This is a genomic window from Variovorax sp. 01T432, from assembly GCF_056398605.1.
Genome location: NZ_JBFTPS010000019.1, coordinates 1 through 56,538, shown reverse-complemented (window position 1 = coordinate 56,538; position 56,538 = coordinate 1). Strand labels below are relative to the sequence as shown.

Here is a 56,538-nt window from a genome sequence, read left to right as displayed (position 1 = left end):
ATGAGCGCGTCTCTGCCCGCGCAGCCCGCCTTGATTTGTGTCAAGACAGCAGCGGGGCTTCGGGCGCATGCTGATCTTATCGAGCGCGGTCCTCGGCGCTCCAATCATCGGGCCAACAATCATGAGACTCCATGACATTCTCCTTGTCGCAGCGGCGGTGTCGCTCGCCGGCTGCTCCTCCTTCCCCGGTGTGGGAAGCAAGCCGGCGGATGAACACGATGCGCATCACGCGGCTGACCGCGCACCCGGCGTCGACCCCGCGCAGGTCGACCAGCAGATGAAGGCAATGCAGGACATGCATCAGAAGATGATGGACGCCAGGACGCCCGCGGAGCGAGCCGCGCTCATGAAGGACCATATGAAGGCGATGCAGGACGGCATGGCGATGATGGGCCGGATGCGCGGCGGCATGCCGATGATGGAGGACGGCAAGTCGCCGATGCCCGGCGGCCCGCCCCTGCGGAAGGACATGATGCAACGCATGGACATGATGGAAATGATGATGCAGATGATGATCGACCGCGAGGCGGCAAGGCCCCCGGGCGTCCGATAGCGTGGCAGGGGCGAGGGTGGACGGATGCAAGCGTGGCGCCCCACAATCGCGCGATGAACAAGCGACACTTCCTTGGCACGGCGGCTCTCGCAGGGCTGCTGGCGGGCCGCGCATTAGCAGCGGGCCCGACTCCGCGCGGTCCGGGTCTCCTGACCCTCAGCGGAGCAATAGCCAAGGCCAACCGAGGCCCCGTCGATCCCGCCCTCGATCTGTTGATGGTCCGGCACGGCGTCACGTTCGACAAGGCGTACGTGTTCGCGCCGAGGCATTGCGCCGCTTGCCGGCCCTTCGAATCAAGCCGACGCTCGAGTACGACGCCAAGGTGCATTCGCTCGCGGGCCCGTCCTTGACCAGCGTGCTGGAGGCGGTCGGCGTGCCGCCTTCCGGCAACGCCATGATCACCCTGCGCGCGGTGGACGGCTACGCCGTTGCGGTGAGCATGGCCGACGCGCGGAGCTATCGCATGATCGTGGCCACGGAAATCGACGGCGCGCCGCTCGCGCTGGGCGGGCTGGGTCCGCAATGGGCGCTCTACGAGGCCGACACGGTCGCCGCGTTCAAGGACAAGCCGCTCAAGGAGCGTTTCGCCTTGTGCCCCTGGGGGCTCTACAGCATCGACGTCGGTCGGGGCTGAGCGCGGGCGCCGGCGCTCAGACGGCCACGGTGACCCTCAGAAAGGTCGCGGGAATGGAGGTGGCATCCCTGGCGGGGCTCAGGTTTTCGCGCTCGAAGAGCGCCACGAGTTCGCGCCGCAGATCCGCGGACTTGCCGCCCTGTTCCGCGGCGGCGAAGGCATTCATCGTGGGCCCATAGTAGTTCCTGAAGTCGTCGACGAGCGAGGCCGGCGTGCCGGGCGACTCGAAGGTGTACGTGTCCCGGGAGAAGGAGATCTTCTCGGCCGGAACGCCAGCCGCCGCGAATCGCTCGATCACGTGGCCCTCGACGCCCCACGTCATGGGGCTGACGAAACCCTCGGGCGGCGGCGGCGAGTAGGCGGCGCTGATCTTCAGGATCTGCGCCACCAGTGTCGGATCGTTGGGAATCCAGTTCCCCATCACGATCCGGCCGCCGGGCCGGGTCACGCGCACCATCGCCTTGGCCACGTCGAAGGGCCGCGGCGCGAACATCGCGCCGAAGATGCTCACGACGAGATCGAAGGCGTCGTCGTCGAGCTCGCGCAAGTCGCAGGCATCGCCTTCCTGGAAGCTGCAGTTCGCGAGACCCATCTCCTTGGCGCGGCGCTTGCCGGCGGCAACGAGATTGCTGGCGATGTCGACGCCCAGCACATCCGCGCCAAGCCTTGCCGCGGGCACCGCCGTCGTACCGTCGCCGCATCCGAGGTCGAGGACCTTGTGACCCTTGCCGATGCCCAGGCCTCGGACCAGGGCCTCGCCGCTGCCTCGCATGGTTTGCGCGATGCGGGTGAAGTCGCCTTTTTCCCAAAGTGCCTTGTTCGTGTTCATGCGAGTGCTCCTCGTGGGTGGGGTGGTGGAATCGTTTCGCGCCGCGAAGTGATCCGCTCACGCCATGAGAGGCGCAAGCGCGGCCCCGATGCGCCGCAACTGCGCCTCGGTGATCATCGCGCCGAGAATCTTCTGGAAGCGCGCGTCCTGAACGCCCGAGACGATGTATTGCCAGCGATAGGCCTTCAGCATCACCGCCCCCAGCTCCCGCACCTGGCCGCCATCGAATGGGCGCCCGCAGATCCGCAGGAAGTAGTCGGAATCGGCCGCCGCCTGCATCCTCAGGATGCCGTCGACCGCGACCACGAGCTCGATGAGATCGGTCACCGCCTGGTCGCGCTGCTGCGCGTCGAGCTTCGCGTTCTCGCGTTGCCATTCGAGCTCATCGAGGATCGCGTGCTGCGACTCCTCCTTCCAATGGAAGAAGAAGACGTCCTTCCACACCTCGGACAGCTCGGTGTCGGGATCGATGCTCTGGCGATAGTGCGCCTGGGTGAACAACTCGATGTGGCAGGTCAGCGCAAGCACCGCCCAGGTGGACTTGGAAAGCACCGCGGCGGCCACCTCGTTTGGCCGCGGCAGGAAGGTGTAGCCCGCGGGCATGCCCTCGGCGGCCATCGCCTCGACGCGCCGGAACAGTTCCTGGTGCTTGAGCTCCTCGTCGGTGAAGCGCACCAGTGCCTCGAGCGCAACCTGGTCGCCGAGCCAATGGTCGCGACTGAGCTCGAGCATCTTGGCGCCGATGAAGCGCTCGACCAGGCCAAAGATGTTCGCGTAGCTTCGCCCCTGGATCTGGCTCACGAGGCGCCGTTCGCCGGCACCGAGGAATCCGAGACTCGGCGCCATCGACAGCCCATCGGGCAGGAACTTCTTCGAGGTATCGAACCGCCGCCCGCGAAGGACGTCGCGATCGATGTCCCATCGAATGCGCCTGGAGGCCTCGATGCATCTGGCATATCGTGAAAGGGGCATGGCGTGCGGTGCGACTTGCATGGTGCTCTCCTGTTCGATGGGATGGCCTCAGCTTAGGTCGGCCACGCCGGCCGCACCATGACCGAAACGACGCGAAGCTTGCTCGAAACGCTCCGAATGCCGTCGTGGGGACGGCCGCGAGTCCGGGCTCGGCCTCGACAGCGATGCAGGGTTTGGTTACGTACTCGCCACGGAATTGACGTATGTTCGCGGTCTTGCGGCCCGGGCTTCGCACGCCACTTTCTTGAGGAGTCGGAAACATGTCCCGCTATCTCTGCGACTTGAAGAATCTCTTCGTTGAGTTGAAGGGCCGATACGGAGAGGATGACGATGCGGTCCAACAGGTCCGGCATGAGCTCGAGGCTGTCGAAGCCCTCGAGTCCAGGCATCAGGACCTGCCCGCCCTTGCCCGCAACCGCCTGAGCGGCAGGGCCATGCGGCACAGCTGGGAAGCGCCCGCGAGTGCCTCGAACCCGCCTCGAGGCGCCTCGAGCCCGGCTACGCCGACCTGACGCTCGACATCGTCGGTCGCATGGGCAACAGCCACTTCGAGGTCACCCGGCACGCGAACTGAGCCGCAAGCGCCCTCGCCGATGCGCCTTTTACGCGCGGCATCGAGGTCTTTGCGACTTTTTTACGCGCGCGTCGGTACGCTCCTCGCTCCAGCTTCGCTTACCGACGCCTCATGCCAGATGCCCTATTTCAAAGCAGGTCCGAGCCCGCGCTCGAACGCAGTGAAGCACCGACGCAGCCGAGCTTGTGGACCCGGTTCGCGGCATGGGTCGATGCCTGCAGGCGGCCGCAGGACATGACGCTCCACTGGACCTGCTGCGGCACTCCGATGCGCGACCCCGCCGAAGCCTATCTGGGCCGCGTCGAGTCCTCCGAATTGACGATCAGTTCCTGCACCCATTGCGGCGCGCTCTGGCTGGGCGTCTGCTCGGTGGCGACCACCGTGATGCGGTCGGAGCCCTTGTCGCGGACGGACGCGGAAGCCTTCCTCGCCGCAAGCCCGGGCAACGAACGCCGGGCGATGATGCACGCGTGGCTGGAGCGGCACGCAAGATCAAGAGCGGCCAGGCGCTAGCGCGGGGAGGCACGCTGGCATACTTCGGGCTCCAACAGCCTGCCCTTCCCCCCCCCGCAGACCCCGTCGCAAGAGTTGCACTCCCGCATGAATGGCACCGCTCCCCAACTTGCCGTCGTTGAAGAGCGCCGCGCATTCGGTTGGGTCGACGGCCTGGTGATGCTGGCCCTGCTGGGCGCGCTGTGGAGCGCATTGCACTTCGGCAAGGGCATGCTCGTGCACTTCGATCCGACGGCGGTGCCGCGGGTCGACAACTCGCCGAGCCTGATTCCCTATTACGCGGGCCGCACCCTGCTGCGGATGTGGATCGCGTTCTGCTTCTCGCTGATCTTCGCCGTCGGCACCGGCTATCTTGCCGCCAAGAGCCGGAGGGCTCGCGCCCTCATCCTGCCTGCGCTCGACGTTCTGCAGTCCGTGCCTGTCCTGGGCTTCCTGTCCGCCACGGTGACCGCTTTCATGGCGCTGTTCCCCGGCAGCCTGCTCGGTGTCGAGTGCGCGGCGATCTTCGCCATCTTCACCGGGCAGGTCTGGAACATGGCCTTCGGGTTCTACCACTCGATGGTGACCATTCCCACCGACATGCAGGAGGCGGCGTCGACCTATGGCCTGAGCCGCTGGCAGCGCTTCAGGACCGTCGAGCTGCCGGCATCGGCCCACAGCCTGATCTGGAATTCGATGATGTCCTTCGGCGGCGGCTGGTTCTTCGTCGCCCAGAGCGAAGCCATCAGCGTGATGAACAAGGACATCAAGCTGCCCGGCCTGGGCTCCTACATGGCGCAGGCCATCGAGCGCGGGGACAACACGGCAGCCCTGTGGGCGGTGGTGGCCATGATCGCCCTGATCCTGGCCAGCGACCAGCTGGTCTGGCGGCCGATGCTGGCGTGGGCGGACAAGTTCAAGATCGAACTGACCGAGTCCGCGACGCCCGCGACCTCGTGGGTCTACGACCTGCTGCGCGGTGCCTACCTGTTCACATGGATCAACGATCGGCTCTGGCAGCCCCTGAAGGACAAGCTGTTCCATGCGCCGCATCCGACCGCGCGCGTTCCCGCGCGGCTCAAGGCGGCCGGCAGGAAGCTGCTGCTGCGGACAGCGGGCGCCCTGCTCGCGATCTGGATCGGGTACGAGGTCCTGGCGGCCCTGGGCGCGGCCGTGGTCGCGCTGCACGGCGCGCTCACCCTCTCCATCTTCGGCAACATCGTCTGGCTCGGATTCCTGACGGCCTTGCGCGTCGCCGCCATGACGGTGCTGGCCACGCTGATCTGGACGCCGGTCGGCGTGTGGATCGGGTTCCAGCCGCGCGTCGCGCGCTTCGCCCAGCCCCTGGCGCAGATCGGCGCGTCGTTCCCCGTGAACATGACCTTTCCGATCGTGGTCGGATTCTTCGTCGCCAGCCACATCACCCTCAACTGGGGCAGCATCCTGCTCATCGCGATGGGCACGCAGTGGTACATCCTGTTCAACGTGATCGCCGGCGCCATGGCCATCCCGAACGACCTGCAGGAGGCCGCGCGCGTCTACGGGCTGCGCAACTGGAACCTGTGGCGCACGCTGATCCTGCCCGCGATCTTTCCGTTCTGGGTCACGGGCGCGTGCACGGCCGCGGGCGGTGCGTGGAACGCCAGCATCGTGGCCGAACTCGCCACCTGGGGCGACACGACCCTGAAGGCGGATGGCCTGGGCGCATACATTGCCGCCGTCACGAAGACGGGTGACACGCCCTTGATCATCGCGAGCATCGGCGTCATGTCGATCTTCGTCGTGCTGATGAACAAGTTCATCTGGCGCCGCTTGTACGCCTTCGCCGAGCGCCGATTCAGACTCGACTGACCATGAATACACCCACGCCCATCCAGGAAGCGGCCGCGCCGGTGGCCCAGCTCTGCGCCGTCACCAAGACCTTCAGGACCGCCGGCGACCACGAACTGAAGGTGCTCGACAACATCGACCTGGCCGTCAACCAGGGCGAGTTCCTCGCCTTGCTGGGGCAGTCCGGTTCCGGCAAGTCGACCATCCTGCGCTGCCTCACGGGCCTGATAGAGCCGACATCGGGCCGAGCGCTCGGAAACGGCAAGTCGCTCACCGGCGTCAATCCCGACGCCTCGGTCGTCTTCCAGACCTTCGCCCTGTATCCCTGGCTGACGGTCGAGCAGAACGTGGCCGTGGGCCTCATGGCGAAGAAGCCCGGCCGCGCCGAACGCGATGCCGCGGTCGATCGCGCCATCGAGCTGATCGGCCTGGGCAACTACCATAAGGCCTTCCCGCGCGAGCTCTCGGGCGGCATGCGCCAACGGGTCGGCATCGCGCGGGCGCTGGTGTCCCAGCCCAAGCTGCTGTGTCTCGACGAAGCCTTCAGCGCGCTGGACGTGTTGACGGCGGAGAACCTCCGGCAGGAGCTGATCAGCCTGTGGCGCAGCCCGGGCGGCGGGCTCAGCTCGGTCTTCATGGTCACGCACAACATCGAAGAGGCGGTGGAGATGGCCACGCGCATCGTGGTCGTGTTCCCGCGCCCGGGGCGCATCGGCCTCGTGCTGGAAAACAAGCTGCCCTATCCGCGGGACACCAGGCACCCCGAGTTCCAGCGACTGGTCAGCGTGATCCACGAGTCCATCACCACGATGACGCTGCCGGACCTGCCGCCCGAGACGCCGGTGACCGGCCAGCCCATCTCGCGCGCGCGCACCCGGATGGAATCCATCCCCCTGGTGCCCGTGGCCCAGATCCTCGGCCTCATGAGCATTCTGAGCGACTCGCCCGACCTGTCCAACATCTACGACATCTCCGACGAGATTGGCAAGGAGTTCGGCGAGACGATCGCGATCATCAAGGCGGCCGAGATCCTCGACCTGATCGATACCCCCCGGCAGGAAGTGCGCTTCACGGAATTGGGCCGCAGGTTCGTCGCCGCGGACCGGCTCGGAAAACGCGCGATCTTCGAGGAGCAGGTCTTCAAGCTTCGGCTCTTCCACATCATCATCGCGCTCCTCAACGAGTACGAGGAAGTCGAAGCCGAGCGCGTGATCAGGGACATCGGCAGCGCCCTGCCCTACGACAATCCCGAGAAGACATTCGAGACGATGATCGCCTGGGGCCGCTACGCGGGCCTGATGGACTACAACGCGAAGACCGGCATGGTGTTCGTCCCGCAGGATGAGGACGCGGCCGAGGACACGCACACCTAGCGACCGACCTTCGAAGCGATGAGCTCGGCCAGGCGCTGGCGGCGCACGCAATTGCCGAAGCGAAACGACTCCGCGAGCGCGACGGTGGTCTCGTCGTCGACACCGGTGAAGCATTCCCCGAAGTCGTTGATCATCGGCTCGGCCAGGAGGATGCTGCGGACCAGCGTCTGCACCCAGCGCTGCTGCCCGAAGGGAAACGGATCGAAGCGAGGATATTCCCTGGCGAAGACCTCCTCGATGGGGGCCAGGATGTGGCGGATCGACACGTCGGTGGTCCCCCAGCTGTCGACCCCCAGGCGCGCCTTCTTCTCGACCACAGGCTTGATTCGCCGCAGCCACGCCGAATCCGGCGCGGTGGAGACAAGCCCCTCCCCGCCGATATCCTTGTAGGCCCAGATCGACCAACTCGCGCCATGCGCCTCATAGATGTCCAGTTGGTCGGACAGGAGCTTGTACTTGTCTTCGTCCCGCACGGGGTCATTGGCGAAGACCGGTCCGAACTCGCCGATCCAGATGGGCGTGTGGGTCTTGCGCATGAACTCCGTGCGCTTGAGGAACGTCTCCTCGACGTTCGCGCGGTCGACGTAGATGCATCGAGTCACGCCAGGATACGGTCCGCCAAATACCATTCCGGGCGTCTTGTAGTCGTGCGCGGAATACACCGTATTGGGATAGACCTCGGCGCCCTCGAACGCCGTGAATTCGGTCCCGTAGCGGTTGCCGTCGAGAAAGATGACGTGATGCGGATCGATCGATCGCACGGCCGCGACGACCCGGTCGTAGAACGGCTTGAACCTGGCCCCGCTCGCGTCTCCGGGCTCGTTCATGATGTTGTAGCCCGCGACCGTGGCGTTGCCCTTGTACCGGTCCGCGAGCTTCTCCCAGATGTTCACCGCGCGGTCCTGGAAGTGCCGGTGCACCCAGAACTGGGCGTGATGGGTCGGATTGTTGCTGTGCCAATCCATGTTCTGGCAACCCGGCAAGGCGTGCAGGTCAAGGATCGCGTAGAGCCCGTTGCGCCCGCAGATGTCGACCACGCTGTCCAGCAGACGGAAGCCGGCCTCCTTCATCTCGAACGGCCGGTCGTCGTCCTCGAAATGCAGGTAGTTGAAGGGCACGCGAACATGGTTCATTCCCAGCGAGGCGAGGTAGCGCGCGTCGTCGTCGGAGAAGAAAGCCGCCATGAAGCGTTCGAAGAAGAGTTCGTAACGCGTGTCGCCAAGCGCGCGCAGCAGCGCCCCGCGCTGCAAGGATTCCGTCGCCGGGAACCCGGTGAGGAAGTTCTCCATGTTCAGGAAGCCGCCGATGTTGTAGCCGCGCAGGACAACCGGCTTGCCGGAGGCGTCGATCAGCCGATTGCCGCTGACGGTCAGGAAACGCTCGCTGTTCATCGCCATGCTCTCCGAGGAAGATCGAACTGTTCGGCTCGGCATCCGCGCGCCCGCTAGGGCTTGCGCGGCCGGTACGCATCGACCAGCCAGTCCATCGTCTTGTCCTTGGCTGCATCGATGACTTGCCGCTGCGGGTGCGCGTCGAACCAGGCCATCATCTCTCGCGCGCCCTCGGCGAAGCTGGTGGTGCAGACGAAGTCCGGCACCAGGCGGCGGATCTTGCTGTTGTCGAAAACGAGGCTGTGCGCCATGTCGCCGAGCAAGGCATCGCCCCAATCCTTGTCGGCCGCCGCGATCGCGTCGGAGGGCACGTGCACCATCTTCGGCTCGTGCACGCCGGCGGCGCGCGCGAGCGTCAGCACGATGGTGTTCCAGCAGGGTGCCTCGTCGGAAGTGATGTGGAAGCTCTCGCCATGGGCGCGCGGATTGGCGAGCAGCCCGACAACGCCCTTGGCGAAGTCGCGTGCATGCGTCAACGTCCAGAGCGAGGAACCGTCTCCATGAACGACGACCTCCTTGCCGGCTCGCATCCGCGCGATCGATGTCCACCCGCCGATCATCGGCACGACGCCCTTGTCGTAGGTGTGCGACGGACGAACGATGGTGATCGGGTAGTTCTCTTCGCGGTAGGCGTTGACCAGCCTGTCCTCGGCCTTGATCTTGTTCTGCGAGTAGGCCCAGATCGGGTTGTGGAGCGGCGTCGATTCCAGGACGGGAAGCCGGGCGGGCGGCGTCTGATAGGCGGACGCCGAACTGATGAACATGTACTGGCCCGTGCGGCCGCGGAAGAGATCGAGATCCTGACCAACGTCCTCGGCCGTGAAGGCGACGAAGTTGACGACGGCGTCGAACTCCATTCCCTTGACCGCCGCGCGGACGGATTCCGGCTCGCGCGCGTTGCCCTGCAGGAAGTGCGCGCCATCGGGGACCGGCCGCGCGGCGTTCTGCCCGCGATTGAGCACGTAGACCTCGAACCCCTTGCCGATCGCTCCCTCGACGCAGGACCAACTCAGGCGCCCCGTCCCGCCGATGAAAAGAACCTTCTGCGCATTCATGGATGTTGCTCCCTGTATCGGCCCACTGCTCACTTCCCGCTGGTCAGGATGGTCGCGTACCGCTCCATCGCCTCGTCGGTCTTCATGTCCGTGTTGAAGTATTCGCTCAAGAGGTCGACGATCGAGCCCATCGCGTCGGACGAAATGATCAACGCCGAATTGCGCACCACATTGACCCCCTTGCCGTAGGTGCCGGCGCCGATCTGCACGCATTGGTCGAAACCGGTATTGCCCACGACAGGAATATCGGTTCGCGGCGGAATGGAGCCGTGCTTGAGGTTGAAGTCGAGCTGTACCGGCTGCGACATCGTGACCTTGGCAAGCATCTTCTGCGCCTTTTCGGCCACCGCGTCCTTCTGCTTCGGGAAGGCCAGTACATCGCCGGTCAGAACGAAGATGCCGCCCGGCAGCCCGCAGCCGAAATCGACGCCCGGCTTCTTGCCGGCCGCCTCGAACTCGGCCTTTCCCCAATCGCCCAGAATCTGCATGCCGGCCTGGCCGGATATCACGAGATTCGTGGTGGCCTGCCAGGCTCGCCCATTGCTGCCCTTGTCGATGTAGTTGCCCAGGCGCCTGAAGGTTTCGAACACCTTGCGCTGCGTGGCATCCTTCATCGCCTTCGGGTCCCTCTGAACGTAGACGGCCTGCCAATGGTCCTTGCCGCCGACCGCGGACATCACGGCGTCCCAGGTCCAGCGGTATTGCTGCGCATTGCCGCCCAGCGCCAACGGAATGACGCCGCTGGCTTTGAGCTTGTCGAGCGCGGCGAAGAAATCGTCGTTCAACTCCGTCGGCGGCTGGTCGATTCCGGCCTTCTTCAGCACCGGGATGTTGTAGTACAGCCGGTTCATGCTGGTGATGTCGATGGGTGCCAGATACACCTTGCCATTGAACGAGATGCCGTCGAGGATCTCCTTCGGCAGGACCTTGGCCCAGCCTTCGGCCTGAGCCACGTCGTCGATGTCCTGCAGCTGCCCCTTCTTGAGCAGGTCGTCGAAGATCCGCGAGAAGGCGAACTGGCTTGCCGTCGGCGGGTTGCCGCCGACGATGCGATTGACGGTCATCGCCATCACGTTGTTGCCGGTCGGCACCGGCGTGTTGATGAACTTGCCGCCGGCGGCCTCATAGTTGTCCGCCAGGACCTTCAGGATGGGGCGTTCCCCCGCCCCGGTCCAGACGTTGATGAGTTCACCCGGGACAGGATCCGCCGCGAGCGACGCATGGCCGCCCGCGAGGGCCGAGATCGCCGCGAGTGCCGCGAAGATTGTGCGTGTCTTCAATTTGCATCTCCTAGGGTTGTCAGTGCTCCACCGATTGCTCTTTGACCTGCCACGCGCCCTGCGTTGTCAGATCCGCTCCTGCGTTTGCTCGTCGAACAGCGATACCCGGTCCGACGCAAAGCCGACGTCCATGCTTGCGCCGACTCTGGCGGCGATGCGGGCGTTGGTCTTGATCGCGATGCGCGAGCCGGCGAGCGAAGACCACAACAGGGTTTCGCTGCCGAGCGACTCGCGCAACGCGATATCGGCGGTCCACCGGAAGTCGCTCGCGGCGGCTTCATCGGCAGGCACGATGTCTTCGGGACGAATTCCGAGCGTGGCAGGGCGGCCGATGGCGGCTTCCGAGGCGAGGGGGTAGTTCGGCAACGGCACGGTCATGTCGCCGCAGCGCAGGGCCAAGCCTGCGCCCTCCCGCACCAGCTGCCCCGAAATGAAGTTCATCGGGGGCGATCCGAGAAAGCTCGCCACGAAGCGATTGGCGGGACGGTTGTAGACCGTGTCAGGATCGGCGAGCTGCTGGATGACGCCGCCGCGCATCACCGCAATGCGGTCGGCGAGACTCAGGGCCTCGATCTGGTCGTGCGTGACGTAGACCGTGGTGTTGCGCAGCCGCAGGTGCAGTTGCTTGATCTCGACGCGCAACTCGGCGCGCAATTGGGCGTCGAGGTTGGACAACGGTTCGTCGAACAGGAACACGTCGACTTCGCGCACCAGCGAGCGGCCGATCGCCACGCGCTGGCGCTGCCCGCCCGAAAGCGCCGCGGGCCGGCGATGCAGCAGCGCAACGAGCTCCAGCAACTCGGCGGCCCGCATGACCCGCGCATCGATCTCGCGCTTCTTCATGCCGGCGACACGCAGCGAGAACGCGAGATTTCCGTAGACGTCCATGGCTGGATAAAGGGCGTAGGACTGAAAGACCATCGCAATGCCCCGATCTTTCGGCTCGGCCCAGGTCACGTTGCGGCCGCCGATCCAGACCTGGCCATCGCTGACGTCCAGAAGGCCCGCGATGGCATTGAGAAGCGTCGACTTGCCGCAGCCCGATGGCCCGAGCAGAACCAGAAACTCTCCTTGCTCGATCTTCAAGTCGATGTTCTTGAGCACCTCCACGTTGTTGAACATGACGGAAAGCTGGCGTGTCTCGATCTGGCCCATCCTCAACCCTTTACGGCACCGGCCGCGATGCCGCGCGCAAACCACTTGCCCGAGGCGAAATAGATGATCAGCGGGATGAGCGCTGTCTGCAGCGTTGCGGCCATGTCCACGTTGTATTCGTGCGCGCCCATTTCGGCGGTGACCAGCAGATTGAGTTGCGCCGTCATTGGCAGGTTGTCCCGTCCCGCGAAAACCAGGCCCAGCAGGTAGTCGTTCCAGCTCGCCGTGGCCTGCCAGATCACCGCCACGATGATGATCGGCTTGGACATCGGCAGGATGATCTGCAGGAAGATGCGCCAGAATCCCGCGCCGTCCACGCGGGCTGCCTTGAACACCTCGATCGGCAGCCCGGCAAAGTAGTTGCGGAACATCAGCGTCATGATCGGCAATCCGAAGATCACGTGAACCAGGATGACCCCGGGGAGCTTGCCGTACAACCCGAAGAACGCCGAGATGCTGATCATCGGAAAGACGAAGACCTGGTACGGAATGAAGATCGCGAACAGCGTGATGCCGAACATCAGGTTCGCGCCGCGGAATCGCCAGAACGACATGCAGTAGCCATTCACCGCGCCGAGCAGGACCGCGAGGAACACGCTCGGCACGACGATCTTGACCGAGTTCCAGAAGCCGACGTGGATGCCGGCGCAGTCGAGGCCGATGCACGCGCTGGACCAGGCTTTGACCCACGCGACAAGGTTCGGGGCAGCGGGCCAGCCGAGCGCACTGCCGCCGCGAATTTCCGGCATCGTCTTGACTGCCGTCGCCGCCATGATGTAGATCGGCACCAGGAAGAAGATCGCCGAGAGCGCCAGGAAGACGTAGATCGCGATCCGCGCGGGCGGGAAGCGCCGCGGCATCGGGCCGGCGGCGTGGTCGGGAAAGGTCGTTGCAAGTGACATGGCACTCACCCGGTTCCGGCGGCGCGCCGCCGCAGTTGCCAGGCCTGCCAGATCAGCAGGGGCGCGGCGATCGCGATCGTCGTCAGGAGCATGGTCGCCGCGCCCGCGGCGGCCAGGCCGATGTTCGAGCGCTCGAACAAGTACTCCATGACGAACTTGGAAGGCACATCGGTGGCGATGCCGGGACCGCCGCCGGTCATGGCGACGACGAGGTCGTAGTTCTTCACCGCGCCCGTTCCGAGGAGCGCGACGCTCGTCAGGATCGAGGGCAACATCATCGGCGGCACCACGCTGAGATACACGCGCCAGGCTGGAATGCCGTCGACCCTGGTGACCTTCCAGATGTCTTCATCCACGCCTCGCAGGCCGGCCAGCATCAGCACCATCACAACGCCTACGCTCTGCCACACCCCCGCGATGACGATGGTGTAGATCGCCATGTGCCGGTCGGCGATCCAGTCGAACACGAAGCCCGTCCAGCCGAGATTGCGCACGAACGCCTGCAAGCCCAGTTCCGGATCGAGGTACCACTTCCACACCTCTCCGGTCACGATGAACGAGAGCGCATGAGGGCAGAGGACGACGGTGCGGAAGAAGTTCTCCCCTTTCACACGCTGGTCGATGAAGATCGCAAGCAGGTAGCCCAGGATCAGGCAACTGAAGATATAGAACGCGCCGAAGACGAACATGTTCTTCATCGCGATCCGCCAGCGATAGTCGCCGAACAGGCGCCCCCACTGGTCGAAGCCCGACAGGTTCAGGTCGGGAATCGACTGGGAATCGGTGAACGAGACATACACCGTCCACACCAGGCAGCCGACGTAGATCACCACGACCGTCAGGATCATGGGCAGCATCGCGATGATGGGCGCCAACCTTGGCCTGCGCGTGATGGTGTTGCTCCGCATTCGAGTGGCCGCCTGTGCTCTCGATTCGTTCGCGCCGCAGCTACACCGTCGAGCCGCGCTTCGCCGACGACTGCAGCGGGGCCATGGGCCTGCGTGAATTCATCGGCGTCTCCATTAGTTTTATGGTCGAACAAATGTGCCACAATGCATTCGGGCAGGTACTAGGGGATGTACCAACCCGCCGGCCGGCCATCCCTGCCCTGCCCTGCAGACTTCATGCAGCTCGTTCAGAAAGGAAGAACGCGATGCCAGATCGACCCCTATTGCTTGTCACCGGTGGAAGCCGTGGCATCGGCGCCGCGATTTCGAGGCTCGCGGGCGCGAGCGGCTTCGACGTCGCCGTGAACTACAGGCAGGATGCGCAAGGAGCGGCGGGTGTCGCCGCGGAAGTGATGAGATCGGGCGGCCGCGCCATCGCCGTCCAGGGCGACATGTCGAAAGAGGACGATGTCGCGCGGGTGTTCGACACCATCGATGCGCAGCTCGGACGCCTGACCCACCTCGTCTACAACAGCGGCATCACGAGCAGGATGTCGCGCGTCGACGCGATGCGGACGCAGGACTTGCGCGATGTCTTCGACGTCAACGTCATCGGCGCCTTCCTTGCCGCCCGTGCCGCGATTCCGCGCATGTCGACGAAACAGGGTGGCAAGGGCGGCGCGATGGTGTTGATCTCCTCGATCACGGCGACCCTGGGCGCGCCCGGCGTCTATGTCTGGTATGCGGCCTCCAAGGGAGCGATCGACACCATGACCAAGGGCCTCGCGCTCGAGCTCGCGGACGACAACATTCGCGTCAATGCGGTGACGCCCGGGCTGACCGACACCGGTGTCAACACAGCCGAGCGGATCGCGCAGGTGGTGCCGCTGATTCCGATGAAGCGCATCGGCGCCCCGGACGAGATCGCGCAAAGCGTCGTCTTCCTGCTCTCGGACGCGGCCTCCTACATCACGGGCGCCAATCTGCGCGTATCCGGCGGCCGCTGACGCGGCGCGCAGCGCTGCATTGAGCCCGGCGAAGCCGCGAGGGCCGCAATTTGTTGTTCGGCCGCATCAATGTTGCCTTGCTCCATGCGATCGCCCTGAACTCAATCGACCGTAACGTGCGCGGACTTGATCACCCGCTCCCAGCGGGTGATTTCGCTCGCGATCAGTTCGCCGAACACCTTCGAGCTGGTGGGCGTCGGCTCCGCGCCCTCGGCAGCCAGGCGCGCCCTGACCTCGGCCGAGTCCAGCGAGTGGTTGATCTGCTGGTTGAGCGCCGACACGATGGCCGCGGGCGTTGCGGCGGGCGCCACGAGGCCATACCACTGGTCGGCCTCGAAGCCCTGCGTGCCGGCCACGCCGCTCTCGGCCACGGTCGGCACGTCGGGCAGCAGCGCGATTCGGTGCGCACTGGACACGGCCAGCGCGCGAAGCGTGCCGGCCTTGATGTGCGGCAGCAGCGCGGGAGCGCCCGTGAAGACCAGCTGCAGCTGCCCCGCCAGCAGGTCGTTGACGGCCGGGGAGGTGCCGCGGTAGGGGATGTGCAGAAACGACGTTCCCGTCTGCAGCTTGAGATATTCCATCGTGATGTGCGCGGCGCTTCCGTTGCCGCCCGAGCCGTATGCGAGCTGGCCGGGGCGCGTCTTGGCCAGGGCGATCAGCTCCGCGAGGGTGCGCGCCGGCACCGAAGAATGAACCACGAGCACGTTCGGCACGCGCGCCACCCACGCCACAGGCGCGAAGCTGCGCAGTGGGTGGTAGTCGAGCCTGGGGTAGAGGGACGGATTGATGGCCAGCGTTCCGGTATGGCCCATCAGCAGCGTGTAGCCGTCCGCCGGCGCCTTCGCAACCCTTTCCGCACCCACGGAGCCGCCGGCGCCGGGGACGTTGTCGATCACCACGGGCTGGTTCCATGCGCGACCGAGTTCCTGCCCGATGGCCCGGGCGAGCAGATCCGAGGAGCCGCCCGGCGTGAAGGGCACGACGATGTGCGGCGCCCGCGCGGGGTAGGCCTGGGCGGCGGCGCCACGGGCCGTCGTCCACAGGGCGCCGCCGGCGGCCCAGAGGCAGGCCTGACGGCGCGTGATGGCTGATGTCATGTCGCTGTCCCTTGCGTCTCAATCCGGCTTGATGCCGGCTTCGCGGATCAGCTGCCCGTAGCGAGCGGCTTCGCCGGTCAGGAGCTTGCCGAAGCGCTCCGACGGACCCGGCAAGGTGACGCCGCCCGCGGCGGCGAGTTGCTGCTGCACCTCCCGCGATTCGAGTGCCTTCTGCACGGCGGCGTGCAGGGCGGCCAGCACCGGCTTGGGCGTGCCCGCCGGAGCGACGAAGCCGTACCAGACACTGGCCTCGAAGCCCGGGTAGCCCGACTCGGCGACCGTCGGCACGCCGGGCAGCACGGCGGAGCGCTCGGCGCTCATCACCGCCAGCACCTTCAGCTTGCCGCCCTTGGCCAGGGGCAGCACCTCGAGCGCATTGACCGCGACCACATCCACGTGCCCGCCGAGCACGTCGGTGATCGCCTGCGCGCCGCCCTTGTAGGGCACATGGCCCAGTGAAAGCCCCGCCGTGTGCTGGAACAGCTCCATGGCCAGATGCGGCGTCGAGCCGTTGCCCGGCGTGGCGACGGTGACGCCGCCCGGCTTCGCCTTGGCGGCCGCCACCAGGTCCGGCAGCGTCTTGATGGCCGCGCCCTCGCGCACCGCGAACACGACGGGGACGCGTCCGACCAGTGCCACCGGCACCATATCGTGATCGAGGTCGTAGGGGGCCGGCTGGAACAGCGAGGGATTCACGGCCAGCGCGTTGGCCGCGAGCAGAAGGGTGTAGCCATCGGGCGCACTGGAGATCAGCGCCTTCACGGCGATGTTGGTGCCCGCCCCCGGCTTGTTCTCGACGACGACGGGCTGGCCGAGGGTGGCCGCCATCCGCTGGCCGACCGTGCGGGCGATCGCATCCACCGCACCGCCGGCGCTGTAGCCCACGAGGATCCGCACCGGCTTCGAGGGATAGGCATCGGCCGCGCCGGCGCTGCCGAGGGTGCCGAGCGCCAGCAGCCCGGCCAGGGCGAAGACGAAGCGGCGAAGGGGTTTTTTCATGATCGATTCCAGGTGAGTGTTCAGTGGCCGTCGGCGCCGCAGCCGCCATCCCAGGCCGGGGGCGCGGCATCCTTGCCGGCGACCGAATACAGCGCGCCGGGCGCGTTTCTCGTCTGCTGGAAGGCCTCCAGCGACTGGCCGCGCATGGCGGCGTAGATGTGCAGGTTGGACACGCCGAGCACGGCGCCGAGCTTCTCCAGCATGAAGAAGATCACGCCGTAGTGGATCAAGCCGCGCCAGTCGCGCTGTCGAATCAGGTCCCGCTCCTGCGCGGTCAGTCCCGCCGCTTCGAACGCGGCCTCTTCATCCGCCAGGAACGCGGCCCGGTGCTCCGGGCGCGTCATGCCGTGCAGGAACCTGTTGAGGCGGTAGGCGCGAACACTGGTCTCCAGCGTGAAGGGGTAGGTGCCCTCCAGCGCCTCGATGCCGGCGAGCTGCTCTTCCATGTGAAGACGATGCCGCCGCGCCTCGCCCGCGATCGGCGGGCTCGCCAGGTTCTCGTAGATGGCGGTGGCGATGCCGGTCATCGAAGGCAGGTAGTAGCTCTGGTGCGTCTTGCGCACGTTCGAGGACAGCGCGCCCCGCATGACGAGCCACATGATGATCTCCGCGCCCTCCAGGCCGCCCAGGGTGGCCAGCTCGGCCTGCGTCATCTCGGTGAGCCGCACCGGATCGTTCTCGATCAGGTCGAGGAACCGCGCATCCCAGGCCGGATTGTTGAAGCCGCCGCGCTCGCCATGCACCTGGTGCGACAGCCCGCCCGTGGCGACGATGGCCACCTTCAGGTCTTCCGGGTAGCTCTCGATCGCGCGCCGCAGCGCCTGCCCCAGGCGGTAGCAGCGCCGCGCCGAAGGCACGGGCGACTGCAGCACGCCGACCTGCAGCGGGACCACCGGAATCGGCCATGCCGGCGCATGAGGGCAGAGCATCGACAAGGGCGAGAAGACACCATGGTCCAGGGCCCGGTCCTGGAAGAAGGACATGTCGAACTCGTCGGCCATCAGCGAACGACCGATGTGCCGCGCGAGCGCCGGATGGCCGGTCAGCGCCGGCAGGTCGCGCGCGCCGCCGCCCTCGTCCGCCACCGCATGGCGCTCGCCCACGCCGAGGGCGAAGGCCGAATAGTGATCGAAGAAGAAGGCGCTGACGTGGTCGTTGTAGATGAAGAAAAGCGCATCGGGCTTGTGCTCGGCCAGCCATTGCCGGGCCGGCGCGAAGGCCTCGAAGATGGGGGCCCAGACCGGGTCCTGCTGCTTGTTCCTGTCGAAGGCGAAGCCTATCGTCGGTGTGTGCGAACACGCGACGGCGCCGATGATCGTGGCCATGGTGTCCGCCGCCTCAGTCGATGTAGCGCAGGCCGGCCTTGGCCAGCGGCTCGCGCATCGCGTACATGTCCAGGCCCAGTTCGCCGGCGGCGAATCGCTCGCGCTTGCCGCGCTCGCTGGCTTCCCGGACCTGTGCCGCCTGCGCCACCTGGCGCGCCATCAGGGCGGGCACCACCACCACGCCATCGATGTCGGCCACGATCACGTCGCCCGGATGCACCAGGGCCCCGGCGCACACCACGGGCACGTTGACCGAGCCGAGGGTGGCCTTGATCGTCCCCTTGGCATGGATGGCGCGGCTGAAGACCGGGAAATCCATCTCCGTCAGGTCCCGCACGTCGCGCACGCCGCCGTCGATCACCAGGCCCCGGCAGCCGCGCGCCTTGAAGGAGGTGGCCAGCAGGTCGCCGAAGAAGCCGTCGGTGCTGTCGCTGGTGCAGGCCGCCACCACCACGTCCCCGGCCCGGATCTGCTCGGCGGCCACATGCATCATCCAGTTGTCGCCCGGCTGCAGCAGCACGGTGACGGCGGTGCCGCAGCAGCGCGCCAGCGGGTAGGTGGGGCGTATGCGAGGCTGCATCAGGCCCAGCCTGCCCATGGCCTCGTGAACGGTCGACACGCCGTGGCGCGACAGCAGTGCCACGGCCTCGGGATCGGCGCGGCGGATGTTGCGATGAACGACGCCGAGCGCCTGGAAATGAGTCTGTGTGTCCATGGTCAGAGTCCCTTGCTCTTGAGCGCGCGGTCCAGGCGCGGGTACACGCGGCGCGCATTGCCTTCGTAGACCTTGTGGCGCGCATGCGCATCCAGCGCGCCCGCGGCGTCGATGTAGCGGCGCGTGTCGTCGTAGTGAAAACCGGTCTCGGGGTCGATCCCGCGCACCGCGCCGATCATCTCGCTGGCGAAGAGGATGTTGTCGACCGGGATCACGCCCGTCAGCAGGTCGATACCCGGCTGGTGGTAGACGCAGGTGTCGAAGAAGATGTTGTTGAGCAGGTGGTCCTTCAGCAGCGGCTTCTTCATCTCCTGCGCCAGGCCGCGGAAGCGCCCCCAGTGATAGGGCACAGCGCCGCCGCCGTGCGGGATGACGAAGCGCAGCGTCGGGAAGTCCTTGAACAGGTCGCCGCCGAGGCATTGCATGAAGGCGGTGGTGTCGGCGTTGAGGTAGTGCGCGCCGGTGGTGTGGAAGCAGGCATTGCAGCTCGTGCTCACGTGGATCATCGCGGGGATGTCGTACTCCACCATCTTCTCGTAGATGGGGTACCAGTAGCGGTCGGTCAGCGGCGGCGATGTCCAGTGGCCGCCGGAGGGGTCGGGGTTCAGGTTGATGCCGACGTTGCCGTATTCATTGACGCAGCGCTCCAGCTCGGGGATGCAGGTGGCCGGATCGACGCCGGGCGACTGCGGCAGCATCGCCGCGGGAACGAAGTGCTCGGGGAAGAGGCGCGCGACGCGGTGGCAGAGCTCGTTGCAGATCGCGGCCCAGGCCGCGCTGGTCTCGAAGCCGCCGATGTGGTGCGCCATGAAGCTCGCGCGCGGCGAGAAGATTGTCAGGTCGCTGCCGCGTTCGCGCATCAGGCGCAGCTGGTTCTGCTCGATGGACTCGCGCAGCTCGTCGTCGCTGATGCGCAGCGACGAGGGCGAAGGCGTTTCCGCCGGGTTGCCGAGGCTGTCGACCTGGCGCTTGCGCCATGCTTCCAGTGCCCGCGGAGCGGTGGTGTAGTGGCCGTGGCAATCGATGATCACGTGGTCTGCGTCCGGTTCGTTTCAAAGGATTGGGAAGGCGCGGGGAACCAGCACCTGGCCGCGCATCAGCGCCCGCGCGGTGCGCAGCAACGCCGCGCCGGCGATGTCGCGGCCGCTGGCGTCCATCAGCAGGCGCACGGTGAATTCGCCGGTGGGGTGTTCCACCGACAGGTCATGCAAGCGCCGCGAGGGGCCCGGCTCGACGCCGCAAAGGCCGTCGAGCACGCTGCCCGGCACCACGCAGGCCGAAGCCACCGACACCGCGCCCAGCACCCCGATGGCGTCGTGGCACTTGCGCGGGATGAAGGTGCGCGTGTTCAGCGTGCCGCCGGCCAGCGCGGGCGACACCAGCGTCATCTTGGGGACGACCTTGGCGCTCACGTCGCCCAGCCCCATGCGCCGCCCGGCCTGCAGACGGATCGATTCGATGCGCGCCTTCAGCGCCGTGTCGGCGTCCAGCTCGGCCGGCGTCTCGCCGCCGGTGGCGCCCAGGTCCGCGGCGCGCATCAGCACGACCGGCATGCCGTTGTCGATGCAGGTGACCTCGACCCCGTCGATGCGATCCCGCGCCTCGCCCGTGGGCAGCAGCGCGCCGCAGCTCGAGCCCAGGATGTCGGAGAAGCGCAGCTCGACCGGGGCACTGCTTCCCGGCACGCCGCTGATGCGCGTGTCGCCGCCATAGCGCACGCGGCCACCGGGCGTCTGCACCAGCGCTTCGCAGTGGGAAGCCGTGTTCACCATGCGGATGCGGACCACCGATTCGCCGTCCCGTGCCTCGACCAGGCCTTCGTCGAGCGCGAAGGGGCCGACCGCCGAGAGGATGTTGCCGCAGGTCGGCGCATAGTCGATGCGCGACTCGGCCGCCACCACCTGGCCGAAGAGGTAGTCGACATCGGCCCGGGGGTCGACGGAGCGCGAGACGATCGCGACCTTCGTCGTCAATGGATGGCCTCCGCCGATGCCGTCGACCTGGCGCGCATCGGGATGGCCCATGGCCGCCAGGATCATCGCGTCGCGCGCGGCGGCATCCTGCGGCAGGTCGTGCAGGTGGAAGAAGGCCGCCTTGGAAGTGCCCCCGCGCATGAGCACGCAGGGCAAGGACAGCAGATCGGATGGCGGCGAGGCAGGCATGCGGTCAGTGTGGGCGCGCGCTGCCGCTGACGGGGTGAATTCCGCTCGCAATGCGTTCTCACTTCTCTATCGACCACGGGTTAACCCGGGCAGGCTGTCGATGCGGCTTCTTCGCCGCCGCGTTGGCAGAATTCACCGATGGGCACACACAAACTTATCGACGGCGGACGGGCCAAGCCCTCCACGGGGGCCTTGCAGATCAACCTGCGGCATCTTCAGGCCTTCTCCGCCGTAGCCGCGACGGGCAGCGTCACGCGGGCCGCGGAGGCGCTCTTTCGCGTGGCTTCCGCGGTCACGCGGGCGGTGGCCGAACTCGAGGCCAGCCTCGGCGTCTCGCTGTTCGAACGCAAGGCCCGCGGCATGCTGTTGAATGTCTACGGCGAGGCGCTGCGCCTGCGCGCGCAGCGCGTGGAACAGGAATTCGCCGCGGCCTGCCAGGAGCTGGCCAGCGGCGAACAGGGCGCGCCGCGCAACAATGCGCTCGAAGCCCGGGGCCTTCTGGCGTCGATGTTCAGCGGGCGGCGGCTGGCCCTCTTTGCCGGCCTCTCGGAGCTGCACAACATGCCGGCGGTCGCCACCGCCTTCGGCGTCAGCCAACCCGCGATCAGCGCGCTGGTACGCGAACTCGAGACGCGCACCGAACGCGCCCTCTTCACCCGTTCCGCGCGCGGCGTGACGCCGACGCGCGCGGGCAGTCAACTGGCCTTCCGCTGCAAGCGCGTGCTGGCCGAACTGCGGAGCATCGACTCCGACCTCGCCGCATTGCGCGGCGCCGTCGAGGGCAGCGTGGTGGTCGGCGCGCTGCCTCTGTCGCGCACGCTGATCCTGCCTTCGGCCATCGCCATGCTGGTGGACCGGCATCCGAGCCTGCATGTGAGCACCGTCGAGAGTCCCTATGAGGCGCTCGCCGCCGCCCTGCGCAGCGGCGACATCGATTTCATCATCGGCGCGCTGCGGCCGCCGGAGGCCGCGAAGGACCTGGTGCAGGAGCCGTTGTTCGAGGACCGCATCTCGCTCATCGTGCGGGCCGGGCATCCGCTCGCGAAGCTGCCGCGCATCGACCGCGCGTCGCTGCAGCGCGCGCGCTGGGTGCTGTCGCGGCCCGGCTCACCCTCGCGCGAACTGCTGGAGCGGGCATTCAGGGCCAGCGGCGACCCGGTGCCGGTGCCGAGCGTGGAGACCGGCGACCTCGCGCTGCTGCGCGGCCTCCTCCTTCAGAGCGACATGCTGACCGCCATCTCGGCGCACCAGCTCCGCTATGAGATCGACATCGGCGCGCTGGTCGTGCTCGACCATCCCATGGAAAGTACCCGGCGCCTCATCGGCATCACTCAGCGCAAGAACGCGCTGCCCTCGCCCGCCGCCACGGCATTGATCGGCGCGGTGCGCGAGGTCGTGGCGCGGCGTCTGCCGCGCCAGTGAGGCATGCGGCATGCGGCATGCGGCCCAAGGCCCGCTATTCGGCGCTGCCGAAGAGCGTCGAATAGTCCGGCAGCGCATCGCCGGATTCCAGGCGCGCACGCGCCTCGGACGCGCGAGCCACGCCGGCGCTCATCCCATGCCGGACGAAGAAGTCGCGCGCAAGCTCAAGTTCCCGATATGCATCGGCCAGTCGGCCGCGGCGGTGTGCGACGACGCCGCAGTCGAAGTGGCACTTGCCAAGGGCCGGCCCGAGATCGAACTCCCGGGCGATGTCGATGGCGAGTTCCAGATCATGCGCGGCACCTTCCACATCGGCGTCCATCGTCTTGATCCTGGCCTGCAGGCGAAGCGCGGAGCAGAGGTAGCCGGGCCCTCCTTCTCTTTCGGCGAAATCGATCGCGGCCGTCGCGTGGCGCCGTGCCTCGTCCGTCTCGCCCGCCAGCAGGCAGACCTCGGATGCGCGCGCGCACCAGCGTGAGAACCCGGCGATGACGCCGATCTCCCCGGCCTTTCGCAGCGCTCGCCGCGCCAGCATCAAGCCTTCCGGGACGCGGCCTTGCGACGCCATGAGAAAGCCCACCTGGGACGCGAGCACGGGAATGATGAAGGTGATCTCGTAGTGCTCGGCCGTGTCCAGGGCGGAGGCGCTGAACGCCAGGGCCGCCGCGAAATCGCCCAGTTGCATCGCGATGAAGCCTTGCGCCGTGCGCGCGTAGAGGGATTCGAAGGGTTGGCGGTCGTCGGCGGCCGCGAACATCTCGGCGGACAGCGCCTGCGCTGTGTCGAAGTCGCCGAGTTCGGCCTGCGCGATGGCCATCCAGTATCCCCGCATGATGATCGGGCGAACGGGCAGGCCCACTTCGCCTCCCCGGATCGCGGGATCCAGCAGCGACGGCTCTCGCTCCAGGGCCGCGACGACCCGCCGGAACTGGCCGAGCGCATAGTTCGCCTGGGCCATGTAGAGGGTCGGCGCGATCCTGAGCTTGGGATCCGAGGTGCCGTCGGCCAGCGCCAGGGCATCGCGGCATCGTTCGATGCAGCGGTCGGCCCCCTCCGTCATGTAGGCATGGCTGGCGAGGTACGCCGTCACGCTCACTCGCCGCGCGGGATCGCCCAGGCGCCGGGCCAGGTCATCGGTTTCGGCGAGCAGCTCGCCGATCCGGTCCAGGCGCAGCAGCGGCAGGCACACCGACCGCAGCTCGAGCCGCAGATCGATCGCCTCCGCGATGCGCGTGCCCGCGACATCGGCCCGGGCGAGAGCGGCGATGGCGTTCTCGAGATGAAGGGCGGCCTCCCGGTTCGAGTAGCGAGCGGCGGCGCGCCGGCCGGCCTCATGACACACGGGAACAGCCTGCGCCCACAGCTCGCCGCCGAAGGCGTGATGGGCCAGCGCCTCGTTCGACAGATGCGCGTGATCCCGGGACGACCGGCCCAGCGCGGTGAATGCGGCGCGATGCAGATCCCGGCGTTGACTTCGCAGCAAGGTCGCGTAGCCGACTTCCTGAAAGAGCCCGTGCTCGAAGCCGTAGATGCCGGCGGCCGGTTGCAGCGCGCGAACGAACTCACCCTTCACCAGCGTATCGACCTGCGCGCTGAGGGCTTCCCGCTCGACGCCGGACACATCGGACAGCAGGTCGAAGACGAAGGTCTTCCCAAGCACGCTGGCAGCCAGAAGGACGCGCTTGGCGGGTGCGGCGAGGCGATCGATGCGAGCGGCGATGGCGTCATTGATCGAAGGCGGGACGGAGATCGACGCGGCCGCGTCCGGATCGTCCATGACGCCAGCCTCTCGCAACGCGCGGATGCTCTCGCGCAGGAAGAGCGGATTGCCCTTGCTCCAGCCGATCAACTGACTCTCGATGCGGCTGGGCGCCGCCTGCCCCAGCAGATCCGAGACCAGCCCCCGGGTGTCCTCCTCGTCGAGGCACTCCAGGCGGAGTTCCCGATAGTTCTCGTGGGCGCCCCATCCGTGCGAGAGCTCCGGCCTGAACGCCAGGATCAGCAACAGCCGGCCGCCCGATGCGGACCTGATGATGCGGCCCACCAGTTCGAGGGTCGCCGAGTCGGCGCGCTGCAGATCCTCCAGGACGACGACGAGGCTGCGCGATCGGCTTTGAGACGTCAGCACGTGGGTCACCGCCGAATCCACCAGATCGCCGCGTATCAGCGGAGAAAGGACTCGCCAGCTGGCCGGCGCGCCCTCGAGGCCCAGCAGGTCCATGAGGGCGGCCTCGAAGACCTCGGGCGGCAGCGACAGATCGAGCAAGCGCGCCGAAAGCGCCTCCCGGCGCTGCGGGGGCGAGAGCGGTTCAAGACCCAGGAGCTGCGACATCACGTCGGCGAAAGGCCGCAAGGGCGCGACGCCCGCGTGATACTCGACCGTGCAGCGGACCAGTTGAACGGCGGACTCATGGCGTTGAACGAACTGGTCGATGAGGGCGGTCTTGCCGATGCCGGCTTCGCCGCTCACGCCGACAGCGCAGCCATAGCCGCCCCGCGCGGCGGCGACGGCGGTGTCGAGCGCATCGAGCTCCGATGCCCGGCCCACGAAGGCGCGCGACCGGGCCGACTGCTGCCGAGCGGCGGGAGGATGGGGCCCCATCAGGCGATGGAGAAGGATCGTCTCGGTGAGCCCCTTCAAGGTGGAGGGGCCGATCGGCTGGGTGATCATCGCGTCGCGAACGAGGCTTGCCGTCTGTTCGGTCAACACCGTCTCGTTCGGTTGTGCGAAGGCCTGCAGGCGCGCGGCGATATGCACGACGGCCCCGGTCGCCGTGTAGTCGCTCGAGAAATCATTGGGAACGGTGCCGACCGCCACCTCGCCCGAATTGATGCCGACGCGAAGCGAAAGACGACCCGACATGCCCTGCGCCACCAGTGAATGCAGACGCAGCGCAGCGAAGCAGGCGCGCAGCGCGTGATCCTCCTGCGCGGCGGGCGCACCGAAGATCGCCATGATGCCGTCGCCCGCTGTCTCGGCCACCACGCCGCCGAACGCGCGCACGGCCTGCGCCATCAGGCCCATCGCGGAAGTCAGCAGCTCATGGGCATCCTCGGGGTCCTTGTCGCGGATGGCGCTGAGCGAACCGACCATGTCGATGAACACGATCGTCACGAACTTGCGCTCGGTCAGGTTCGGCGGGTGGGCCGTGCTCGATGCGGCGAGCACCTTCGCGCCGCACCCGATGCAATACCGAGCGCCGCCAAGGATCGGACTGCCGCAGGAGTAGCAAAACATCTTGAGTCGCTCGGTGACTACGGCCGCGGCCCACAAGGACAGGTGCGCCGCGCCGGCGCGCCCCGATTCGGCAAGGTCTCAGCAGATCGCTTCAACCAGGCAGGCCGCCGCTACGCCGCACTGCATGGCGACAACGCCCTGCGTCATGCCGAAGCAGCGCTGCGGCGCATGCAGGGCGATGCACTTGCGGATGTCGGCCGGATCATGCGGGCCGGGATCGTGAATGGTGATGGATCTGATCAGGGCACCCTTGTTGGGCCGCGTCGCCTGGTTGCCGCTCACCTCCCACTCGACGCTCACAAGGGGCTTGCGCCCCAGTTGAAGGGTGGCCGGATTGCCGCCGGCATCCGGCAGCAGCTGCGCCTTGACCTTCATGACGAGCGGCAGTGCGCCAGGTGCGCGGATGTCGGCCTCGACCGTGCCGACAATGTCGCCGACGCCGAAGGGAGCGAAGAAGCTTCCGAACCAGTGACCCACGGGATTCTCTTCGCGTCCGATTTCAGGCGCGATGGTCGTGAGGTAGAACGCCGTGCCGTCGGGCTTGAGTGCGCCGCCGATGAACTGCTTGCAATCGAAATCGAGCTCGCTGATCGCGGACCTGCCGAGACAGGAGAGCATCTCGGCCAGCCCTTGCGACCTGAGGTCGTCCATCCGACACGCGTGTATCGGGAACATTTCAGGTGGCCAGCCACCCTGGCCGGGGGCGAAGTAGCACGACATGGGAACCTCCTTCTTGGTCTTGACGAACGAAAGGCCTGACCCCGCGGTCATGCCGGGAAACGATCGTTGGAAGGCATGCGCCATGCGCAAGCCACCACGCCTGCACCGAGTGGAAGAGGCACGGCGGCAGAACGGCGCGCGCGAAGCCATGGAGGCCGGTCACACTGCCCTGACGCGATGGCTCGCTCGGATGAAGTAGGCCCATGGTACTCAACTCTCGGATGGGAAACCAGCCTTTGTCGGCCTTGGCGTTCGCCTCTCCCAGCGGATCGCCATGGCGTGCGATCTCGCACTCGCCGAGTGCCGCGCCCGCGGGGTACTGATGCTAGGATGGGTCATGTCGCCCCAACATCCGTCCTGACGTTCCCATGCGGCAGTCGATCGACCCTCTGCCAGGCTTCGACCTATCCGCAGGCGCGGCATCGTGCACAGTCGCCCGCTTCCGGACGAACGCATGCAACTCGACAAGCTGAACGCGCACGGCAGCGCCGATCGCGAGTCCGCAACCGCAAGCCCCATCGACCTGGCCATCAAGGGCCTCGCGCAGCTCGACGCGGCGCGACAGATGCTCGAGGATGGCGAAGTCGAATCGGCGAGGGAACTCGCAGTCCAGGTCTTGCAGGATGCGGAGAAGCAGGCGGACATGTCGATGCAGGCCAAGGCTCACATGGCCCTGGCACAGTACGACCGCGTCCTCGGAAAGTTCCGCCGTGCGATCGAGGCGGCCCAGCGGGCGGTGCAGTTGTCGCAACTCGACGGCGACATCTCGAGCGAGGCCTCCGCCCTGTCCCTGCTCGCGCACGCCAGCAGCATCCTCGGGCGCGACGCCGAGGCCGTCGAGGCCGCATTGTTCAGCGTGAAGCTGGGCGAGCTGCTGCCGCCGGGACCGCAGCAGGTCAATCTGCAGAACTACCTCGGTGTCGCCTATCTCTGGAGCAAGAGCTTCGCGAAGGCCGAATCGGCCCTGCGCGAATCCGAGCGCCTTGCCTTGCTGTACGCGCCCCACAGCAATGTCCTGCTGCCGCGCACGAACCTGGTCTGGCTGGAGGTCATGCGCCTGTCCGGCGAGCGCTACTTCACCGGTGTCATGCCCAGCACCGGCGCCTTGCGGGAACGGCTGGCCGAGTGCACCGGACTTTTCGAGGACGGCACGCCCTTTCCGATGCTGCCCGGTGTGCGTGCCGTGTTGCAGCGCTTCGCCCGGTCCAGCCTGGCGCTGTGCCTCTGCTGGGAGGGCGATCTCGACGGGGCGCAGCAGCAATGGATCGCCGCGGAGAGCCGCGCCCAGCCGGCCAAGTACGCCCAGGTGGCCAATGTCATCAGCCACTGGGTTCAGGCCGAGCTGTGCTGGGGCCGGCAAGACCTGGAGGGTGCGCGGCGCGAAGCCACCATCCTGATCGACCTGGCGGGCAGCGCCGAGTTCGAGCAGATGGCCACGGTCGGTCACCTGCTGCTGACCCAGATCTACAAGGCGCAGGGACTGGGCGCGCTGGCGCTGGAGGAAGAGCGCAGGCACCGCCAGCGTGAGCTGCGCGTGCGAGACGACATCCTGGACAGCCGCCACAGGGTCGTGCGCGCGCACCTGGACATTCGCACCAGCGAGCAGCATCTGCGGCTGTTGGCGCAGCACTCGCAGGAACTGGAGCGGCTGTCGTTCGAGGACTCGCTGACGGGCATTCCGAATCGCCGCCGTTTCGACATCCAGTTGGCCGACGCGCTGAAAGAGGCGTCGGACTCGGCGCAGCCTTTTTGCCTGGCGCTCATCGACCTCAACGACTTCAAGCGCGTCAACGACAGGTATTCCCACGCGGCAGGCGACGATGTGCTGAAGACGATCGCCCGATCCATCCAGGCTTCGCTACGGGAGACGGACCTGCCGGCCCGGCTGGGCGGCGACGAGTTCGTCATCCTGTTCCCGCGCACGACCTTGCAGCGCGCGCAGGAGATGTGCGGGCGACTCCATTCGCTGGTGGCCGCCCTGCGCTGGGATCATTGGTCTGCGGCTCTTCGCGTGACGGTGAGCATCGGCGTCGCGCAAGCCTGCGCCGGCGACACCGCCGAATCCCTGATTCAGCGCAGCGACATCAGGATGTTCGAAGAAAAGGCGAAGGCGGGAATGTAGGCGTCCGCCTCACCGGCATACGCTCAGTTGGCCTCGAATCGGGGTATCTACCGATTCGGCCTGCCCCTGCGGCCCGATTCGTCGGCAGCCTCCGCCCCAGGGCTGCGATTACCTGGTCCGGCCAGTCAATTCGGGCCGCACGTAGTAGTTCGAACGCATTACACTGATTGAATGTCCACTTCGCTGACACTGTCGGAGCGTTGGGAAGTCGGCGATGAGATCTGGTCCCGCGATCCGGAGACGGGGGCTTTTGATCTCGCCGACTACAGGGGTCTGGGCGCACCCTCGGCGTCGGCCAACCCGCTCGACTTCGCGGCGCTGATCGGCGCCCGCGTGAGCGTCGACGAGGCGGATCGGGGGGAGCAGCCTTTCGCGCTCTACCCCGGAGCCTTCAGGTTTTCTCCCATCACCGGCAAGGCACTGCCCGAACCGGCCCGCGCCCATCGGGATGCATGGCTGCCGCCCTTCGGCGGCGACAGTTCCGCGGCCGACAAGCCGCAAGGCCTGCGGATGACGGACGCGCGCCTGGCGCTGAGGAGGACGCTGTCCGTGGACTCCGTTGCGGACCATCAGATGGCGATGCCTCCCGCGGGAAACTATCAGTTCCTGGTGAGCGCGTTCGAGACCTGCGAGTCCAGGTTGTTCGCGCTGGAGTTTTCGCGCGGACTCATCTACCACTGGCTGCCGCACTCCGAGAGCTGGAAGGAGATCTACTCCAGCGGAGACGAGATGCTCGGCGAGAGCTCTCTCGGCGACAACGCCTGGGGCATGGCGGCGCAGGACCTCCAGGGGCCCACCAGGATCTACATGCCCACCGACGACGGGCTGGCCATCATCACCATCAACCTGATCGCGCGGACCTACGAATCGCGCACCGTCGGCACCTGCTGCGTGGGCGCGCCCGTCATGTGGCGAGGCAAGGTCTATGTGCCCATGCTGGAAGACGACGAAAGGCTCGGCGTCTACACCCTGGATCCCCACGGCACCGCGATTCGGCGCGTCGATGGGCCGGCACTCGATGCCCCGGCGGCGGGATGGGTTCGCCCGCTGGCCGATCGCCGGCAGATCATCTGGATGGCGCCGGCGGGCCAGCTGATCGTCAAGCGCCGCGGGGGTGCCGCGCTCGAAGCGTCCCTGTTGCCATGGGCCTCTGGCGTCAAGCCGCGTTTCGATCTTGGCAGCCCCTACCTTTCCGATAGCGGCCACCTGTGGCAACAGTGCCTGCGGGAGAACGAACAGGGAGGCCAATTCGTCTTCGTTCGACTGGGTCTCGGCAACCCGGAAAGCAGGCCCGCCAGTTCACCGCGGCTTTGCAGCGGAGCGGCGTGCTTCTGCCTCGACAAGCGCCTGCGGGCCGCGCCATGGTTCGATCCCGTCGGCGGCGTGGATTCCAGCGCCGGTGAAGTGATCTTCCCGCTGCTGGAGTCGACGACGACGTCGGCCCTTCTGTGCGCGCGGGTGCCGAGCACACGCTCGCTGGAGAGCATGCTCGCGTCGAACGTGACCTGCACGACCACATTCGAACTGCGCGGCGAGCACGACGTGCAGTTCTGGGTTGCCCGCATGCCCCGCCCATGGGCCACGCGGCCCTTCGTCTATGCGGGCCACCTGTATCTCTATCACCCCGACAAGCGTCGCCTGCCGGGGTGGCGGATCGAGCCATGAGCTGGGCCATGTCGAACCTCGCGAAGTGGGACTTGGTCTTCTCTTGCAGGCACTGTGCCGCGCTGCTCTATGGGCGCGTCAAGTTCTGCCCGTACTGCGGAGAGGACGAGTCCGTCGCGTTCGGCACGGGTCCGGCAAGAGCGCCCGTCGCGTTCGAGCCCGAGCCCGAGTTCGAGCCCGAGGCCGTGGCTCAGCCCATGCCTGAGCCCGTGCCTGAGCCATTGACCGAGCCCGAGCCGGCGATCGAGCCAGAGCCCGAGCCCGAGCCTGAACTCGAACACACAACGCCTGATCGATCCGAAGCCGTGTCGCCGATGGCGATGAATTCGGCATTCCGGCCGCGGCAGGAAGCGCCGGAGCGGATTGAAAGCCCCTTTGCCCCTCGCGCCGTCGTCGAGATCCAGGGGAACGTGGACTCCACGGTCGGCCGCTTCGACCTCGCCGTCATCAACTGGAAGGACGAGCTGCCCACATACATCCATGTGCCGGAGCCGACGCCGGCGCCTCATCCGGGTGCTGGCCGGAAGCGCTCGACGATCGTCAAGCTCGCGGCCCTGACCCTTTTCCTGCTTGCCCTGGTGCCGGGCACGATCTATTTCAGCACGCAGACCGGGACCGAAGCCCAGAAGGAATTCACCGCGAAACTGACGCAGGCGCGGAGCACTTTGAATGGTGAAGACTTCGGCGTCGCGGAGCGTGAACTCGGCGCCCTGGCCGCCGCGTATCCGGATCATCCTGCCGTGCGGGCCCTCAGGGACGAGCTCGAGCAGCGCAGGCAGGAGCGAAGGCAGGAGCAAGCGGCCAAGCGCGAACAGCGTCGCGATAGCGCCCTGACAGCGGCCGAAGCACTCGGGCTTCGCGACGCCGCAGCGCCCCCCGCCCAGGCCCCGGCCGCCGCGCAAGCTCCGGCCATGGCCGCCCCCGCCCCGACCGTGGGCGCGGCACCTCCCAAGGAGATCGAGTGCAACACCGCGCTCGCGGCGCTGGCGCTGTGCTCGACGACACCGGCTTCCCCGACAGAACGCGATACGCCCCAGGTCAAAGGCGAGCGATGAGGCGTGTACCGCTCATCGCCCGACGGGATTACCATCACGATGCTTCAAAGGAGCCAGCATGCCAATCAGATCCTTGTTGACCGGGCTGATGTTGATGACCTTGCTGTCCACGGCCCTGCCGGCGCCCAGGGCGCTGTCGGCCATCCCGGCGGCCAGGGCGCAATACAAGATCGTCACGGCGTCGAAGACCGGCACGTACATCGAGATCGGCCGCGACCTGGCGAAGTGGGTCGCCGATCCCGCCGGCATCGATCTCGAAGTGCTGGAGTCGAAGGGTTCGGCGGAGAACGTCCAGCGCATGCGCTTCGAGCCCGGGGTCAAGCTCGCGCTGGTGCAGTCCGACGTCTACCAGGCCTTCCTGGACGAGGCCAAGGCCGGCAACGAAGACGCGGGCAACATCATTCGCCCGCTGCGCCTCATCATGCCGCTCTACGACGAGGAGATCTATTTCGTCGCCCGCGCCGACTCGCCGCTGAACGCCATCCACGAGATCAAGGACAAGAAGATCAGCGTCGGGCCGATCGGCAGCGGCACGGCGCTCACCTCGAGAACGCTCTACCAGCTGATGTTCGGGGAGCCCATACCTGCGGCCAACGCGCAGTACCTGAGCAATGAGGAAGCGCTCGCCAGGCTCACGGTGGACAAGTCCATTGACGTCGCGATCATCGTTGCCGGACAGCCAGCCAAGCTGTTCTCGGAAATGAAGCCCGAGGCACGCAACTACATCAAGATCCTCAAGCTGGACGACGCGGCGCCGGAAACGGCGCGCGCAAAGAAGACCTACTTTCCAGCGACGATACGCGCCACGAGCTACGCCAACTGGCTCACGGCCGACATCCCCACCCTCACCGTGAAGGCCTATCTGGTCACCTACGACTACGGCCTGAAGTCGACGGTCGGCTATCTCGACCGCTTCGCCGAATCGCTCTGCACCAACTTCGACAAGCTCCAGGCATACGGACATCCCAAGTGGAAGCAGGTGCGCCTGGAACTGCCCGCCCTCAGCCAGGGATGGCGCTACTACGCCCCCATGGAAAGGCGCATGCGCGCCTGCATGGCCAACCATGCGGCGCTGATCACGCCGGCGTCGGACAAGCCGCCACCCCGAACCCGTCCCTGCACGGAGCAGGAGATGGTGCTTGCCATCTGCAAGCGCTGAGTCGGCTGCGAATTCACGGCCCGGATTGACGCCGCCCCCCGGAGTGGCCGCTGCGGCGGTTACGTAGAATGAAATGGATCGTGTCGCATCGCGACACCGGCTTCCGTCGTGAAGCGAGATCCAAAGGAATGCAGCTTGGCCAACGTCCATTCGATCAATGGTTTGATCGCACGAAACAGGATCTTCCGCCTGGTGCGTGCCCGGCCCCGGCTTTACATCGCGCTCGCCTTTGCCATTGTGGTCGGCAACTTTCTGCCGCTCGACATGGCGACCCACAGCGTGACCCGGTGGCTGATCGCCTGGAACGCCGGCACATGCCTGTATGTGGCACTCGCGGCAGTCATGATGACGCGGTCGTCGCATCATCGCATGCGCCATCGCGCGCAGATCCAGGACGAGGGCCAGCTCGTGATTCTCATCCTCGTCGTCGTATCCGCCGTTGCGAGCCTCGCCGCGATCGGGGGCGAGCTGGCGGTGGTCAAGGACATGCATGGCGCGCTGAAGGTCGCCCACATCACACTCGCCGGCGTGACGGTCGTTTCGTCGTGGGGCTTCATCCAGGTGATGTTCGCGCTCCACTATGCGCACGACTACTACGCGGCCGCCTGCCACGGCAGGCCCGTGGGCCTGGCGTTCCCCGACGACGATCAGCCCGACTACGGCGATTTCTTCTACTTCGCGGCCGTGATCGGAACATCAGGGCAGACGGCCGACGTGTCCTTCATATCGAAGCCCATGCGCCGCATCGGGTCCGTCCACTGCATCCTGGCCTACCTGTTCAACACGACCGTCCTGGCTCTGCTCATCAACATCGGCGCAAGCCTGTTCTGAAACGAGCCGTGGACGACACTCAACGCGGCGAGCAAACGCCGACGACGACCTTGCAAGGCTCGACTGGCAGGTGGTTGTCGCACTGCACGACGGCCGCCTTGCCTGCGGCGCCCGCCGCGGGGGCGATGGCCGTGCCCCATTCCCCATGATTGCCCGTCGCGAGCGCGCCGCAGGCGCGATCGAAGTACGCGCGGACGGCACAGGCGCCCGAGCGGCGTGCCACCCGATCGCATTGGGCGCGCGCCGCGAGTTCCGCGGCATCGCGGGACGGATGGTTGAAGGAGTAGCCGTACCACTTGTCCATGGACGCGATGGCTCCCCAGCTCGGGCCTGGACCGGGGCCCGCGTGCGCCGGCGCCAGGGCAACGCCCGTGAGGGCGCAGCCCGGCAGCAGCGCCAGCGTCACGAACATGCGGACAACGCGGGATCGAAAGCTCATTTCACGAGGGCCGCATGGGCGGGGGACAGGGATGTTCCGAGATCGAAGTTCATTTTGTTGCTGGTGAGCCCCCGCCTCGAAGCAATGGGGGCGTCGCGAGTATCCTCCGTGGCGTCGCGCCTGGGCGACGATACGCGAACCCATGATGATGCCTGACGCCCCCACGCTCGCGCTGATCGAGACCTGCTCCCAGGCTTCACTCGAGCTTCTGCAACGCAACCTGACACCGCACGGCATCCTGGCCGCCAGCCGCACCGAGGCGGCCGAGGCGCGGCGTTATACCCGCATCTTCGGGCGCGACGCCGCGATATGCGTGATGGCGATGTGCGGCAGCGGCGTGCCCGCGCTGGAGCAGGCAGCGGCGGCCAGCCTCGAAGCGCTCGCGTCGCAGCAGGCGGCCAATGGGCAGATCCCCAAGTACGTCGACCCCGAAGGCCGCGATGCCGACTTCTGGTACCTGGGCTGCATCGACGCCACCTTGTGGTGGCTGATCGCGGTGGACCATGTGCGCCACCATGGCCGCGTCGGTCCCTCGCACTGGGGCGACGAGGTGGGCCGCGCGCTCGGCTGGCTGCTGGCGCAGGAGCATCAGCACTTCCGGCTGCTGCAGCAGAACGAGGCCAGCGACTGGGCCGACATCATGCCCCGCTCGGGCTACGTGCTCTACAGCAACGCACTCTGGTACGAGGTCAAGCGCCGCTATGCGCTGGAGCAGGCCGAGGCGACGCGGCATCACTTCAACCATTTGTTCAATCCCTTCCAGCAGGATCTGCCCGAATACCACCGCGCCCGCCTGCTGCAACACTATGCGCGCCGCGGCCGGCGCGACCCGGGGCTGTACCTCAGCTTCGTCAATCTCGCGGTGGTCGGCGACGAGGGGGATGTGTTCGGCAACGCGCTGGCCATCCAGTGCGGACTGGCCGATGACGCCATGGCGCGCCGCATCGTCAACACCATCGTCGCGGCGCGGGCCAGCGACCCCTATCCCGTGCGTGTCGTGCTGCATCCGCTCACGCGTCAGCACGCGCTCTGGCGGCCGTACATGGCGCGCCATCAGCAGAACATCGTGCACCAGTACCACAACGGCGGCATCTGGCCCTTCGTCGGCGGCTTCTGGGTGATGGCGCTCGCACGGCTGGGCCTGCACGATCTGGCCTGGGCCGAACTCGCCCGGCTGGCTCAGGCGAACAGGCTCGACGACTGGCGTTTCACCGAGTGGTTCCACGGCCGCACGCTGGCGCCGATGGGGATGGCCGGCCAGAGCTGGAATGCCGCCACCTTTCTGCTCGCCCGGCGTGCCCTGCTGGGCGACGACGGGGCCGCCTGGTAGGGACAGGGACGTCAGCCGGCGATCACCCATTCGCGCGCATGATTGCTGCGCACCCACGTGATCTGATCCGCCGCCGCATTGTGGGCCTGCCAGTGCTGGAACGCCGGGTCGGCCGACAAGGGATCGACGACCCTGGCGAATTCGGCGGCGTTATCGAATTGCACGACGAGCACGTAGTTGCCGAGCTCTCCGGCCGTGATGGCCCACAGTCGCGGGCTCGCGGCGCCATGCTTGCGCCAGAGCGCGGCGCCCTCCTCCATCGCCTTCTTCACCTGTGCCATGTCGGCACCCGGACTGAGCTTGAAGACATATCGGGCTTCGTAGGCCATGCGAGCCTCCTGTGGGCGAGCTGCGAGCCGGCCATTGAAGCATCGGATACCGACGGATGCAAGCTCATTGCCGCGAGGCGCCCGCGGAGCCCGGATTCAGAAAACGGACTGCCACCACGAGCGTCCCGGCATCGGAAAATCCGCCATCACATGCTGACCCTGCGCGCTCTGGCTCCGCCGCTGCCGCTCCGCGTCCAGGGCATGCACGATGCCAAGCGCGTCGGGGTGCCCGTAGCCTGCTCGCAAACGCCAGCTCGCGGCAAGGCTTCGAAGCTCAAGCTCGTCGAGCTGCGCGAGCTCCGAAGGCATCGGCGTAACGGTCATGAGCTGTGACAGAAGAGTGACAGGAATGAACGATTCTGCTCGCTGCCCCGCGCAGGGGAAAGGATACTTTTTCTATCCCCCCGCGAACTCCATGTCGTCCACTGGCGCTGTGCCTTGTCGGCGATGAAGAACTCCGGGCAGCGGCCTGCCGCGTCTACAGCCCTCGCTCCCAGGCGCGCAGCCCCCGGTTCCATGCGCGAAGCCGGTCGTCCAGGGCCTCTCCACCGGCGCCCGAGGTCGTGGCCGAGAGCTGGTCGAGCAGGATCTGCTGGTCGGTGCTGAGCTGCTGCGGAAATATCGGCACCAACGTGAGCAGATGGTCGCCACGCGCGCCGCGGCGCTCCACCGGGAAGCCCTGGCCCTTCAGGCGGTAGGACAGCCGGTCTCGGCTCAGCTGCACCGGCTGGAAGCCGGTGACGGTCGGCACCTGGATCAGCCGGTTGGCGATCCAGGCGAATCCATCGACCGGCATCTCGCACCGAATGGTGCCGTCGTCCTCGAGCTTGAAGAAGGCGTGCTCCGCCACCTCGACGCGAATCTCGATGTCGGCGGGTGGCCCTTCGCTGCGTACGCGCCGCCCGTCGACATGCAGCAGGTCGCCGTCGCGCACACCATGCGGAATGCGCACGTTGATCTTGTAGCCGCGCGGCTCCATCTTGCCGCTGCCGCGGCAGGCCGCGCACGGCTGCCTCGCGATGCCGCCGCCCAGGCAGGCCTCGCACTCGGTCACGCCGGTGGGCCAGCCGAAGAAGGAGCGCTTCGGCTTCGCGCCCGAGCCCCCGCACTGGGCGCAATTCCCGCCCAGCACCTGGTGCCCGGCACCCGCGCAGGTGGCGCAGATGTCGGTGACCTTGCCCCGCAGTACCTTGATGCAGCCGACGGCCGCTTCTTCCAGCGTCAACTTGACCTTGCGGTGCAGAGCCCTGCGCTGCCGATCCGTGCCGCCCGCGCGGGACGCCGTCGCGCCCTGGTCGTCGTCGAATCCGGTGGGGTTGTCTTCGTCCGCCGCGGTGCGCATGGCACCATCGGCATCCGTGGCGGCACGGAATCCGGCGCGGCGGATTTCCTCGAAGGCCTGGTTGATGCGCTGCATCTTGGCGACGGCGCCGGCGCTGTCGTTGCGGTCCGGATGCCATTGCGAGGCCAGCCGGCGCCAAGCCGCCTTCACCTCGCGCTCGGTCGCGTCAGGTGCCAATCCCAGTTCGGCGAAAGCGTTCTCGGTGCCCAAATCCAAAGTCCTTGTCCAGGGAAGCCGTCCAGCATGAAAGCCCGTGGAAGCGGCGGCCTGTCGGCATGAATGTTATCCGAGGGACTGGCATGCAAGCCGTATGCCACATGGGGTGCCTGGCGAGGACCCCAGCCGTGTCGGCATGGATCACCCGGCAATCAGGCGGGCGAGTTCTTCGTCGCTGATGGGTGTGAGGGGCAAATCAAATGCCTCGCGCAACCGGGCGACGAGCGATTGCGCCCACATTGCATTCCATGCCACGCCCGCGTGATCGTCCTCGAGCAACGCGTTCTCGGGCCGGTCACCCACCGTGTTGGTGACCCGCAGGCGGGGGCCGATCGCCACGCTCCTGTAGGCGGGTTCACCCGCGGGCCCGCGCTCGCCCCAGCGTTGCACGAACCAGGCGTCTGCATCGACGAAGGCGATTCGCGCCGAATCCGCGAGCGCGATCTTGCGCAATTCGGCATTGAAGCGGGCCAGCGCGCTCCTGATGTTCGCCGTTGCGGCGGCGCTGCGATAGCTGCCGAAATTGGCCGGGTCGTCCGCTTCGTTGCCCAAGCCGACGAGGAGCACACGGGTGGACGGATGCGAGGCATGGATCAGCGCGATGGCAGCCCCGATCTCCTGCCGGCAGTAGTCGATGGCGTGGCCCAACTCGGGCGCCGAAGGATCGCGGGCCTGCAAGTCAAGCAGGCCATTCCAATCATTCGCCCCGATGTTGATGATCACCACCCCGTGACGCCAGCGCTCGGGCTGCTCGTTCATCAACGCCACGAGGCGCGGCGCCTGCCTGAAGCGCTGGCCCAAGCGGTCACCCATCACGTTCTTGCAGGCGGCGCCGGAGTTGGCGAAGTTGTAGCGATAGTCTTCCTTCAACGGGGCGCGGCCGCCGCTCAGGCCGATCAGTTCCCGTCCCCAGGCCATCCAGCCTGGACGGCCCCAGCGCACCCAGGAGCCAAGGTCGATCTCGCGTCCGCGCAAGCGCGCCAGCACCTCGGTCCACTGATAGGTGCGGTCGCGCCATGCGCCGCCACGTTCCCGGCCGCCGGATGGAAAGCTCACCCGGTCCTGGTAGGAATGGCTGCCGGAATCGCCGATCACCGCCAGCGGCATCGCGCCCGCTGGTGACTGCTCGATCGGGTCCCCGGGCATGCCGTCACCCCAGAGCGCCAATACGAGCGCGCTGCACAGAAGGATCGCCAGGACCGCGAGAGCGGGGAATTTGAGAAGTCGTGTCACTGTCGCTCGCCTTGGCCCCATCCTTGTCTGGCGCGAGTGTAGGCCCAGGGGATAACGCGAGTGACCGGTTGTCACAAAGATGTCATAGTTGTGGCGGACTCGAAAAACAACAAGAAGCTTGGCGGCACCACCGCGAAGTGGAAACGCCATGGCCACTTCATTGGCACGACCTCGTGCCGCCTTCTCAGGTCGACACCCTTGGATGACCGGCTGGGCGCTGACCGCGCCCTTCGCGCTCTGGCTGGTTCTGGACAAGTCGGCCAAGCTGGCAGTCACCGCCATGGATCCTTCGATGTTGGGTATGCCGCGCGACATGGGAACGATCGATTTCCTGAATTGGATCGGGCATTACGCCTGGCTGCGCTTCATCGGCGCGGCGGTCCTTGCATTCATCATCCAGCGCATTGCCTTCCCGCGACGCCTTGCGACGGTGCCGATCCTGCTGGCCCTGGTGTGGACGGGCATGACGGCAACGATGGCCTGGATGATGCCCGGCCGGCGTTTCGGCCAGGTCTTCGCGGAATGGAGCATCAACGCGTGGCAGCAGCTTCTTCTCTATGCCACCTGCACCTGGCGCGAACTGGCAACCGCCTCGCTGGCGGCCCTCGTGGTCGGTGCCCTGTTCAAGATCTCGCCCGGCTCTCTTCACAAGGGGCTGCGCTGGTTCGTCATGGTGATCGTCGGGGCCTTGTGCATCCTCGCGGGCATCGACTTCGCCTACGAGTCGGGGACCGGGCAGGCCCCGAACGCTGCCGTGCTGCTCTTCAGCCTGTCCAGTTGGCGTGACTTCATGCCCTTGGTCCTGGCGGAGGTGACGCCGGTGCGCGTGTTCGCCGTCGTGGGCGGGGCCTTGCTCGCCATCGCCAGGTTCAGGTGGCTGGGCAGACCGGGACAGGTGATGCGCGAATCGCCTCACCGCGAACGCGCCGCGATGATCGCCGCCATGGTCGGCTCGCTGGCGTTGCTGGCGCCAACCATCTCGACCGGAATCGTGCCGATGGAACGCCATTCCGAGGGCACCTTCATCGCGCTGTTCCGGACGACGGCCTCGCCCGAAGCGAGCGAAGCGGCCCGGCAGGTCCAGCGCGAATTCGAGTCCGCGGGCGAGCCGCCGTGGCACAGCATCGACATGTCATTGCAGGCCACCGCGCGGACCCGGCCCTTGAACGTCGTGATCGTCATGCTCGAGTCGGTGCGTGCCGCGTCCACCACGATCCACGAGCCGAGCCTGCCCACGACGCCCTTCCTGGCGCGGCTCGCGCACGATGGCTTGACCGTGGAGGACATGAGCGTCGTCTATCCGCGCACCAATGGCGCCTGGGTGTCCATCCTGAGCGGCCAATACCCGCTGACCATCGAAGGCGTCGCCCGATGGACCGTCGAGAACGGTCGACAACGCCGGATCCGGTCGCTGCCGTCGCTGCTGCGCGCGCAGGGCTACGCGACCGCATTCTTCACGCCGACAGACCTCGACTTCATCGATGAGATCGCCGTCGTCCGGGCGCTGGAGTTCGAGCACATCGCCTCGGAGCCCGAGCTGAAAGGCCCCGGCGAGCAGCGCACGAACTATCTGGGCCTGGCCGACCGGTCCATGATCGACCCGATCATGAAATGGACCGCGGCGCAGCAAAGCTCCGGCCGGCCGTTCATGACGGCCATCATGACCAACGTGGGGCACCACCCATACACCACGCCCGCTTCATGGAAGAAGGTGCGCTTCCCCGGCGTGACCGACGAGCCCCTCAACGACTATTACAACTGCCTGCTCTACATCGATGGCTTTCTGCACGACCTCATGCAGGGCTATGAAAAGTTGGGCCTGCGCGACAACACCGTCTTCATCGTCCTGGGCGACCATGGCCAGTTCTTCGGCGAGCATGGCATCCGGCAGGTGTTCAACGGCCTCTACGAGGAAGGCCTCCACACCCCTGCGCTCATCTATGCGCCAGGACTGCCGGGGATCAAGGGCACCGTTCGCGGCGCGCGCCAGCAGATCGACGTGATGCCGACCGTGCTCGACCTGCTCGGCTACGAGACCCGAGGCGGCAGGCTCGCCGGCACCTCGCTGCTCGGGCCGCCCGATCCCGACAGAAAGCTCTTCTACTCGACCAGCATGGAAGACTCGGCGCTTGCAACCCGCCAGGGTTCGCGCAAGTACATCTACTACTTCGACCGCAGTCCGATGGAGGCATTCGATCTCGCGACCGATCCGAAGGAGTCGCGGCCCCTCGAACTGGCGCCGCGGGAGCTCTCTCGCGTCAAGCGCGAGATGCTGGAATGGAAGGCGGCCAGCGAACTCTCGATGTATGCGCGGCCCGTGACACCGCCGTCGCCGACGGCGCGGCGTTGGGCGAGGCGATGACCGTCACGGCGGTCGTCATCGGAGGCGCCTCGCCTCCACGCGAGCAGCGCATCGCTCAATTTCCCACGACACCCGACGGCCCCCTGATGCACAGCGCGCAAGATTGATCGACAGCGATCTTCGGCGCCGCATCTGTCTGCGCATAGTCGAGCATGGCGCAGTAGCACACGATGTGATGATTGCAGCCGAGGTCGAATCGAATGCGTGCCTGCGCGTCGCTGGGACGAAGATCAATGACAGTGGGCAGGTGCGCATAGTCCGGCCCGAAGGGAACGCGCGGGACCGCGTCGAGGAAATAGTTGTACAGCACATACCGGCCCGAGAGCGAAACGTCGAAGGCGTGCGCGAAGGCATCGTCTCCCGGATGCGGCGATGCGAACAGACACGCCGATACCCGCGCTCCCAGCAGCGCGGGGGCGGCGGGATCGAAGGCCAGGAACGTGGCCAGCGCGCTGCCCAGGCTGTGTCCCGCGACGGTCACGGTGCCGTTCGCCCCGATGGCGGCCGTCACGCCGTCTTTCGCGGGAACGCCCGCATCGCCACTGTTGACCTTGAATTGCATGGACGCATAGATGTTCCAGAAGCCGCCTTCGACGCGCCCCGCTCCGCCCGGGTGGTTGATCAAGACGAACTGGGCATCTTCGATCCACTCGACCATGCCTTCGGTCCCCCGGATCGCGACGACATGCTTCGTGGGATCGGCCCGGTTGCGCGCCAAGACGCCGTAGCACACCTCCACGCCCTGGCCCATCTGCCGTTGCGGCAGCAGGATCGCATCGACCGCCGTCAGGTAGCCGACGACGGTCCACCGGGCACCGAGCCGCCCGTCGACCGGCGGTGTGAGCTGGCCGGGAAAGATCTTGTACATGTCGGCCGCGTACATGACCATCAGTCCCTGCTCGCGATCGACTCGCACTGCCGACATCGCCACGAGCCTCATGTTGGCCGAAACGCTGCCCGCCCTCTACGCGCTGCAGGCCATGGTCGACGACTTCTCGCACATGCACAACAGGAGCGTGGTCTCCAGCGGGGCGGCCGCCAGGGCGGCGCCGAGAGCCGATGCCGCGCGGACGATCGCGATGCGTGCCAGGACTCAGGACTCCTCGCGCCACGAGGCACCGTCGCGCCCGACCAGGGCACTGGAGGCGGCGGGTCCCCACGAGCCGGCGCTGTAGGACCGGGGCACATCGCCGGAGGCGCGCCAGCCGTCCAGGATCGGCTCGCACCACCGCCAGGCGGCGTCCAGTTCGTCGCGGCGCATGAACAGCGTCAGGTTGCCCCGGATCGCGTCCAGAAGCAGGCGCTCGTAGGCTTCCATCGGCCGCTGCTTGAATTGCTCGGCGAAGTCCAGGTTCAGGCCGACCGGCCGCAGGTTCATGGTGTCGCCGGGCACCTTGGCCATCATGAACAGCTTGAGCCCTTCCTCGGGCTGGAGCTGGATCACCAGTCGATTGCCCTGCAGGTCATTCCCGGTGGAGGGAAAGATCGAATGCGGCACCGAGCGGAAGTTGACCACGATCTCGGCCAGGCGCTCGGCCATGCGCTTGCCGGTGCGCAGGTAGAACGGCACACCTGACCAACGCCAGCTCTCGAGTTCCGCGCGGATGGCCACATAGGTCTCGGTGGAAGTCTCCGGCGGAATGCCGGCTTCCTCCAGGTAGCCCGGCACGGCCTGGCCGTTGATCGTGCCGGCGCGGTACTGGCCGCGAACCGTGCGCGAGGCCACGTCGGCCTGCGTGAATGGCGTGAGCGCACGCAGCACCTTGAGCTTCTCGTCGCGCACCGCATCCGGATGGATCGAGGTCGGAGGCTCCATCGCGACGATGCACAGCAACTGCAGCAGATGGTTCTGCACCATGTCGCGCAACGCGCCCGTGCGGTCGTAGAAGTCGCCTCGCTTCTCGACGCCCACCTGCTCGGCAATCGTGATCTGCACATTGCGTACCCAGGTGCGGTTCCACAGGGGTTCCAGCAGTGCATTGGCGAATCGCAGCGCGAGCAGGTTCTGGACCGGCTCCTTGCCCAGGTAGTGGTCGATGCGAAAGATCTGCGGCTCCGTGAACACGCCGCCGACATCCTCGTTGATCTTCTGCGCCGAGGCCAAGTCGCGTCCCAGCGGCTTCTCCAGCACGACACGCGAGTTCGCGGTGGCCAGCCCGGTCGCCGCCAGGTTCTTGCAGATCGGTGCGAAGAAGTCCGGCGCGGTGGACAGGAAGAAGACCCGAACCTGCGCCGGCGAATCCTTCAGCACCTCCGCCAGCGCCTTGAAATCCTCGGGCGTGTTCGCCTCCACCTTGGCATAGTCAAGGCGTTCGGCGAATGTCGCGAAGGTCGCCGTGTCGAATTCCGCGGCGGGCACGAAGCTGGCGAAGCTCGACTCCACCTTCGCGATGAAGTCGGACCGGCCGAGCTCCTCCCGCGCCAGGCCCAGTATCCGGCCGTGCGGCGGCAGGTCGCCGTCGCGATGACGGAAGTACAGGGCCGGCAGCAGCTTGCGCATGGCGAGATCGCCGGTCCCGCCGAACAGGAGCAGATCGAATGAATTGACTTTGGGCATCGGAGAAATCCTTGTGTGCTTGATGGATGCGCGCGGAATGCACGTGGGTGCGGTTCCTTTCGATCAGCGTGACGGCCGCCCGGCCGCGCCGCCCCAGCGTGTCGCCCAGTCGCGTGGCCAGCTCGATCCCGCCCGCGCCGCCGCCGACGATGACGATCCGGTGCAAGGCTGCCGTGGAGCCGCCGGGCGCCGGGCGGTCCGGATCGCTCATGCCGCCGACCTGCCCTGATCGGCCACCGCCTGAAGAGAAGCCTTGATCGCCTCCTGGTCGCCGAGGTAGTAGTGCCGCAAGGGCTTGAGCTGCTCGTCCAGTTCGTAGACCAGCGGCTGGCCGGTGGGAATGTTCAACTCGACGATGTCGGTGTCGGACACGTCGTCGAGGTACTTGATCAGCGCGCGCAGGCTGTTGCCGTGGGCCGCGATGACCACGCGCTGGCCGGACTGCACGGCCGGCGCGATGGTGGAATGCCAATGGGGCAGAAAACGAGCCACCGTGTCCTTCAGGCATTCGGTCCTGGGAAAGCCGCCGGCACCCAATTCGAGATAGCGAGGGTCGGCCGCCTCGATGCGAGGGTCGCCATCCGCAAGCGGAGGCGGCGCGACGTCGTAGGCGCGGCGCCAGATCTTCACCTGCGCATCGCCATAGCGCGCCGCGGTCTCCGACTTGTTGAGGCCCTGCAGCGCGCCGTAGTGGCGCTCATTGAGACGCCAGGAATGATGGATGGGAATCCACATGCGGTCCATCTCCTCGAGCACGGTCCACAGCGTCTTGATGGCCCGCTTCAGCACCGAGGTGTAGGCCACGTCGAAGTCGTAGCCTTCCCGCCTGAGCAGTTGACCGGCCGCACGGGCCTCGGCCATCCCCTTGTCGGTCAGGCCGACATCGGTCCATCCGGTGAAGCGATCTTCCTGGTTCCAGGTCGATTCGCCGTGGCGAAGGAGAACGAGTTTCTTCATGATCAGTCCTTGGTGAGGAAGTCCATCATTGCGCGGGCCGCCGCAGGCTCGCGGTCTCGCGTGCCAGCGCGGTGACCTGCCCCCAGTCGCGCGCGTCGACCGCCTCGCCCGGCGTCAGCCATGATCCCCCGACGCAGGCGACGTTGGGCAGTGCCAGGAACTCCGGCGCCGTGGCCGCGCCGATGCCGCCGGTCGGGCAGAAGCTCAGATCGGGAAAGGGGCCGGCCAGGGCCTTCAGCATGCCCACGCCGCCGGCCTGTTGCGCGGGGAAGAGCTTGAGTTCGGTGAAGCCCGCCGCGCGCGCGGCGATCACCTCCGACGGCGTCATCACGCCGGGCAGCAAGGGCAGCGCGCTGTCCCTGGCCGCCGCGATCAATTCCACCGTCAGGCCCGGACTGACGCCGAACAACGCACCGGCCTTGACCGACGCGTCGAAGTCCTCCGGCCGCGTGATCGTCCCGACGCCGATGATGGCGCCCTCGACCTCGTTGGCGATGGCCTCGATCGCCTTCAGCGCCACCGGCGTGCGCAAGGTCAGCTCGAGCACGCGAACGCCGCCGGCCACCAGCGCGCGCGCCAACGGCACCGCATCCTCGAACCTGTGGATGACGATGACCGGAATCACCGGCCCCGTGCGCATGATCTGCAGGACGTTCATACCGTGGCTCCCTGGATGAATGCGAAATGGTCGTGGACGGGCGCGACGGGCGCCGCGTGGCCCGACGCGTCCGGCTCGGTGGCGTGGAAGGTGATGGCGCCCTCCTCCGCGCCGAGCGCGTTGGCCCGAAATGCCGCGAACAGTTCGCGGCCCATGCCGTGGCGGGACTCCCCGAGCTCGGCGATAGCCGGCCGGCGCGACTGCCACTCGACATCGGCGACGCGAGCTTCGAGCACGCCGCGCTCGCCATCCAGCACGATCGGGTCGCCGTCGCGCACCCGCGCGAGCGGGCCGCCCGCCAGGCACTCGGGCGTGACGTGGATCGCCGCCGGCACCTTGCCGGAGGCGCCGGACATGCGCCCATCGGTGACCAGCGCGACATGGAAGCCCTGGTCCTGCAGAACCCCCAGGAGGGGCGTGAGCTTGTGCAGCTCGGGCATGCCGTTGGCGCGCGGCCCCTGGAAACGCACCACGGCGACGAAGTCGCGCTGCAGCTCGCCGCGATCGAAGGCGGCGATCACCGCCTCCTGCGTATCGAACACCAGCGCCGGCGCCCGCACCACGCGGTGCTCCGGCTTGACCGCCGAGGTCTTGATGACGGCGCGGCCGAGGTTGCCCGCGAGCAGCTTCAGCCCGCCGTCGGCGCTGAAGGGCGCCGACACCGGCGCCAGGATGCCGGCATCAACGCCGGCGCGCGGCGTGTCGCGCCAGACGAGCCGCCCGCCGTCGTCCAGCGCCGGTTGCTGGCGGTAGCGGGCAAGCCCGCCGGCGCCGGCCACCGTCAGCGTGTCGCCGTGCAGCAACCCGCCCTCCAGCAGCTCGCCGATCACATAGCCCATGCCGCCGGCGGCGTGGAACTGGTTGACGTCGGCCTTGCCGTTCGGATAGACGCGCGCCAGCAGCGGCACCGCCTCGGACAGGTCCCGGAAGTCGTCCCAATTGATGAGGATGCCGGCGGCCCGCGCGATCGCGACGAGGTGGATCGTGTGGTTCGTCGAGCCGCCCGTGGCCAGCAGGCCGACGATGGCGTTGGCGATCGCACGCTCATCCACCACGCGGCCGATCGGCGTGTACGCGCCGCCCTCGGCCGTGATCTCGACCGCCCGGTGTGCCGCCGCGGCGGTCAGCGCGTCGCGCAGCGGCGTGCCCGGATGGACGAAGGCCGCGCCCGGCAGATGCAGCCCCATCACTTCCATCAGCATCTGGTTGCTGTTGGCCGTGCCGTAGAAGGTGCAAGTGCCCGGGGCGTGGTAGGACTTCTCTTCGGATTCGAGCAAGGCATCGCGGCCGACCTCGCCCTTGGCGAAACGCTGCCGCACGCGCGCCTTCTCGTCGTTGGAAATGCCCGAAGGCATCGGCCCGCCGGGCACGAAGAGCGTCGGCAGGTGGCCGAACTGCAGCGCGCCGATCAGGAGCCCCGGGACGATCTTGTCGCAGACGCCCAGGCACAGCACGGCATCGAACATGTTGTGCGAAAGCGCCACCGCGGTGGCCATCGCGATCACGTCGCGGCTGAAGAGCGACAACTCCATGCCGGGCTCGCCCTGCGTGACGCCGTCGCACATCGCCGGCACGCCGCCGGCGAATTGCGCGCTGGCGCCCACCTCGCGCGCCGCCTGCTTGATGATGGCCGGGAAACGCTCGAAGGGCTGGTGCGCCGACAGCATGTCGTTATAGGACGAGACGATCGCGATATTGGGCTGGCGCAGTTCGCGCAGCATGATCTTGTCGCCCGCCGGCGCCGCGGCGAAACCGTGGGCCAGGTTCGTGCAGCCGAGGGCCTGCCGGGTCGTGCCCCTGGAGCGGGCCTGTTCGAGGCGGGCGAGATAGGCCGCGCGCGGCGTCGCGCTGCGGTCGCCGATGCGCTCGGTGACCGCGGCAAGCACTGGATGAAGACGCATGGAAGACTCCTTGCTAGGTTCGTGCGATGTGCAGCAGATTGGTGGTGCCGGCCTTGCCGAAGGGCATGCCGGCGGCGATGACGATGATGTCTCCGGGCCGCGCATAGCCTTCGTTGCGCGCCACGGCGCAGCCCGTATCGACCATGCCCGACACGTCGCTGACGTCGTGCTCCGCATGCACCGAGTGCACGCCCCAGGCCAGCGCGAGCCGGCGGGCGACGGCCCGATCCGGCGTGATGCTCAGCACGGGCACCACGGGGCGCTCGCGCGCGGCGCGCAGGCTCGTGTAGCCCGAGCGGGTGTAGGTCACCATCGCCGCCACCGGCACCAGGCTGGCGGTCTGTCGCAGCGACGAGCAGATGGCATCGGCGATGGTCGATTGGGGCGCGCTGTGCGAGGCGTCGATCAGGGTGCGGTAGTACGGATCACGCTCGACCTCCGCGATGATGCGGTCCATCATCGCGACCGCCTCGCGCGGAAACTGGCCGGAGGCGGATTCCGCCGACAGCATCACCGCATCGGCGCCGTCGTAGATCGCGGTCGCGACGTCGGAGGCCTCGGCCCGCGTGGGCACCGGCGCATGGATCATCGACTCGAGCATCTGGGTGGCCACGATCACCGGCTTGCCGGCATCGCGGCAGGCGCGCACGATGCGCTTCTGGATGCGCGGCACCTGCTCGGCCGGCATCTCGACGCCGAGGTCGCCGCGCGCGACCATCACCGCATCCGACAGTTCGACGATGGCCTCGAGCCGCTCGATGGCCGCGGGCTTCTCCAGCTTGGACAGCACGCCGGCGCGCCCCTTCACGATGTCGCGCAGCTCCTGCATGTCCTCGGGCCGCTGCACGAAGGACAGCGCCACCCAGTCGACGCCCAGCTGCAGGCCGAAGTCGAGGTCCTCGCGGTCCTTGGGCGTGAGCGCCGAGATCGGCAGCAGCACCTCCGGCACATTGACGCCCTTGCGCTCCGACAGGATGCCGCCGGCGATCACCGTCGTGTCGGCGAAGTCGGCGCCGCAGGCCAGGACGCGAAGGCGGATCTTGCCGTCGTCCAGCAGCAGATCGGTGCCGGCCTTCAGCGCCGCGAAGATCTCCGGATGCGGCAGCGGCGCGCGCGTCGCATCGCCCGGGGTCGGGTCGAGGTCGAGACGAAAGGCGTTGCCCACGGCCAGCGTGACCGGGCCGTCGGCAAACTTGCCGACGCGCAGCTTGGGCCCCTGCAGGTCGAGCAGGATGGCGATGGGCCGCCCCGTGTCCCGCTCGACGCGCCGCACGATGTCGTAGCGCTCCCGGTGCTGCTCATGGCTGCCGTGGCTGAAGTTGAAGCGGAACACGTCCGCGCCGGCGTCGAAGAGCGCCCGGATGGTCCCGGCGTCGGAACTGGCCGGCCCGAGGGTGGCGACGATCTTGGCTTGGCGTTGTCTGCGCATGCTGGCTCCCCGGGGTTCGGGCGTTCTCAGAGAATGAAACCGGTGTTGAGAAACCGGGACTTGTGCTCCTGCACGATCGCGTTGAGCAATTGCTTGCTCGGCTCCGTCTGCCTGGCGGCCACCATGGAGCGGATCGAGAAGGCGCGCAGCGCGTCGGCGACCGACAGCGTGCCTTCGGCCGAATCCTTGCGGCCGGCAAATGGAAACACGTCGGGGCCGCGCTGGCATTGGCAGTTGATGTTGACGCGGCAGACCTGGTTGACCAGCGGGTCGACCAGCGCGCCGATCTGGCCGGGGTCGGAGCCGAAGATGCTCACCTGCTGGCCATGGTCCGATGTGATGACGTAGTCGAGCGCGGTCTCGATGTCGTCGAAGGGCATGACCGGCACCAGCGGGCCGAACTGCTCTTCGCGGTAGAGCTTCATGCCCTCGCGCACCGGGTACACCACCGCGGGGTAGAACAGGGTCTGGCAGAACTCGCCGCCGCCCTCGTTGACGATGCGCGCCCCCTTCGAGCGGGCATCCTCGAGCGCCTCCGTCATGTAGGCCGTGCGGTGCAGGCCGGGCAGCGGCGTGATGCTCACGCCGCTTTCCCAGGGCATGCCGACCTTGAGCCTGGCCAGTTCCTCGGTGAAACGCTGCAGGAAGCGCTCGGCGATCGAGCGGTGCACGATCAGCATCTTGAGCGCGGTGCAGCGCTGGCCGTTGAACGACAGCGCGCCGAGCAGGCACTCCTTGACCGTCAGCTCGATGTCGGCGTCCGGCAGGATGATCGCGGCGTTCTTCGCGTCGAGGCCGAGGATCGCGCGCAGCCGATGCGACTTGGGATGCTGCTTCTTGAGGTGGTCAGCCACCTTGCTGGAGCCGATCAGCGCCAGCACATTGACCTTGCCCGAAGCCAGCAGGCGCGGCACCACGACCGCGCCGGGCGCGTAGATCGTGTTGATCACGCCCGCGGGAAAGGCCGCGCGGAACGCGTCGAGCAGCGGCTGGAACAGCAGCGTGCCGTATTGCGGCGGCTTGAACACCACGGTGTTGCCCATGAGCAGCGCCGGGATCAGCGTGGCGAAGGTCTCGTTCAACGGATAGTTGTAGGGGCCCATGCACAGCACCACGCCGAGCGGCGTGCGCCGGATCTGGCCGATGGTGCCTTCCGCGATCACGAAGCGAGAGCTGCTGTTGTCGAGATCCTTCAGCGCCTCGATGGTCGCCTGGATGTACTCGACGGTGCGGTCGAACTCCTTGCGCGAATCGGCCAGGCTCTTGCCGATCTCCCACATGATCAGCTTCACGATCAGCTCGCGCTGCTGCGCCATGCGGCGCACGAACTCCTGCATGCAGGCCATGCGGCCGGCCACGCCCATGGTCGGCCATTCGCCGCGTCCGCTGGCATAGGCGGCCACGGCGGCGTCGAGTGCGGCGTCGCTCTCGGCCTCGCCCATGACCGGGTAGCTGCCGATCTCGACCTGGCGCAGCTCGCCTGTCGCCGGATCGCGCGTGCACACGGGCGAGAGCACGGTCTTGCAGGGGCCCTGCCATTCGATCAGGCGCCCGCCGTTCAATGAATGGCGCTGGTGCACCGGCGCGGCCAGGCGATGTTCGGGCGGGATCTCTTCGAGCGAGGGGAAATGCTGCGCGAGCCGCGCGGAGCGGTCATGGGTCATGAGGTCTCCGAAACAGGGGTTGGGATTGAGTCAACTCGGCAAGGCCGGATCAACGATCGAGTTTGAGGAACAGGTTGCGATCGGGGGCGAAGTTCGCATAGAGCGGCAGCAGCGCGCCGCCGATCGCGCCCGCATCGGGGCCGATCGTGCCGGCCAGCACCCTGGGGCGGGAGACGCCCTCCCAGTTGCAGCGATCGAGCGCGACGTCGACCTCCGCAAGCACCGCCGCAAGCATCTCCCGGCCGAAGGAGCCGTCGATGATCACGGCTTCGAGATCGAGCAGCGCAGCGGCGCCATTGATCGCCAACGCGATCGCCGGCGTCGACTGCGACATCCATTCGCGCGTGACGGGCAGCCATGGCGAGGCGACCGCGCGCGCATCCGCCAGGGCGCCGACATCGAGCCCTGCCCGCGCATACATCGACTCCAGCGTGAACAGCGAGGCCACATTGAGGACCTGCCGCGGCGCGGCGCCGCCGGCATCGCCCGGGCCGAGCGGCATCGACCCCACGGCGCCCGCGTTGCCGGACCCTCCGCTGCGCAGGCGACTGTCGATGACCAGCCCACCGCCGATGAAGGTGTCGACGAAGATATAGAGAAAGCTGCGTATGCTGCGCCCGCGCCCGGACACCAGCTCGGCCACGCAGGCGGCCGTCGTGTCCTTGACCATTTCGACCGGCAGTTTGGTCATCGCCGTCACCTGCGCGCGGATGTCGATTTCGTTCCACTTGCCCGCACGCTCCGGCGCAACGCCGAGCAGCGATCGCCAGCCGCCGAGAGACAAGGGTGCGGCGACACCCACGCCGTGCAGCAGGGGTGCGCGCCTGGGGCCGAGCGTCTTGCGCAGCGCCTGCACGCGCGTGCGGATCTCGTCGAACAGGGTGTCGGGATCGGGGAATGGATAGTCGAGCGTGAGGCGCTCGCGCACGTGCGCGGCGAAGTCGACCAGCAGCACATCGAGGCTTCGCCGCCCGATCTTGATGCCGATCGAAAACGCGCCGTCCGGGTTCAGGGCCATGGGTATCGACGGCTGGCCGATCCTGCCGCGCAAGGGTGCCTGCTTGAGCACCAGGCCGTCCGTCTCCAGCCTCGCGATGATGAGCTGCACCGTCTGCGCGGTGAGGTTCGTCAGGCGCGCGATCTCGGCCTTGGGCAGCGCGCCGTGCAGGCGGATCGCCTGCAGCACCACCCGCTCGTTGAACTGGCGCGTGCCCAGGTTGTTGGAGCCGCGCGGACGCAGCCTGGCGGCGGTTTCGGCTGCGCTCATGGCACCAGGTCGTGGGCAATCACGCCCTTCTTGAACAGGAAGTTGGCGAATGCCTGCATCTCCCCCGTCTGCACGATCGCAAAAGCGCGTGCGGCGCGGTCATAGAAGGCAAATCGCTCCATCGCCTCGCATTGCGCGTCCGTCGCGTCGCCGCGCGCCTGCATCTGCGCGATCGCCTCGCGCTGCAGGGCGCTGCGATAGCCCTCGGGCCTGTCGCCGACCTGCATGAACGCGACCGGCTGTGCCACCGCCGCGTCCAGCGGCAACACCGACAGCACCGCCGCGCAGGCCTCGCGCATGCCCACGCCGGGCAGCCGCACGACCGGCTTGCCGCGGCCGAGCGACTCGGCGGTGAAGTTGGCGTCGGCCAGCACGATCTCGTCGCCATGGCCCATCTCGCACAGCACCTTGAGCAGTTCGGGGCTGAGCAGGGGATCGATGTTCTTCAGCATCGACGGCTCCTCAGGCCAGGCATTCCGGCGGCAGCTGTTCGGGCGCGAGGGCGCCGGTCATGACCGCCACGGTGTCGCTCATGCTGATCTTCGCGGGGTTGAGCACAGCGGCGCGCTTGCCCAGTCGCGCCACATGGATGCGATCGGCGATCTCGAACACGTGCGGCATGTTGTGCGAGATCAGCACCACCGGCAGGCCCTTGTCGCGCACGCGGCGGATCAGCTCGAGCACCATGTTGCCCTCCTTCACGCCGAGCGCGGCGGTCGGCTCGTCGAGGATCACCACATGCTCGGCGAAGGCCGCGGCGCGCGCCACCGCCACGCACTGGCGCTGGCCGCCCGAGAGCGTCTCCACCGCCTGGGTCATCGAGCGGATGCCGACCTTGAGGTCGTTCATGCGCGCCACGGACTGCTCGAGCATCCTCTTCTTGTCGAGCATGCGCAGCACATTGCCGGCGAAGCCCTCGCGGCGGATCTCGCGGCCGAGGAACAGGTTCTCGGCGATGGTCATCGCCGGCGCCACCGCGAGGTCCTGGTAGACCGTCTCGATGCCGACGCGGCGCGCGTCGATCGGGCCCTTGAAGTGAATGATCTTGCCGTCCAGGAGGATCTCGCCCTCGTCGGGCACGGTGGCGCCCGACAGGCACTTGATCAGCGAGGACTTGCCGGCTCCGTTGTCGCCGATCACCGCCAGGATCTCGCCGGCGCGCAGCTCGAAGTCGGCGCCGTCGAGCGCCGTGACCTGGCCGTAGCGCTTCACCAGGCCCTTGGCCTGCATCACGATGCGTGGGGTGGACATCAGCGGCCTCCGCGACGTGAGAGTTGATCGACGGCGACCGCGACGATCACCAGGATGCCGGTGATCAGCACCTGGTAGACCGACGAGACGCCCATGAGCGTGAGCCCGTTGCGCAGCACGCCGACCACGACCGCGCCGACCAGCGAGCCGAACAGGATGCCGCGGCCGCCGAACAGGCTGGTGCCGCCGAGCACCACCGCGGTGATCGCGTCGAGGTTCTCGGTCTGGCCGGCGTTCGGGTCGCCGACGCCGGTGCGGGCCACCGACAGCAGCGATGCGATGCCGTAGAGGACGCCCGCCATCACGTACACGCCCAGCAGCACCTTCTCGGGCGGAATGCCGACCAGGCGGGTCGCCTCGGGGTTGTTGCCGACGGCGTAGACATGCCGGCCGGCACCGGTCTCGCGCAGCCAGAAGCCGACGCCGAGGTAGAGCACGATCATCAGCACCGTGCCGTAGGCGACGTTCGCGCCGCCGATGGGGAAGGTGCCGCCGAGCCAGTTCATCATGTCAGGCACCTCGGTCACGGTCTGCGCGCCCGAATAGAGCTGCGTGATCGCGAACGCGATGTTGAAGGTGCCCAGGGTCACGATGAACGGCGGCAGCTTGATGCGCGTCACCAGCAGGCCGTTGATCAGCCCGAACAGCGCCGTCACGCCGATGCCGGCCAGGATCGCCAGCGGCGCCGGCAGGCCCAGGTCGGCCGCCAGCTTGGTCATCACGATGCTGCCGAGCGCCATGATCATGCCGCACGACAGGTCGATGCCGGCCGTGAGGATGATCAGCGTCTGGCCGATCGCGATCACGCCCACCACCGTCACCTGCTGCAGGATCAGCGAGAAGTTGGCCCCGCTGAAGAAGTGGTCGGTGGTGGCGCCGAACGCGATGCAGGCAATCAGCAGCGCGATGAAGGGGCCGAGCTGCCCGATCGGCGGCAGCTTTTCTTTCAAGGTGTTCGCCATGGTGCGATCCAGTCCGGGGGGTCAGCGCGGCGCGCTTACTTCTTGCCCCAGCACAGGTCGTGGCCGACCTTCGTGTCCTTGCTCTCGACGCCCGCGATCGGCTTGGCGGCGATCAGGGTCACGCCGGTGTCGGTGTAGCCGCTGACCTTCTTGCCGGTGGTCGCGTAGTCGACGCCCGCGGCCACGCCCATCGCCGCCATCTTGAGCGGATACTGCTGCGAGGTGGCGGCGATCTTGCCGGCGGCGACATCCTTGATGCCATCGCAGCCACCGTCGATCGAAACGATCATCACGCCCTTTTCCTTGCCGGCCTTCTGCAGTGCGTTGTAGGCACCGGCGGCGGCGGGCTCGTTGATCGTGTAGACCAGGTTGATCTCTGGATTCTTCTGCAGGCAGTTCTCCATCGCGGTCTGGCCCTTGGCACGGTCGCCGAAGCTGTCGGCCATGCACACGACCTCGGCCGGGTGCGCCAGTTCGTTGGTCTTGGCATCGTTGCTCTTGAGCCCGAAGCCCTGCAGGAAGCCGTTGTGGCGCTGGGCGCCGACCGGATGGCCCGGGAACAGGTCCAGCGTCGCGATATGGACCGGCTTGCCGGCCATCGCCGCCTTGGCGTATTCGCCGATCAGCACGCCGGCCTTGTAGTTGTCGGTGGCGAACAGGGCATCGGTGGCGCTCTGCGGATCGGTCGGGCTGTCGAGCGCGATCACCATCACGCCTTTTTCCTGCGCCTTCTTGATGGCCGGAATGATCGCCTTCGAGTCGCTCGGGGTGATCAGGATGGTCTTGGCGCCGGCGGCGATCATGTTCTCCATCGCCGCGACCTGCCCGGCATTGTCGCCGTCGGTCTTGCCGGCGCCGCTGAGCAGCTTCGCACCCTTGGCCTTGGCCTCTTCGGTGGCGCCCTCCTTCATCTTCACGAAGAAGGGGTTGGTCTCGGTCTTGGTGATCAGGCCGATGACGACGGGCTCGGCGGCGTGGGCGAGGGAGGCGGCGGCCAGTGCGACGGAGGTCAGCGTGGCGGCGAGAGTGGGCTTCAGCATCGGGTTGTCTCCTGAATCTGCAGGCGAATCGCCTGCGGGGGTTGAAAGAACCGTTCAGCCCTCGGCGGGGCTTTGCAGCGGGGGCGAGCTAACTATAGTTGGGTCGTAGTAATTAAATCAAGTTGATTTATTTAGTACAAACCCGGAGGAGGCCTCGGTCGGCCCTCGATCGGGCGCGGGGGCCGGCGGCCTTCCTCGCCTAACATCGGCGCTCTCTCCGGGTCTGGCGCGCCCGTTCGGCCGCGCGCATGGCATCCACCCCGACGCAGGGTCCACGCCCTGACATTTGAAGGAACTCGAGGAAATGACGGGCAACACACCATCCCCTCTCCGGCTGCTGGGAATCTCCGGCAGCATTCGCCGCGCTTCGCACTGCAGCGCGGTGCTGCGCACCATCGGCGAACGGCTGCAAGGCAAGGCCGAGCTGACTCTGCTGCCGCTCGACGACATTCCGCTCTACAACGCCGACCTCGACGGCGATGCGCCGCCGCCGCCCGTGCGCGCGCTCAAGGAGGCCATCGCCCGGAGTCAGGGCCTGGTGCTGTGTTCGCCCGAATACAACTACGGCATGTCGGGCGTGCTGAAGAACGCGATCGACTGGGCCTCGCGCCCGGGCTTCAAGTCCCCGCTGAAGGACAAGCCCGCGCTCATCATGACCGCCTCCCCGGGCACCGCCGGCGGCGCGCGGGCGCAGTACCAGATCCGCGAGGCGCTCAGCGGCGCGCTGGCGCGGCCGATCGCGCGCCCGCACGTAGCGATCGCCACCGTGCACCAGAAGATCGTCGACGGCCGGCTCACGGACGAAGCGACGATCGAGTTCGCCCTGCAGGCCGTCGACGACCTGTTGGCCGAAGTGCGCCTGCTTGCGCTGCGCGGCGCATAGGCGCGGGAGGCGCGGGGGAACGATTCAGCGCCGGCGCTGCGCCAGCGCCGCCTTGCGGCCCCACACCAGCACGTATTGCCCGCCCGACAGGACGATTGTCACGAGTGTCACGGCAAGCAGCGCTTGCCGCCAGGCCCCGTCGGGAACATAGCCGGCGTGGATCGCCAGCACGGCGAGGAGGAGCAGGAACTCGAGGCCCGTGTTGAGCTTCGAGATCAGACTCGGCGCCATCTCCACCCGCCCGATCATCAGGTGGTAGGCCAGGGCACCGCAGACGATCATCGCGTCGCGCAGGATGACCGCCAGCGCGAACCACCAGGGCAGCGCGTGCTGGAGCGTGAGCAGCGCGGTCACCGTCAGCATCATCAACTTGTCGGCGAGTGGATCGGCCACGGCGCCGAAGCGCGTGCGCAGGTTCCAGTGGCGCGCGATCATTCCGTCGGCCACGTCGGAAAACGCGGCGGCCATGAACATCAGCAGCGCCGTGCCGTAGGCGTGATCCAGCAACTGCAGCGCGATGGCCGGAACCAGCGCGAAGCGCAGCAGGGTGATGGTGTTGGGTACGTTGATCATTTCATCGGCCACTTTAAGCCGGCGCGCCGCGCGCTCCAGGCATAGGATGGCGTTCGCCATGGACGACTTCTCTCTGGGCTTGCGCTTATTGTTGCTGTTGGGCGTCGCCAACGGCGCGCCCATCCTTGCCAAGCGCCTGGTGGGCTCGTTCTGGAACGCGCCGCTGGACGGCGGCTTGCGCTTCTTCGACGGCCGGGCGCTGCTCGGGTCGTCCAAGACGGTCCGCGGCTTCGTCGCGGCGGTCGCGGGCGCGGCCATCGCCGCCCCGCTGCTCGGGTTGCCGCCCGGCCTGGGCGCGGAGGTCGGGGCCATGACGATGCTGGGCGATGCCCTGTCGAGCTTCACCAAGCGTCGGCTGGCGATTCCCGCGAGCGGACGGGCCACCGGCATCGACCAGATCCCCGAGGCGGTGCTGCCCTTGCTGGCGATTCGCAGCGCGCTTTCGCTGTCGTGGCTGCAGATCGTCCTGATCGCGCTGGCGTTCTTCGTCCTGGAGATCGTGCTGGCCCGCCTGCTCTTCCGGATCGGGGTGCGCGATCAACCCTACTAAGAAAACTCATGCCATCGAACGCCGAATTTGACTGTGACCCCGGTTTCATGCCCCGGGGTCAGGCCTGCCTGATGGCGAACTACTAAGAAACTCATGCCATCGAACGCCGAATTTGACTGTGACCCCGGTTTCATGCCCCGGGGTCAGGCCT

At 67.3% G+C, this 56,538-nt stretch carries 50 protein-coding genes; 16 read left to right on the top strand and 34 right to left on the bottom strand.

Annotated features, from left to right (window positions below):
- Positions 1-121 precede the first annotated feature (121 nt).
- Complete coding sequence (locus tag AC1DNF_RS16315; RefSeq protein ID WP_478149649.1) at positions 122-553, top strand: hypothetical protein; 432 nt, start codon at positions 122-124, stop codon at positions 551-553.
- A 277-nt stretch (positions 554-830) separates the two neighbouring features.
- Positions 831-1,187, top strand: coding sequence for a hypothetical protein (locus tag AC1DNF_RS16310; RefSeq protein ID WP_478149648.1), 357 nt, complete (start codon positions 831-833; stop codon positions 1,185-1,187).
- A gap of 16 nt (positions 1,188-1,203) precedes the next feature.
- Here AC1DNF_RS16310 and AC1DNF_RS16305 read toward each other — a convergent pair whose 3' ends face one another.
- Positions 1,204-2,016 carry a class I SAM-dependent methyltransferase gene (locus AC1DNF_RS16305; protein WP_478149647.1) on the bottom strand — a complete coding sequence of 271 codons (813 nt, stop codon included), beginning with the start codon at positions 2,014-2,016 and terminating at the stop codon, positions 1,204-1,206.
- 57 nt (positions 2,017-2,073) lie between these two features.
- Complete coding sequence (locus tag AC1DNF_RS16300; RefSeq protein WP_478149646.1) at positions 2,074-3,009, bottom strand: hypothetical protein; 936 nt, start codon at positions 3,007-3,009, stop codon at positions 2,074-2,076.
- A 787-nt stretch (positions 3,010-3,796) separates the two neighbouring features.
- On the opposite strand from AC1DNF_RS16300, the gene AC1DNF_RS16295 reads away from it, so the two are divergent.
- The 3 genes from AC1DNF_RS16295 (at position 3,797) to AC1DNF_RS16285 (ending at position 7,257) form a co-directional block, all read left to right on the top strand.
- A complete protein-coding gene (locus AC1DNF_RS16295; RefSeq protein ID WP_478149645.1) occupies positions 3,797-4,075 on the top strand; it encodes a hypothetical protein in 279 nt (92 codons plus the stop codon).
- 87 nt (positions 4,076-4,162) lie between these two features.
- Positions 4,163-5,905, top strand: a complete 1,743-nt coding sequence (locus tag AC1DNF_RS16290; protein WP_478149644.1) for an ABC transporter permease — start codon at positions 4,163-4,165, stop codon at positions 5,903-5,905.
- A 2-nt stretch (positions 5,906-5,907) separates the two neighbouring features.
- A complete protein-coding gene (locus AC1DNF_RS16285) occupies positions 5,908-7,257 on the top strand; it encodes an ABC transporter ATP-binding protein (protein ID WP_478149643.1) in 1,350 nt (449 codons plus the stop codon).
- On the opposite strand, the gene AC1DNF_RS16280 is transcribed toward AC1DNF_RS16285, so the two are convergent.
- From AC1DNF_RS16280 to AC1DNF_RS16255, 6 genes are all read right to left on the bottom strand, one after another.
- Positions 7,254-8,648: a glycoside hydrolase family 5 protein gene (locus AC1DNF_RS16280; protein WP_478149642.1), complete on the bottom strand. Its 1,395-nt coding sequence runs from the start codon at positions 8,646-8,648 to the stop codon at positions 7,254-7,256. The genes AC1DNF_RS16285 and AC1DNF_RS16280 overlap by 4 nt on opposite strands.
- Positions 8,649-8,701: 53 nt before the next feature.
- Positions 8,702-9,703 (bottom strand): NAD-dependent epimerase/dehydratase family protein, encoded by a 1,002-nt coding sequence (locus AC1DNF_RS16275; RefSeq protein WP_478149641.1) that lies wholly within the window; start codon positions 9,701-9,703, stop codon positions 8,702-8,704.
- A gap of 29 nt (positions 9,704-9,732) precedes the next feature.
- Positions 9,733-10,983: an ABC transporter substrate-binding protein gene (locus tag AC1DNF_RS16270; RefSeq protein WP_478149640.1), complete on the bottom strand. Its 1,251-nt coding sequence runs from the start codon at positions 10,981-10,983 to the stop codon at positions 9,733-9,735.
- Positions 10,984-11,049: 66 nt separating this feature from the next.
- The gene (locus AC1DNF_RS16265) at positions 11,050-12,138 is read right to left on the bottom strand and encodes an ABC transporter ATP-binding protein (protein WP_478149639.1); all 1,089 of its coding nucleotides are present in this window, start codon (positions 12,136-12,138) and stop codon (positions 11,050-11,052) included.
- Between the two features lie 2 nt (positions 12,139-12,140).
- Entirely contained in the window at positions 12,141-13,040 is a 900-nt protein-coding gene (locus AC1DNF_RS16260; protein WP_478149638.1) for a carbohydrate ABC transporter permease, read from the bottom strand.
- A 5-nt stretch (positions 13,041-13,045) separates the two neighbouring features.
- Complete coding sequence (locus tag AC1DNF_RS16255; protein WP_478149637.1) at positions 13,046-13,948, bottom strand: carbohydrate ABC transporter permease; 903 nt, start codon at positions 13,946-13,948, stop codon at positions 13,046-13,048.
- Positions 13,949-14,193: 245 nt separating this feature from the next.
- Here AC1DNF_RS16255 and AC1DNF_RS16250 point away from each other — a divergent pair, with 245 nt between their 5' ends.
- Positions 14,194-14,934: an SDR family oxidoreductase gene (locus AC1DNF_RS16250; RefSeq protein ID WP_478149636.1), complete on the top strand. Its 741-nt coding sequence runs from the start codon at positions 14,194-14,196 to the stop codon at positions 14,932-14,934.
- Positions 14,935-15,035: 101 nt separating this feature from the next.
- Here AC1DNF_RS16250 and AC1DNF_RS16245 read toward each other — a convergent pair whose 3' ends face one another.
- Genes AC1DNF_RS16245 through AC1DNF_RS16220 form a run of 6 tightly spaced genes read right to left on the bottom strand, consistent with a single transcriptional unit; the run spans position 15,036 to position 21,232 of the window.
- Positions 15,036-16,031, bottom strand: a complete 996-nt coding sequence (locus tag AC1DNF_RS16245; RefSeq protein WP_478149635.1) for a Bug family tripartite tricarboxylate transporter substrate binding protein — start codon at positions 16,029-16,031, stop codon at positions 15,036-15,038.
- Between the two features lie 18 nt (positions 16,032-16,049).
- Complete coding sequence (locus tag AC1DNF_RS16240) at positions 16,050-17,030, bottom strand: Bug family tripartite tricarboxylate transporter substrate binding protein (protein WP_478149634.1); 981 nt, start codon at positions 17,028-17,030, stop codon at positions 16,050-16,052.
- Between the two features lie 20 nt (positions 17,031-17,050).
- Positions 17,051-18,355 (bottom strand): gallate dioxygenase, encoded by a 1,305-nt coding sequence (locus AC1DNF_RS16235; RefSeq protein WP_478149633.1) that lies wholly within the window; start codon positions 18,353-18,355, stop codon positions 17,051-17,053.
- 13 nt (positions 18,356-18,368) lie between these two features.
- Positions 18,369-19,070 (bottom strand): 4-carboxy-4-hydroxy-2-oxoadipate aldolase/oxaloacetate decarboxylase, encoded by a 702-nt coding sequence (ligK, locus tag AC1DNF_RS16230; protein WP_478149632.1) that lies wholly within the window; start codon positions 19,068-19,070, stop codon positions 18,369-18,371.
- A gap of 2 nt (positions 19,071-19,072) precedes the next feature.
- A complete protein-coding gene (locus AC1DNF_RS16225) occupies positions 19,073-20,101 on the bottom strand; it encodes an amidohydrolase family protein (protein ID WP_478149631.1) in 1,029 nt (342 codons plus the stop codon).
- Between the two features lie 21 nt (positions 20,102-20,122).
- A complete protein-coding gene (locus AC1DNF_RS16220) occupies positions 20,123-21,232 on the bottom strand; it encodes a 4-oxalomesaconate tautomerase (RefSeq protein ID WP_478149630.1) in 1,110 nt (369 codons plus the stop codon).
- 138 nt (positions 21,233-21,370) lie between these two features.
- On the opposite strand from AC1DNF_RS16220, the gene AC1DNF_RS16215 reads away from it, so the two are divergent.
- Positions 21,371-22,654 carry a LysR family transcriptional regulator gene (locus AC1DNF_RS16215; protein ID WP_478149629.1) on the top strand — a complete coding sequence of 428 codons (1,284 nt, stop codon included), beginning with the start codon at positions 21,371-21,373 and terminating at the stop codon, positions 22,652-22,654.
- Positions 22,655-22,688: 34 nt separating this feature from the next.
- Here AC1DNF_RS16215 and AC1DNF_RS16210 read toward each other — a convergent pair whose 3' ends face one another.
- Positions 22,689-25,892 carry an ATP-binding protein gene (locus AC1DNF_RS16210; RefSeq protein ID WP_478149628.1) on the bottom strand — a complete coding sequence of 1,068 codons (3,204 nt, stop codon included), beginning with the start codon at positions 25,890-25,892 and terminating at the stop codon, positions 22,689-22,691.
- Positions 25,893-25,970: 78 nt separating this feature from the next.
- Positions 25,971-26,612, bottom strand: coding sequence for a hypothetical protein (locus tag AC1DNF_RS16205; protein WP_478149627.1), 642 nt, complete (start codon positions 26,610-26,612; stop codon positions 25,971-25,973).
- 454 nt (positions 26,613-27,066) lie between these two features.
- Here AC1DNF_RS16205 and AC1DNF_RS16200 point away from each other — a divergent pair, with 454 nt between their 5' ends.
- The 5 genes from AC1DNF_RS16200 (at position 27,067) to AC1DNF_RS16180 (ending at position 33,444) form a co-directional block, all read left to right on the top strand.
- The gene (locus AC1DNF_RS16200) at positions 27,067-28,734 is read left to right on the top strand and encodes a diguanylate cyclase domain-containing protein (protein ID WP_478149626.1); all 1,668 of its coding nucleotides are present in this window, start codon (positions 27,067-27,069) and stop codon (positions 28,732-28,734) included.
- A gap of 171 nt (positions 28,735-28,905) precedes the next feature.
- On the top strand, positions 28,906-30,399 hold the full coding sequence (locus AC1DNF_RS16195) for a hypothetical protein (protein WP_478149625.1): 1,494 nt from the start codon (positions 28,906-28,908) through the stop codon (positions 30,397-30,399).
- A gap of 8 nt (positions 30,400-30,407) precedes the next feature.
- On the top strand, positions 30,408-31,454 hold the full coding sequence (locus tag AC1DNF_RS16190; protein ID WP_478149624.1) for a hypothetical protein: 1,047 nt from the start codon (positions 30,408-30,410) through the stop codon (positions 31,452-31,454).
- Positions 31,455-31,512: 58 nt separating this feature from the next.
- Positions 31,513-32,613 carry a TAXI family TRAP transporter solute-binding subunit gene (locus tag AC1DNF_RS16185; RefSeq protein WP_478149623.1) on the top strand — a complete coding sequence of 367 codons (1,101 nt, stop codon included), beginning with the start codon at positions 31,513-31,515 and terminating at the stop codon, positions 32,611-32,613.
- Between the two features lie 135 nt (positions 32,614-32,748).
- A complete protein-coding gene (locus AC1DNF_RS16180) occupies positions 32,749-33,444 on the top strand; it encodes a DUF1345 domain-containing protein (protein ID WP_478149622.1) in 696 nt (231 codons plus the stop codon).
- A 19-nt stretch (positions 33,445-33,463) separates the two neighbouring features.
- Here AC1DNF_RS16180 and AC1DNF_RS16175 read toward each other — a convergent pair whose 3' ends face one another.
- A complete protein-coding gene (locus AC1DNF_RS16175) occupies positions 33,464-33,883 on the bottom strand; it encodes a DUF4189 domain-containing protein (RefSeq protein ID WP_478149621.1) in 420 nt (139 codons plus the stop codon).
- Between the two features lie 142 nt (positions 33,884-34,025).
- Here AC1DNF_RS16175 and AC1DNF_RS16170 point away from each other — a divergent pair, with 142 nt between their 5' ends.
- A complete protein-coding gene (locus tag AC1DNF_RS16170) occupies positions 34,026-35,213 on the top strand; it encodes an amylo-alpha-1,6-glucosidase (RefSeq protein WP_478149620.1) in 1,188 nt (395 codons plus the stop codon).
- Positions 35,214-35,224: 11 nt separating this feature from the next.
- Here AC1DNF_RS16170 and AC1DNF_RS16165 read toward each other — a convergent pair whose 3' ends face one another.
- From AC1DNF_RS16165 to AC1DNF_RS16150, 4 genes are all read right to left on the bottom strand, one after another.
- Positions 35,225-35,542, bottom strand: a complete 318-nt coding sequence (locus tag AC1DNF_RS16165; RefSeq protein WP_478149619.1) for a hypothetical protein — start codon at positions 35,540-35,542, stop codon at positions 35,225-35,227.
- Positions 35,543-35,638: 96 nt separating this feature from the next.
- The gene (locus tag AC1DNF_RS16160; RefSeq protein WP_478149618.1) at positions 35,639-35,866 is read right to left on the bottom strand and encodes a hypothetical protein; all 228 of its coding nucleotides are present in this window, start codon (positions 35,864-35,866) and stop codon (positions 35,639-35,641) included.
- Positions 35,867-36,020: 154 nt separating this feature from the next.
- Entirely contained in the window at positions 36,021-37,094 is a 1,074-nt protein-coding gene (locus AC1DNF_RS16155) for a DnaJ C-terminal domain-containing protein (RefSeq protein ID WP_478149617.1), read from the bottom strand.
- A 147-nt stretch (positions 37,095-37,241) separates the two neighbouring features.
- Entirely contained in the window at positions 37,242-38,615 is a 1,374-nt protein-coding gene (locus tag AC1DNF_RS16150) for an SGNH/GDSL hydrolase family protein (protein ID WP_478149616.1), read from the bottom strand.
- A 10-nt stretch (positions 38,616-38,625) separates the two neighbouring features.
- On the opposite strand from AC1DNF_RS16150, the gene AC1DNF_RS16145 reads away from it, so the two are divergent.
- Entirely contained in the window at positions 38,626-40,695 is a 2,070-nt protein-coding gene (locus AC1DNF_RS16145) for an LTA synthase family protein (RefSeq protein ID WP_478149615.1), read from the top strand.
- Positions 40,696-40,750: 55 nt separating this feature from the next.
- On the opposite strand, the gene AC1DNF_RS16140 is transcribed toward AC1DNF_RS16145, so the two are convergent.
- The 12 genes from AC1DNF_RS16140 to AC1DNF_RS16085 all read right to left on the bottom strand — a co-directional run bounded on the left by AC1DNF_RS16140 (position 40,751) and on the right by AC1DNF_RS16085 (position 54,381).
- Positions 40,751-41,620, bottom strand: a complete 870-nt coding sequence (locus AC1DNF_RS16140; protein WP_478149614.1) for a lipase family protein — start codon at positions 41,618-41,620, stop codon at positions 40,751-40,753.
- A 168-nt stretch (positions 41,621-41,788) separates the two neighbouring features.
- Positions 41,789-43,252 (bottom strand): glucose-6-phosphate dehydrogenase, encoded by a 1,464-nt coding sequence (gene zwf / locus AC1DNF_RS16135; protein WP_478149613.1) that lies wholly within the window; start codon positions 43,250-43,252, stop codon positions 41,789-41,791.
- A 207-nt stretch (positions 43,253-43,459) separates the two neighbouring features.
- A complete protein-coding gene (gpmA, locus tag AC1DNF_RS16130) occupies positions 43,460-44,209 on the bottom strand; it encodes a 2,3-diphosphoglycerate-dependent phosphoglycerate mutase (protein WP_478149612.1) in 750 nt (249 codons plus the stop codon).
- 25 nt (positions 44,210-44,234) lie between these two features.
- Positions 44,235-44,867 carry a bifunctional 4-hydroxy-2-oxoglutarate aldolase/2-dehydro-3-deoxy-phosphogluconate aldolase gene (gene eda / locus AC1DNF_RS16125; RefSeq protein ID WP_478149611.1) on the bottom strand — a complete coding sequence of 211 codons (633 nt, stop codon included), beginning with the start codon at positions 44,865-44,867 and terminating at the stop codon, positions 44,235-44,237.
- Entirely contained in the window at positions 44,864-46,768 is a 1,905-nt protein-coding gene (gene edd, locus AC1DNF_RS16120) for a phosphogluconate dehydratase (protein WP_478149610.1), read from the bottom strand. Before edd ends, eda begins: the two co-directional genes overlap by 4 nt.
- A gap of 13 nt (positions 46,769-46,781) precedes the next feature.
- Complete coding sequence (gene pyk / locus AC1DNF_RS16115; RefSeq protein WP_478149609.1) at positions 46,782-48,197, bottom strand: pyruvate kinase; 1,416 nt, start codon at positions 48,195-48,197, stop codon at positions 46,782-46,784.
- A gap of 26 nt (positions 48,198-48,223) precedes the next feature.
- Positions 48,224-49,861, bottom strand: a complete 1,638-nt coding sequence (locus AC1DNF_RS16110) for an NADP-dependent glyceraldehyde-3-phosphate dehydrogenase (protein WP_478149608.1) — start codon at positions 49,859-49,861, stop codon at positions 48,224-48,226.
- Positions 49,862-49,910: 49 nt separating this feature from the next.
- Positions 49,911-51,128, bottom strand: a complete 1,218-nt coding sequence (locus AC1DNF_RS16105; RefSeq protein ID WP_478149607.1) for an ROK family transcriptional regulator — start codon at positions 51,126-51,128, stop codon at positions 49,911-49,913.
- A complete protein-coding gene (locus tag AC1DNF_RS16100) occupies positions 51,125-51,580 on the bottom strand; it encodes an RbsD/FucU family protein (protein ID WP_478149606.1) in 456 nt (151 codons plus the stop codon). Before AC1DNF_RS16100 ends, AC1DNF_RS16105 begins: the two co-directional genes overlap by 4 nt.
- 10 nt (positions 51,581-51,590) lie before the next feature.
- On the bottom strand, positions 51,591-52,379 hold the full coding sequence (locus tag AC1DNF_RS16095) for an ATP-binding cassette domain-containing protein (RefSeq protein ID WP_478149605.1): 789 nt from the start codon (positions 52,377-52,379) through the stop codon (positions 51,591-51,593).
- Entirely contained in the window at positions 52,379-53,341 is a 963-nt protein-coding gene (locus tag AC1DNF_RS16090; protein ID WP_478149604.1) for an ABC transporter permease, read from the bottom strand. The genes AC1DNF_RS16095 and AC1DNF_RS16090 overlap by 1 nt, the downstream gene beginning before the upstream one ends.
- A gap of 35 nt (positions 53,342-53,376) precedes the next feature.
- On the bottom strand, positions 53,377-54,381 hold the full coding sequence (locus AC1DNF_RS16085) for a substrate-binding domain-containing protein (protein WP_478149603.1): 1,005 nt from the start codon (positions 54,379-54,381) through the stop codon (positions 53,377-53,379).
- A 304-nt stretch (positions 54,382-54,685) separates the two neighbouring features.
- On the opposite strand from AC1DNF_RS16085, the gene AC1DNF_RS16080 reads away from it, so the two are divergent.
- Entirely contained in the window at positions 54,686-55,264 is a 579-nt protein-coding gene (locus AC1DNF_RS16080; RefSeq protein ID WP_478149602.1) for an NADPH-dependent FMN reductase, read from the top strand.
- 24 nt (positions 55,265-55,288) lie between these two features.
- On the opposite strand, the gene AC1DNF_RS16075 is transcribed toward AC1DNF_RS16080, so the two are convergent.
- Positions 55,289-55,897 carry a CDP-alcohol phosphatidyltransferase family protein gene (locus AC1DNF_RS16075; protein ID WP_478149601.1) on the bottom strand — a complete coding sequence of 203 codons (609 nt, stop codon included), beginning with the start codon at positions 55,895-55,897 and terminating at the stop codon, positions 55,289-55,291.
- Between AC1DNF_RS16075 and AC1DNF_RS16070 the strand changes: the two genes are divergently transcribed.
- Positions 55,896-56,387, top strand: coding sequence for a CDP-archaeol synthase (locus AC1DNF_RS16070; protein ID WP_478149600.1), 492 nt, complete (start codon positions 55,896-55,898; stop codon positions 56,385-56,387). The genes AC1DNF_RS16075 and AC1DNF_RS16070 overlap by 2 nt on opposite strands.
- The last annotated feature ends 151 nt before the right edge of the window (positions 56,388-56,538 follow it).

Bases quoted from the DNA above. Each gene is read 5' to 3' on its own strand.
- AC1DNF_RS16315 (WP_478149649.1), top strand. From the start codon at position 122: ATGAGACTCCATGACATTCTCCTTGTCGCAGCGGCGGTGTCGCTCGCC.
- AC1DNF_RS16305 (WP_478149647.1), bottom strand. From the start codon at position 2,016: ATGAACACGAACAAGGCACTTTGGGAAAAAGGCGACTTCACCCGCATC.
- AC1DNF_RS16300 (WP_478149646.1), bottom strand. From the start codon at position 3,009: ATGCAAGTCGCACCGCACGCCATGCCCCTTTCACGATATGCCAGATGC.
- AC1DNF_RS16295 (WP_478149645.1), top strand. From the start codon at position 3,797: ATGACGCTCCACTGGACCTGCTGCGGCACTCCGATGCGCGACCCCGCC.
- AC1DNF_RS16290 (WP_478149644.1), top strand. From the start codon at position 4,163: ATGAATGGCACCGCTCCCCAACTTGCCGTCGTTGAAGAGCGCCGCGCA.
- AC1DNF_RS16285 (WP_478149643.1), top strand. From the start codon at position 5,908: ATGAATACACCCACGCCCATCCAGGAAGCGGCCGCGCCGGTGGCCCAG.
- AC1DNF_RS16280 (WP_478149642.1), bottom strand. From the start codon at position 8,648: ATGAACAGCGAGCGTTTCCTGACCGTCAGCGGCAATCGGCTGATCGAC.
- AC1DNF_RS16275 (WP_478149641.1), bottom strand. From the start codon at position 9,703: ATGAATGCGCAGAAGGTTCTTTTCATCGGCGGGACGGGGCGCCTGAGT.
- AC1DNF_RS16265 (WP_478149639.1), bottom strand. From the start codon at position 12,138: ATGGGCCAGATCGAGACACGCCAGCTTTCCGTCATGTTCAACAACGTG.
- AC1DNF_RS16260 (WP_478149638.1), bottom strand. From the start codon at position 13,040: ATGTCACTTGCAACGACCTTTCCCGACCACGCCGCCGGCCCGATGCCG.
- AC1DNF_RS16255 (WP_478149637.1), bottom strand. From the start codon at position 13,948: ATGCGGAGCAACACCATCACGCGCAGGCCAAGGTTGGCGCCCATCATC.
- AC1DNF_RS16250 (WP_478149636.1), top strand. From the start codon at position 14,194: ATGCCAGATCGACCCCTATTGCTTGTCACCGGTGGAAGCCGTGGCATC.
- AC1DNF_RS16245 (WP_478149635.1), bottom strand. From the start codon at position 16,031: ATGACATCAGCCATCACGCGCCGTCAGGCCTGCCTCTGGGCCGCCGGC.
- AC1DNF_RS16240 (WP_478149634.1), bottom strand. From the start codon at position 17,030: ATGAAAAAACCCCTTCGCCGCTTCGTCTTCGCCCTGGCCGGGCTGCTG.
- AC1DNF_RS16235 (WP_478149633.1), bottom strand. From the start codon at position 18,355: ATGGCCACGATCATCGGCGCCGTCGCGTGTTCGCACACACCGACGATA.
- ligK (WP_478149632.1), bottom strand. From the start codon at position 19,070: ATGGACACACAGACTCATTTCCAGGCGCTCGGCGTCGTTCATCGCAAC.
- AC1DNF_RS16220 (WP_478149630.1), bottom strand. From the start codon at position 21,232: ATGCCTGCCTCGCCGCCATCCGATCTGCTGTCCTTGCCCTGCGTGCTC.
- AC1DNF_RS16215 (WP_478149629.1), top strand. From the start codon at position 21,371: ATGGGCACACACAAACTTATCGACGGCGGACGGGCCAAGCCCTCCACG.
- AC1DNF_RS16210 (WP_478149628.1), bottom strand. From the start codon at position 25,892: ATGTTTTGCTACTCCTGCGGCAGTCCGATCCTTGGCGGCGCTCGGTAT.
- AC1DNF_RS16205 (WP_478149627.1), bottom strand. From the start codon at position 26,612: ATGTCGTGCTACTTCGCCCCCGGCCAGGGTGGCTGGCCACCTGAAATG.
- AC1DNF_RS16200 (WP_478149626.1), top strand. From the start codon at position 27,067: ATGCAACTCGACAAGCTGAACGCGCACGGCAGCGCCGATCGCGAGTCC.
- AC1DNF_RS16195 (WP_478149625.1), top strand. From the start codon at position 28,906: ATGTCCACTTCGCTGACACTGTCGGAGCGTTGGGAAGTCGGCGATGAG.
- AC1DNF_RS16190 (WP_478149624.1), top strand. From the start codon at position 30,408: ATGTCGAACCTCGCGAAGTGGGACTTGGTCTTCTCTTGCAGGCACTGT.
- AC1DNF_RS16185 (WP_478149623.1), top strand. From the start codon at position 31,513: ATGCCAATCAGATCCTTGTTGACCGGGCTGATGTTGATGACCTTGCTG.
- AC1DNF_RS16175 (WP_478149621.1), bottom strand. From the start codon at position 33,883: ATGAGCTTTCGATCCCGCGTTGTCCGCATGTTCGTGACGCTGGCGCTG.
- AC1DNF_RS16170 (WP_478149620.1), top strand. From the start codon at position 34,026: ATGATGATGCCTGACGCCCCCACGCTCGCGCTGATCGAGACCTGCTCC.
- AC1DNF_RS16165 (WP_478149619.1), bottom strand. From the start codon at position 35,542: ATGGCCTACGAAGCCCGATATGTCTTCAAGCTCAGTCCGGGTGCCGAC.
- AC1DNF_RS16160 (WP_478149618.1), bottom strand. From the start codon at position 35,866: ATGACCGTTACGCCGATGCCTTCGGAGCTCGCGCAGCTCGACGAGCTT.
- AC1DNF_RS16150 (WP_478149616.1), bottom strand. From the start codon at position 38,615: ATGGCGGTGACTGCCAGCTTGGCCGACTTGTCCAGAACCAGCCAGAGC.
- AC1DNF_RS16145 (WP_478149615.1), top strand. From the start codon at position 38,626: ATGTTGGGTATGCCGCGCGACATGGGAACGATCGATTTCCTGAATTGG.
- AC1DNF_RS16140 (WP_478149614.1), bottom strand. From the start codon at position 41,620: ATGTCGGCAGTGCGAGTCGATCGCGAGCAGGGACTGATGGTCATGTAC.
- zwf (WP_478149613.1), bottom strand. From the start codon at position 43,252: ATGCCCAAAGTCAATTCATTCGATCTGCTCCTGTTCGGCGGGACCGGC.
- gpmA (WP_478149612.1), bottom strand. From the start codon at position 44,209: ATGAAGAAACTCGTTCTCCTTCGCCACGGCGAATCGACCTGGAACCAG.
- eda (WP_478149611.1), bottom strand. From the start codon at position 44,867: ATGAACGTCCTGCAGATCATGCGCACGGGGCCGGTGATTCCGGTCATC.
- edd (WP_478149610.1), bottom strand. From the start codon at position 46,768: ATGCGTCTTCATCCAGTGCTTGCCGCGGTCACCGAGCGCATCGGCGAC.
- pyk (WP_478149609.1), bottom strand. From the start codon at position 48,197: ATGCGCAGACAACGCCAAGCCAAGATCGTCGCCACCCTCGGGCCGGCC.
- AC1DNF_RS16110 (WP_478149608.1), bottom strand. From the start codon at position 49,861: ATGACCCATGACCGCTCCGCGCGGCTCGCGCAGCATTTCCCCTCGCTC.
- AC1DNF_RS16105 (WP_478149607.1), bottom strand. From the start codon at position 51,128: ATGAGCGCAGCCGAAACCGCCGCCAGGCTGCGTCCGCGCGGCTCCAAC.
- AC1DNF_RS16100 (WP_478149606.1), bottom strand. From the start codon at position 51,580: ATGCTGAAGAACATCGATCCCCTGCTCAGCCCCGAACTGCTCAAGGTG.
- AC1DNF_RS16095 (WP_478149605.1), bottom strand. From the start codon at position 52,379: ATGTCCACCCCACGCATCGTGATGCAGGCCAAGGGCCTGGTGAAGCGC.
- AC1DNF_RS16090 (WP_478149604.1), bottom strand. From the start codon at position 53,341: ATGGCGAACACCTTGAAAGAAAAGCTGCCGCCGATCGGGCAGCTCGGC.
- AC1DNF_RS16085 (WP_478149603.1), bottom strand. From the start codon at position 54,381: ATGCTGAAGCCCACTCTCGCCGCCACGCTGACCTCCGTCGCACTGGCC.
- AC1DNF_RS16080 (WP_478149602.1), top strand. From the start codon at position 54,686: ATGACGGGCAACACACCATCCCCTCTCCGGCTGCTGGGAATCTCCGGC.
- AC1DNF_RS16070 (WP_478149600.1), top strand. From the start codon at position 55,896: ATGGACGACTTCTCTCTGGGCTTGCGCTTATTGTTGCTGTTGGGCGTC.
- AC1DNF_RS16075 (WP_478149601.1), bottom strand. From the start codon at position 55,897: ATGGCGAACGCCATCCTATGCCTGGAGCGCGCGGCGCGCCGGCTTAAA.